Below are 54,729 nucleotides of genomic sequence, written 5' to 3'. Positions count from 1 at the left end.
ACGACGAGCTGCTGCTGCAGCTGCGCCGGGGCACCGGCTTCATGGACGAGCACTGGGCCGCCGCGGCCGCCGGCCACGTCGAGGCCGGCGAGTCGGTGCTCGCCGCCGCCGTCCGGGAGGCCCGCGAGGAGCTGGACGTGCTGGTCGACCCGGCCCACCTCGAGCCCCTGGGCGTGCTGCACCGCACCGCCGCCCCGCACGGCCCGGTGGACGAGCGGGTGGACTTCTTCTTCGCCTGCCGCCGCTGGACAGGCACTCCGCGCCGGGCCGAGGAGCACCGGGCCGCCGAGCTGCGCTGGTTCCCGCTGGACGCCCTGCCGGAGCCGGTGGTGCCGCACGAACGGCAGGTGATCGAGCAGCTGCGCGCCGGGCGGGTCACCCCGATCGGCACGCACGGCTTCTGAGCCGGTCAGCGGCGGGTGACGTCGGCGGTGAACGCCCGCAGCCGCTGACGCAGCCCCGCGGCCTGCTCCTCGACGGCGAGGGACTGCAGCTCCTCGTCCAGGTGCTGGGCCGAGGGCGGGACGACGCGCACCCGGCTGGCGCAGTCGAGGTCGGCGCAGACGTAGGTGCCCACGGTGTTGCCGTTGCGCCCGGCCTCGCCGACCCGGCGGGCGGTGAACAGCGAGATCGCGTCGGCCGACTGCACCGCGTGGCAGAGCAGGCACATCGCCGAGCGGCGGCTGGACATCGTCGTGTCCGCGGCCCGCAGTGCGATGCCCACCGGCTCCCCGTCCTGCTCGTGCACGAGGTACCCGCGCAGCTCGGCCTTGGGGTCGCGCCAGCCGAGCACGTCCAGCGACGCCCAGTCCAGCTCGGCGAAGTCGCGGGGCAGTGCGAGCGCGGCGGCCTCGCTTCGGGAGCAGTTGACCAGCGAGCGACGGATCGCCGCCTCGGTCAGGGCGTGCACGGTCGACCTCCAGGGGGCGTCGGGGCGGGGCGGCCGCAGAGGTTACGTACCGCGCCCGCCCCGGCGCACCTGGATTCCGACCCCGCACCACCGGCACGGTGGTGCGGGAGGGGGTCAGCTGGTGGCGGGGCCGCCCTGCTCGGTGCCGGCCAGCTTGCGCAGCAGGTCGTGGGCCCGCTGGGCGCGCTGGGAGTCCTGCTCCATCACCTCGCGGAAGAACGAGGCGACGTCGTCCAGGCCTGCGTTCTCGGCGTCCCGGACGTACTGGCCGTAGTCGTGCCCGGCCTTGAGCGAGTGGTACTGCACGGAGATCAGGTCGAACGTGACGTCGGCGAAGCCGGTCTCACCGGTGGCCATGGGTCCTCCTCGGGGAGTGTGTTCTCGGCCGTTGCTGGGCCTGCCGTCCCGCGCTACCCGACTCCCCGGAGCGCGACACACGCAGGTGCCGGACCGGTCCGTCTCAGGTCTGGTCGCTGGTCGGGGCCTCGCCGACCGCGCCGGCGAACCCGCCGGTGACGTCACCGCCGCCGGCCTCGTCGGCCTCGGTGCGCGAGGTGGCGAGCTCGTCGTCGCCGGTGGCGACGTCGTCGTCCGCGGTGGAGGCGAGGTCCTCGCCCTGGCCCAGGGCGCCGGGGTCGGCCTGGGTGGTGCGCGGGTCGTTGAGCGGGTCGGGGGTGTCCGGATCGGTGGCGGTCATGACGGTCGCTTGCCCGCCCTGGCGCCGTCCGAACCGTTGTGCGTAACTGGACGTTTACGTAAGGATCCTGTTACACATCAGGCGTGGAGGCACTCGCGGCCCTGGCCGACCCGACCCGGCGGCAGATCGTCGCCCTGCTCGCCGACGGCGAGCAGGGCGCCGGTGAGCTGGCCGGCCAGTTCCCGGTGACCCGGCCGGCGATCAGCCGGCACCTCCGGGTGCTCCGGGAGGCCGGGCTGGTGCGGGTCCGCGCCGAGGGGCAGCGCCGGGTGTACGCGCTGGACCCCCGGCCGCTGTCGGAGCTGGACGCCTGGCTGGCGCCCTACCGGCGGCTCTGGGCGCAACGCCTCGACGCGCTGGACACCGAGATCGCCCGCGGACGGCGGGCCCGAGCACCGGAGAACGGTCGATGACGACGCAGGACGAGCGGCTGGGGCAGGTCAGCGAGGGGCCCGAGGGCGTGCGGCTGCAGTTCCGCCGCAGCTGGCCCGACCCGATCGAGGACGTCTGGGCGGCGCTCACCGAGCCCGACCGGATGGCCCGCTGGATCGGCACCTACGAGGGCGAGCGGCGAGCCGGCGGCAGCGGCACCTTCACGATGACCCACGAGGAGACGCCGGTCGGTGAGCCGATGCGGATCGTGGAGTGCGCCGCGCCCCACCGGCTGGTCGTCGACTGGGACACCGAGGAGGGGTGGCGGGTGCAGCTGGACCTCAGCCGTGAGGGCGAGGAGACGGTGTTGCTGTTCACCCAGGTCTTCGCCGCCGGCACCGAGGTCACCGACTACGTGCTCGGCTGGCACTGGTACCTGGACAAGTTCGCCGCCGAGGTCTCCGGCGGCCCCCAGCCGGGCAGCTGGGACGACTTCCTCGTCACCACCGGGCCTGCCTACGGTCGCTGACCGGCCAGCCACCGGTCCCGGGTGATCGCGTACTCCACCTCGCCGTGCTCGGCGCCGGGGACGGGCTCGTCGAACTCGGCCCGGAAGTCGCGCACATGGGCCATTCCGACCGCGGCCATCGTCGCCCGTGAGCCGGCGTTGACGGCCATGGTCTGCGCGATCACCCGGGTCAGTCCCAGGTCACCGAACGCGTGCCGGAGCAGCTCCCGAGCCCCTTCGCTGGCCAGCCCCTGACGCCACCACCGCATCGACAGCCGGTAGCCCAGCTCCGCCTGCCGGTCGTCACCCGGCACCACGTCCAGCAGCCACCACCCGACGAACTCGCCCGCCGCGGTCCCGGCCCAGAAGCCGAGCCCGGAGGCCTCGGTGGCGAGCGCCAGCCGGCGGCGGTGGAACTCCTCGACCTGCTCCCGGGTCCGCGGACGTGGCTCCAGGTACCGCATCACCTCGGGGTGGCCGTCCAGCTCGACCTCGGACTCCAGGTGCTCGTCGGCCAACGGGACCAGCTGGAGTCGCTCGGTGCGGAGAACGGGCTGCGGCATGGGCCTCATCTCAACGGACAGGCCGGCCCGCGGTCCACCACGACCGACCGCGGGCTCGCGCCACCCTCAGCCGGTGGCCGCGAGGGTGGGCCGCCGTCAGGCCTGGGCGGTGGGCTGCTCGACCTGGACCGGGTCCGGGCCGGTCCACGGGCCCAGTCGGCCGAGCAGCCGGTCACGGGAGGCCAGGCGCGGGCCGGCCTGCACCGGGTAGGTCTCGTAGGAGCCGGTCAGCGCCCGGGCGGCGTGCAGGGCGAAGTTCGGGTCGTCCTGCGCCTCGCGGGCCACGGCGACCAGGTCGGCCTGCCCGCCGGCGACGACCGCCTCCGCCTGCTGCGGGTCGACCAGCAGCCCGACCGCCATCGTCGGGATGTCGGCCTGCTCGCGGATCGCCGCGGCGAACGGCACCTGGTAGCCGTAGCCGATCGGGTGCTCCCAGCCCGGCCCGATGCCGCCGCCGGAGACGTCGATCGCGTCCACGCCCAGCGCCTTGAGCTCGCGGGCGAAGGCGATGGTGTCCTCCAGGGTGACCCCGTCGCGGGTGGCGTCGACGGCGGAGACCCGCACCATCAGCGGCAGGTCGGTCGGCCACACCTCGCGGACGGCGGCGACCACCTCCAGCGGGAACCGCATCCGGTTCTCCCGGGAGCCGCCGTAGGCGTCGGTGCGGGTGTTGGTCAGCGGGGAGAGGAACTGGTTGAGCAGGTAGCCGTGGGCGGCGTGCACCTCGACGACCTGGTAGCCGGCGGCCAGCGAGCGGCGGGCCGCGGCGACGAAGGCCTCGCGCACGCCGTCCAGCTCCTCGAGCGACAGCGGGTGCGGGGCCGACCAGCCCTCGCCCATCGGCACGCCGCTGGGGGAGACCGGCGTCCACGGCACGTCGCCGGGGCGGGCGTTCTCGGGAGTGACCTGACCACTGCCGTCCCAGGGGCGCAGGGTGCTGGCCTTGCCGCCGGCGTGGGCGAGCTGGATCGCCGGGACGCTGCCGTGCTCGCGGAGGAAGGCGGCGACCCGGGCCAGGCCGGGCACCTGCCCGTCGTCCCACAGGCCGACGTCGCCGGGGCTGATCCGCCCGTCGGCGGTGACGCCGGTGGCCTCCACCATCACCAGGCCGAAGCCGCCGAGGGCGAATCGGCCCAGGTGCACCAGGTGGTAGTCGCCCACGACGCCGTCCGTCACGTTGTACTGGCACATCGGGGCGACGGCGAGGCGGTTGGGGAGGGTGACCCCGCGCAGGGTCAGGGGCTGCAGCAGGTGAGGTCCGGTCACGGTGCCACCCAACCAGGCGGCCGCCGTCCGGCATCCCAGGGGCGACCCACGTCACACTGCAGGTAGACGTCCTATACGAGTAGTCTCACCTGATTCCCCGGCCCCGACGCTGCGGCCGGGGGACCGCCCGTGAGCAAGCGTCGGCGCCCGCGCCGGTGCGCCCCGAAGGAGGAGACGCCGTGACTTCCGTGGCCACCCCCGGTCTCGAGAACGCCCCCACCACGCACGCCCACCTCCTCGCCTGGGTGCGGGAGATGGCCGAGCTGGCCATGCCTGACCAGGTGGTCTGGGTCGACGGCAGCGACGCCGAGTGGGAGAGCCTGACCACGAAGCTGGTCGAGGCCGGCACCTTCACCCGGCTGGAGAAGAAGCCCAACTCGTTCCACTGCGCCTCCGACCCCAGTGACGTCGCCCGGGTCGAGGACCGCACCTTCATCTGCTCGGTCGACGAGGCCGACGCCGGCCCGACCAACAACTGGATGGACCCGGGCGAGATGAAGGCGGTGATGACCGAGCTGTACCGCGGGTGCATGCGCGGCCGCACCATGTACGTCATCCCGTTCTGCATGGGCCCGGTCGAGGCCGAGAACCCGATGTTCGGCGTCGAGCTGACCGACTCCGAGTACGTCGTGGTCTCCATGCGGGTGATGGCCCGCATCGGCTCCCGGGTGCTCGAGGCGATGGGCACCGACCGCCCGTTCGTGCCGGCCATGCACTCCCTCGGCGCCCCGCTGGAGCCCGGCCAGACCGACGTCCCGTGGCCGTGCAGCGACACCAAGTACATCGTGCACTTCCCCGAGGAGCGGGCCATCTGGTCCTACGGCTCGGGGTACGGCGGCAACGCGCTGCTGGGGAAGAAGTGCTACTCGCTGCGGATCGCCTCGGTGATGGCCCGCGACGACGGCTGGCTCGCCGAGCACATGCTGATCCTCAAGCTGACCAGCCCGGCGCAGAAGACCTACTACGTCGCCGCCGCCTTCCCCTCGGCCTGCGGGAAGACCAACCTGGCCATGCTCGAGCCGACCATCCCCGGGTGGAAGGTCGAGACCCTGGGCGATGACATCGCCTGGATGCGCTTCGGCGAGGACGGCCGGCTCTACGCCCTCAACCCCGAGTACGGCCTGTTCGGCGTCGCCCCGGGCACCGGCTGGGACACCAACCCGAACGCGATGCGCACCATCGACCAGGGCAATTCGGTGTTCACCAACGTCGCGCTGACCGACGACGGCGACGTCTGGTGGGAGGGGATGACCGACGACGCCCCCGCCCACCTCACCGACTGGAAGGGCCGGGACTGGACGCCGGAGTCCGACGAGCCCTCCAGCCACCCGAACAGCCGGTTCTGCACGCCGATCACCCAGTGCCCGATCCTGGCGCCGGAGTACGAGGACCCGCAGGGCGTGCCGATCTCGGCGATCCTGTTCGGTGGCCGCCGCAAGACCACGATCCCGCTGGTCAGCGAGGCGCGGGACTGGAACCACGGCGTGTTCATGGGCGCGACGCTCTCCTCGGAGACGACCGCTGCGGCCACCGGCGCCGTCGGCGTCGTCCGCCGCGACCCCTTCGCCATGCTGCCGTTCATCGGCTACAACGCCGGTGACTACTTCCAGCACTGGGTCGACACCGGCAAGCAGCACGACGCCAGCAAGCTGCCGCGCATCTTCTACGTGAACTGGTTCCGCCGGGACGCCGACGGCGGCTTCCTGTGGCCGGGCTTCGGGGAGAACAGCCGGGTGCTCAAGTGGGTCGTCGAGCGGCTGGAGGGCACCGCGGCCGCCGAGGAGACCCCGGTCGGTCACGTGCCGACGCCGGACTCGCTGGACGTCTCGGGGCTCGGCATGACCCGCGAGCAGGTCGAGCAGGCCCTGCGCGTGGACAAGGACGAGTGGCAGGCCGAGGTCCCGCAGATCACCGAGTGGTTCGAGAAGTTCGGCGACAAGCTGCCCAGCACCATGTGGGACGAGCTGGAGATCCTCAAGAGCCGCCTGGCCTAGCTCCTGGCCGGCCCAGCCCCTGGACCGGGTCGGACGGCGTGGCAGCGTCGCCACGCCGATCTGGCCCTCGGACGAGGCCCCGTTCCCCGACAGCGTGGTCGGGGGCGGGGCCTCGTCGCCGTCGGAGACGACATCGTCCGCGTCGTCCCGCGGGTGGGCGTCCGGTCGGTTAGCGTGACGGCGGCCCGCCCGTCCCGAGGCATCCCCCACACCCCGGAGCCAGTTCGCTCGTGCCCAACCCGTACCTGCACGTGCTGCGGACCCCGCACGCCCTGCCGATGGTGCTGGCGGCGTTCATCGGGCGGCTGCCGCTGTCGATGATCGGGCTGGGCAGCGTGCTGCTGGTCCAGTCCGAGACCGGCTCCTACGGGCTGGGCGGTGCGGTCGCCGCGGTCGGGGCCGTGGCCACGGCGATCTCCGGGCCGTTCATCGGGCGGCTCGCCGACACCCACGCCCAGCGCCGGGTGCTGCTCGGGGTGCTGGCTATCTTCGTCGTCTCCGGCGTCGGCTTCCTGTTCTCCGTGCGCGCCGACTGGCCGCTGTGGAGCGTCTTCCTCACCGCGGCCCTGGCCGGGGCGAGCATCCCGCCGGTCTCCTCGATGATCCGGGTGCGCTGGACGCACCTGCTGCGCGGTACGCCCCGGCTGCCCACCGCGCTGGCGATGGAGTCGGTGGTCGACGAGTTCGTCTTCATCGTCGGGCCGGTGCTGGTCACCTTCCTGTCCACCACCGGGCACACCACCTCCGGCGTGGTCACCGCCTTCACCCTGGCCGCGGTCGGCAGCCTGCTGTTCGCCGCGCAGGGCCACACCGAGCCGCCCCCGGCCGAGCACGAGCACCGCCGCGGGGCCTCGGCCATGCGGGTGCAGGGCCTGCGGGTGCTGTTCGTGGTCGGGGCCGCCGTCGGGGCGATCCTCGGCAGTCTGGAGATCGGGCTGGTCGCCTTCGCCGACGAGGTGGGCGCCCGCTCGCTGTCCGGGCTGCTGATCGCCGGGCTGGCCGCCGGGTCGATGCTGGCCGGCATCGGCTGGGGCACGGTGCACTGGAAGGTGCCGCTGCGCCACCGGCTGGTCGCGGCCCTGGCGGTGCTGACCGTGCTGACCGTGCCGCTGGCGCTGATCTCCAGCTACTGGGTGATGCTGCCGGTGGTGGTGCTCGCCGGCATCGCCGTCTCGCCCTCGCTGATCAGCGCGTTCACGCTGGCGGAGGTGCTGGTGCCGCGGTCGGCCGTGACCGAGGCGTTCACCTGGATCGGCACCGCCCTCGCCCTGGGCGTGGCGGTCGGTGCCTCGGCGGCCGGGAAGATCGTCGACTCGGTGGGCGCCAACGCCAGCTTCCTGGTCGCCACCGTCGCCGCCGGGCTGGCCGCGATCGCGGTGGCGTTCGGGCAGCGCTGCCTGCACGTCCCCGCCGAGCACGCCGCCACCGCGGCGCTGGCCCGCTGATGGCCGGGTACGCGATCCCCGGTGCGCTCGTCCGGGAGCACGAGGTGCCGGTGCCGCTGCACTGGGGCGACCCGGACGCCGGCACGATCACCGTCTTCGCCCGCGAGCTGGTCGCCCCCGACCGCCGGGACGACGACCTCCCGCTGCTGCTCTTCCTGCAGGGCGGGCCGGGCGGCAAGGCGCCCCGGCCCACCACCGGCGGCTGGCTCGACCGGGCGCTGCGCGACTTCCGGGTGGTGCTGCTCGACCAGCGGGGCACCGGCCGCAGCTCCCGGGTCACCGGGCGCCGGATCAGCGCCTTCCCCGACCCGGCGGATGCGGCGCGCCACCTGCTGGCCTTCCGGGCCGACTCGATCGTCCGGGACGCCGAGGAGCTGCGCCGCACCGTCTACGGCGGTCGGCGGTGGACGACGCTGGGGCAGAGCTACGGCGGCTTCCTGACGCTGAGCTACCTGTCCACCGCCCCCGAGGCGCTGGACCGCTGCCTGGTCACCGGCGGGCTGGCCGGCCTCACCGCCGGCCCCCGGGAGGTCTACCGGCGCACCTGGCCGCGGGTGGCGGCGAAGAACCGGCAGTTCTCCGCCCGGTACCCCGCCGACGCGGGCCGGCTGGCGGCGGTCGCCGACCGGCTGGACGCCGCCCCGGTGCACCTGCCCGACGGCGACCGGCTCACCGTGCGGCGGCTGCAGACCCTCGGCCACGCGCTGGGCACCCTGTCCGGAGCCGAGGAGCTGCACTGGCTGCTCGACGAGGCGTTCGACACCGACAGCGAGCTCTCCGACGGGTTCTTGGACGCCGTCGCGCAGCGCACCTCCTACTGGGACAACCCGCTGTACATGACGCTGCAGGAGGTCATCTACGCCAGCGGCCCCGGGGCGACGGGGTGGGCGGCGGAGGCCGAGCGCGGGCCGGAGTTCGACGCGGACCGGCGTCCGCTGCTGTTCACCGGCGAGATGGTCTTCCCCTGGATGTTCGACGAGGTCGCGTCGCTGCGGCCCTTCGGCCCGGCGGCGCACGCGCTGGCCGAGGTGCCGGAGTTCCCGCCGCTCTACGACCCGGCGCGGCTGGCGGACAACGACGTCCCGGTCGACGCGGCCGTCTACGCCGACGACATGTACGTCGACGCCGGGCTGTCGCTGGAGACCGCGGCCCGGGTGGGCAACGTGCGCACCTGGGTGACCAACGAGTTCGAGCACGACGGCCTGCGCACCGGGGACGTGCTCGACCGGCTGCTGGCCTGGCGCGCCGACCACCCGTGATGCTGCCCTCGTGACGGGCCCCCGGCCTGCCGCCGGCGGGGGCCGGGTGCTCGGCGTCGCGCCCGAACGGCTGGACCGCTGGCTCGACGGCGTCGCGCAGCGGCACGGCGCCTTCACCGACGTGCGGGCCGACGACGCCGGCGTGCTCACGGTGACCTGCCAGGACAGCACCACCGTCGTGCTGACCGCCCCCTACGGCTGGACGCCGGATCCGGCGCCGCTGACCGCGTTCACCGCGGCGGCCCGGGTGCCCCGGCGGACCGCCGTCCTGCTGGTGCGGCGTGGCCGCTGGGCGGTGGGGGTGTTCGACGGCCCGGAGCTGGTGGTCTCCAAGGTCGACGCCCGGCAGGTGCAGGGGCGCACCGCGGCCGGCGGCTGGTCGCAGCAGCGGTTCGCCCGGCGGCGGGGCCACCAGACCGACGCCGTCGTCAGCCACGCCGCGGACACCGCTGCCCGGGTGCTGCTGCCGCACGCCGGCGAGGTGCTCGCACTGGCCACCGGCGGGGACAAGGGCCTGGCCGCCGAGGTGCTCACCGACCCCCGGCTGCGCCCGCTCGCCGAGCTGCCACGGCTGGGCCCGCTGGACGTCGGCGAGCCCACCAAGGCCGTGCTGCTGACCACCCCGGCCCAGTTCCGCGCCGTCCGGGTGCACATCGTGGAGCCCACCGACCGCTGACCGGGTCACCGCACCCGCTGGTCCACCGCCCCACTGTCCAGGCCCGGGAGCCGCCACGGGTCGCCCGTCACCCCACCTTCCCCCCGGGCCGTGCGGGCGCGTCGTCCGGGGTAGGGGAGTGCGGTGTCTCCTTCCTCGCGCGCGGCGGACGGCCGCCTCGACAGCCGCCCCACCCAGCAGCCGACCGGGACGGCGCCCGGTCCCGGGGTCTCCCGGCTGGACCTGGGACCGGAGGCGGAGGTGCTGCTCGGCGTCCCGCCGGGCGAGCCGGTGCCCCGGCCGCTGCTGGTCTTCTTCCACGGCGCGGGCGGGACGGCGGAGCAGTCGCTGGCCGCCGTCGGCGCGTTCGCCGCCGCCCGCGGGGTGCTGGTCCTGGCGCCCACCGCGGCGGCCAGCACCTGGGACCTGATCGCCGGCGGCCTGGGGCGGGACGTCGCCGTCCTGGACGCCGCGCTGGCGCAGGTGTTCACCACCACGCCGGTCACCCGGGTGGCGCTGGCCGGCTTCTCCGACGGCGCGTCCTACGCGCTGTCCATCGGGGTGGCCAACGGCGAGCTGGCACCGGAGGTGCTGGCCTTCTCCCCGGGCTTCGTCTCCTCGCCCGGCCGGTACGGCCGGCCGCGGTTCTGGGTCAGCCACGGCACGCACGACCGGGTGCTGCCGGTCGACCGGTGCGGCCGGCGGGTCTCCGCCGAGCTGCTGGCCGACGGCTACGACGTCACCTACGGGGAGTTCGACGGTGGGCACGCGGTCACGCCGGAGCTGGTCACCGCCGGCCTGGACTGGTGGCTCGGCAGCCCGGCAGGCCGGGCCTGAGGGGGCGCCGAAAGGGCGAGGCCATCGCAGTCGACGAGTTGGTCAGGCCGGAGGCTGCGGACTGGCGCCGAGCCGATGACACGGAACGGCTCGCTCCGGCATCGACTTCCATCCGAGACCTGTGGGTTCAGAAATCTTCGCTGGTCAGCGCGCCGATATCAGCACAGAGTAAGAAAGCAGCCACATTGTGTGCGCAGCCAGATTGGACGCAACGCGACCTTGCGCTGACTCACAGCTACTGCCAAGGTCTCGATCTGAGCGCCTCCGGCCGGGGCGATCGCACGTCGTTCGATCCGACTTCCTGCGTCTCCGGTGAGGTGTGCCGTGCTCGTTCCTGGTCCTCTGCTGTCTTCGTCCCCTGGCGGGGGGCGTGCTCGTGCGCGGGTCCGCCGGCTGGCCACGGTCGGCGCCGTCACCGCCGCGGTGGTGATGGGGCAGGCATCCGCCGTATCGGCCGCCCCGGCCAGCCCCCCGAACGTGTCGCCGGCGTTCACCGAGTCGGTGCGGCCGGTGCTGCGCGCGGCGACCACGACCCCCGGTACCGGCTCGGCGTCATTGAAGTTCTATGCCCGCACCGTGGGCTCTGCGACGTGGGACCTGCTCGACGGTGCCACCGTCAGCGTGCCCACTGTGAGCGGGGCGACCGGAAGTGCTTCGCTGCGGGCAGGTTGAGCATCCAGCAGCCCTACGAGTACCGCGCCGAGCACTGCGACAGCACCGGCTGCACCAGCTCGGCGACGCTGACCAGCCAGGTGTCCCCCGACGTCGGCATCGGCCCCCGGCCTGGTGCCTCTCGGGTGCCGTTCACTATCGGCGACCAGATCAACGCCCAGGTCGACGTCGGCAGCGGCAACCTGATGGTGAGCACCCCGCAGCTCACCGTTCCCCGCGTGGCCGGGGACCTGTCGGTGGGCTCGGTCTACAACAGCACCAGTCGGGCCGGCACGAGGTTCTCGACCTCGCTGAGCTCGGGCTGGCGGCTGTCCACCGGCTCGGATGTGTACCTGCGCCACGAGGGCATCACCGGGGCGGTCACCTACTACGGCGACAACGGGCTGACCGGGGTGTTCCTCCCCGCCGGCGGTGACACCTACTCCTCCCCGGCCGGGTTCAAGATGACCCTGACCGGCAACAGTCGCGCCGGGTGGACGCTGACCGACCACGCCTCGGCCGACAAGCGGACGTTCAACGCCGCCGGCCAGCTCACCGCGCTCACCGACCGCAACGGCAACGCCACCACCTTCACCTACAACGGCGCCGCACTCACCTCCATCGTCGGCGACTCCGGGCCGGTGACCGCCCGCACCCTGAAGGTCAGCACCGCCTCCGGCAGCAAGCGCATCACCCGGATCCAGCAGAACCCGCAGTACGAGCGGGGCGGCAGTCCCCGGTGGGCCAGCTACTCCTACAACAGCGCCGGCCAGCTGGCCTCGATCACCGACGCCCTCGGCCGGGTCACCCGCTTCGACCACGGCAGCCAGGGCAACCTCAACGCCGTCACCGCCCCCGGCGGAGCGGTCACCCGCTTCACCTATGACGGCCTCGGCCGGGTGCTGACCATCACCCAGCCCACCGGCGAGGCCGGAGTGCCGGCGGTGACCCGGTTCACCTACAGCGACACCGCCACCGCGATGGCCGACCCGAACACCGGCCAGGGTGGTGACGCGACCAAGGTGCCGCACACCAGCTACGAGCACACCACCGACGGCATGAAGCTCATCGCCAAGGCCACCGACCCCACCGGCAACGTCCGGGAGGCCAGCTACACCCCGCTGCTGGACGTGGCCAGCGCCAGCGACTCGGCCGGTTCCACCAGCTTCGGCTACGACGCCGCAGTCAACAGCGGGGAGTCACTCACCGGGGTCACCGGCGCGACCGGGGCCACCTCTTCGTTCAGCTACGGCAACAGCGGCCCCGCCCAGTTCCAGCCCTCCAGTGGCACCGACGCCCAGGGCAACGCCTCCACCTACACCTACAGCGGCGCCGGCAACCGGCTGTCGGCGGCCAACGCCGACGGCGTGCAGGCCACGGTCACCTACAACACCGACGGCACCGTGGCCACCGCCACCAGCCCGTCGGGTGCGGTCACCAGCTACACCTACGACGCCAACAAGCAGCTGACCGGCATCACCCCGCCGGCCGACAGCACCCTGGAAGCCCGCGCCTACGCCTACGACGAGTTCGGCCGGATGCGCACCTACACCTCCGGGCGAGGGATCACCCAGACCTACACCTACGACGCCCTGGACCGGCTCACCAAGACCGCCACCAGCAACGGCGGCGGCGCCGTCACCTACGACTACGACGACGCCGGCCGGCTCACCTCGCGCCTGGACCCCTCGGGCGCCACCACCATGAGCTACGACCCGCTGGGCCGGCTCACCTCCCGGGTGCACTCGATGAACGACCTGACCCTCGAGTACAGCTACGACAAGACCGGCAACCTGGTCACCGCCACCGACCCCGGCGGCACCACCACCTACGCCTACGACCACCGCAACCTCGTCACCCGGATGACGCTGCCCAACAACCAGCTCATCGACTTCGGGTACGACGCCGACGGCCGCCGCACCGACACCTGGACCAACGTCAACGCCGGCCACACCCGCTGGGCCGCACACACCCGCACCGACTACGACGCGGCCGGCCGCGTGGCCCGGGTGTGGACCTCGACCTCCAACCCCTGGTCAGGCACCTCCAACGACGCCACCCGGCCCAGCGACCTCTCCTACACCTACGCCTCCAACGGCACCGCGTGCAGCGGCGGCCAGCCCGAAGGCACCGACACCGCCCTGCGGCAGTCGATGACCGACCACACCACCGGGCTGACCACCACCTACTGCTACGACACCGCCAACCGGCTCACCTCCGCCACCACCCCCGGCGGAGACACCTTCACCTACAGCTACGACGTCAACGGCAACCGCACCCAGCAGACCAAGAACGGTGCCGTCGTCGACACCCAGACCGTCAACGCAGCCGACCAGCTCACCATGACCGGCTACGCCCACGACGAATCCGGCAACACGACCTCCTCCCCAGAGCTGGGCACGATCACCTACAACGCCACCGAGCAGATGACCCAGCGTGAGAGTGCCGCCGGCCGGGCGACCTACAGCTACGCCGGCACCAACCAGGTCGAGATGCTCACCATGGCCAAGCCCGGTGACACCCGGACCATCACCTACGGACGCAACGACGCCAACGGCCTGCCCCTCATCGGGGCATACAACGCCGAGGGCGGCACCTCCTACATCGCTCACGACCCCAACGGCACACCCGTCGCGATCCGGGCGTTCACCGGCCAGACGCACTACTACGCCGAAGACGGCCTGGGCTCCACCACTGCCCTGATCAACCAGGACGGCAACACCACCGGGCTCTACGACTACGACCCCTCCGGCGAAGTCACCATCGCCGCCTCCCCCAGCACCGGCGTCGTCCGGGTCAACCCCTTCCGCTACGCCGGCGGCACCTACGACTACACCAGCAACCTCATCAAGTTCGGCCAGCGCTGGTACGACCCCAACACCGGCCGCTTCACCCAACAAGACGCCCTCGAAACCCTCGCCGACCCCACCCGCGCCAACCGCTACGAATACGCTGGTGGAAATCCTGTCAACTATGTGGATCCGACTGGCGAAAGCTTCCTGGGATGCTTGGGTACAAGCCTCGTCGCGGTTGGAGCACTAGGGGCATTCGCGGCGGCCCCGTTCACTCTAGGAGCATCGGCTGGTGCTTACGTTGCGGTCGCTAGCCTGGGGGCGACTTCCATAGGGTCGGACCTTCTCGTTCTCGACCAGTGCTTCTGATCGAGAGGATGAGATGAGTTCCCGATTTGCTATAGCGATAGCTGCTGCGCTAGCAGCAGTGGGTGCGGTATTTGGTCTGCTCGCGCAAGAGTGGTCTGTGGTGGTGACTGGTGTACTGGTGATGGGAATCGCGGTGCTAGTGCTTTTAGCTCCCGCAGTCCCGAGCGAACCAGTGCCCAAAGGGTGGCCTCGAGTGGCCATCCTGGTCTCCACACTCGTCCCCCTGGTGGCCCTTGGCGTGGGTGTCACGGTTGCACTCAAGGCGGATGGCGGAGCGGCTCAGTTCATTGGTGCAGTGCTGGCTGTCGCGGCAGCGATCGCTCTCACGGTGCTGCTGATGGCAGCGTCGCGGAGAGGCTCGGCACCTTGATCCTGCTCTGCTCGAGTTCTACCTGCCCATCTGGAACGCCAACGGACGCGCGGGTGCGCACACCTTCGACCGCGAGGCCTGATTTCAAGTGTTGGCTTCAGGCGGTGCTTGCAACACCCTGAGTGAAGGGTGGACAGGTGGCGATTACTCGAGACCTCGACGGGTGCTTGACGTCGGTCGGCGCGTCGCGAGCCCCGTCATTGCCAACCTCGGAACTAGCAAGAACTAGTGGTGAGTGCAGGTCGGTGACGCGGAGATCGGTCGAGTTGACAGGTGATCGCCGGTGGCCCCGGACGCGGTCCTGGGGGTCGACAGCTGTCGGCACAAGACTGGTCGTCTCGGTTCAGACGGTGTCGGTGGTGGTCAGTTCGACCTGCTCCTTGCGGAGCTGGTCGGAGACGGTGGTCTGCTCGGTGACCCACGAGGTGGCCAGCCGCACCCGCTCCGCCGGCCGCCGCTCGACGGTGACCACCGGCTCGTCGGCGTAGAGGGTCACCCACCCGCCGGTGCTGGTCTCCCGCTGGGTGCCCGGGGCGCCGGCGTCCCGGGCGCTGTCGCGAGAAGTCAACGGCAGGTGCTCGATCCGGGCGCGCTGCCGGGTCACGGTCACCGGCACCATGACCTCCTCGGTGACCTCCTCGATCCGGAGCACCGCGCGGGTCCACGGCTCCACGACCGTGGCCACGTCCAGCTGCTCCTCGGCGCGGGTCATCGCGCCGTCCGACGCTGTCCCGGACGAGGCTGAGGGGCGGGTGCCGGCGTAGTGCGCCCGCAGGGTGGTCTCCTCGGCCGGGGTGAGCCGGTCGGGCTGCGCCACCCGGGGCGCTGCCCCGACGGCGGCCGCGGAGACGGGCAGCCGGAGCCGCCCGTCGGTGAAGTCGACACCGGCGACCGGTGCGATGACCGGCACCTCGTCGGTGTCGGGGTGTGCGTGCAGGCCCGGGGTCAGCCCGACCCAGGTGGGCTGCCCGGTCACGTCGTCCAGGAAGACGGCGGTGACCGTGCCGAGGGGCGTCCCGTCCCGGTCGTCGGCGATCGCCCCGATGACTGGGGGCAGAGCGGAGTCACTGGCCATGCCTGTGGATGATCCGGAACCCCGGGGTCTAACCATCCTCGGCGCGTCGGCCGGGAAGTCGGTTGGCCTGCTCGCCGGCCGCGCGTAACGTCCTCCGACCGTGTCTGCTGCCGCCGCCGAAGGAACCCAGACCACCGCCGACCCCGTCCTCGCCGCTGAGCGCGACCACCTGCTCCGCGCCGCCGACTGCCTCACCCAGATGCGCTCCGCCGCGGTCTCGACCGCCGACGCCGGCGTCGACGCCTGGGCCTCCGAGCGGCTGGGCGCCGCCCGCGCCGAGCGGCTCCGCTCGCTGGCCCACGACCCCGGCGTCCCGGCGTTCTTCGGCCGCACCGACGGCGCCGCCGGGTCCGGGCCGGACGGGGTGGCGGAGACCTTCCACATCGGCCGCCGGCACGTCCGGGACGCCGCCGGTGACCCGGTGGTGATCGACTGGCGGGCGCCGATGAGCCGGCCGTTCTACCAGGCCAGCGCCACCGAACCGCAGGGCCTGGCCCGCCGGCGCCGGTTCGGCTTCGCCGAGGGCGCGCTCACCAGCTACGAGGACGAGCACCTCGCCGAGGGCGAGGACGACGGCGGTACCGGCGACATCCTGCGGCAGGAGATCGAGCGCCCGCGCAGCGGCCCGATGCGCGACATCGTGGCCACCATCCAGCCCGACCAGGACGACATCGTCCGGGCTCCGCTGACCGAGTCGATCTGCGTGCAGGGCGCACCGGGCACCGGCAAGACCGCGGTCGGGCTGCACCGGGCCGCCTACCTGCTCTACACCCACGGCGAGCAGCTGGCCCGCACCGGCGTGCTGGTCGTCGGGCCGAACAAGGCCTTCCTCCGCTACATCGAGCAGGTGCTGCCCGCGCTCGGCGAGGTGGAGGTCGACCAGGCGACGGTGGAGAGCCTCACCGCGCGGGTGACGGTGCGGGCGCAGGACGCTCCGGAGGTCGCCGTCCTCAAGGGCGACCCGCGGCTGGCCGACGTGCTGCGGCGGGCGCTGTGGAGCGGCGTCCGCAAGCCGGTGGAGTCGGTGCAGGTGACGCTGTCGGGCCGGAAGTACCGGATCGGGGAGGACCGGCTCAAGCGCTTCGTCGACGACCTGCGCCGCGCCGGCACCAGCGGCGTCGACGAGCAGCAGCTGGTGCACTACGCGGCCGGCCGGGAGCGGCTGGCCATGGGGCTGGCCGAGTACGCCCGCCGGCTCAAGGAGGCCGGCGGCGGCAGCCCGACGGACGCCGAGACCCGCCGGTGCGCCCGCAGCGCCGAGGTGCGCGCCTTCTGCGACGCCGTCTGGCCCGCGGTGGACGCCGCCGGGCTGGTGCACGACCTGTTCACCGACCCCGAGCGGCTGGCCCGGGCGGCGAACGGCGTGCTCACCGCGGAGGAGCAGGCGCTGCTGCACTGGCCGAAGCCGCCGCGCTCGGTGCGGGCCGCCCGCTGGACCCCGGCCGACGCCGTGCTGGTCGACGAGGTGGCCGGGATGCTGGAGCGGACGCCCGGCTACGGGCACGTGGTCGTCGACGAGGCGCAGGACCTCTCCCCGATGCAGTGCCGGGCGATCGCCCGCCGGCTGGCCGCCGGGTCGCTGACCGTGCTCGGCGACCTGGCCCAGGCCACCAGCCCCTGGTCGGTGGCCGACTGGTCGCAGACGCTGACCGCGCTGGGCCGCCCGGACACCGTCGTGCGCCCGCTGACCCGCGGTTACCGGGTGCCCGGGGAGGTGCTCGACTTCGCCAACCGGCTGCTGCCCTCGCTCGCTCCCGGCCTGGGTCAGGCCACCGCGGTGCGCCGGGAGCCGGGCTCGCTGCGGCTGCGGCCGGTGGCGCTGCTAGCCGAGCCGCTGGTGGAGGTGGTCCGGGAGCTGGCGGCAGGGGAGGGCTCGACCGGCGTCGTCTGCGCCGACGTCTCGGTGGCCGAGGTGGTCGACCTCCTCGTCGGCGCCGGCCTGGACGTCGCCGCGCTCACCGACGACGGCGCGGAGACCACCCGCGTCTCGGTGGTGCCGGCGACCCTGGCCAAGGGCCTGGAGTTCGACGCGGTCGTGGTCGTGGAGCCGGCGGCGATCGTCGCCGCCGAGCCGCGCGGGCTGCACCGGCTCTACGTCGTCCTCACCCGGGCGGTGAGCACGCTGGTCGTGCTGCACCGGGAGCAGCTGCCGGCCCAGCTCGCCGGCTGAGGCGGGTCCCTAGGCTGCGGTGATGGCCGACTCCCTGCGCACAGCGCTGCGCGCACCCGCTGCCCCGGTCGCCCTCGCCGATCTCGACCCGCGGTCGACGCCGCAGGCCCCCGGCGACAAGGAGCGCACCAAGGACGTCGCGGCAGCCGAGGGGCGGCGGCTGGCCGAGCTGCAGGAGCAGCTGTACGCCGAGGGGGTGACCGGCGGCCGCCGCCGGGTGCTGCTGGTGCTGCAGGGGATGGACACCAGCGGCAAGGGCGGCGTCGTCCGGCACGTGGTGGGCGCCGTGCAGCCGCAGGGTGTCGCGGTGGCCGGCTTCAAGCGGCCGACGCCCGAGGAGCTGCGGCACGGGTTCCTCTGGCGGGTGCGTCGCGCGGTGCCCGGGCCGGGGATGCTCGGCGTCTTCGACCGGTCGCACTACGAGGACGTGCTGGTCGGCCGGGTGCGCGAGCTGGCGACGCCGGCGGTCATCGAGCGGCGGTACAAGGAGATCGTGCGGTTCGAGCAGCAGCTCGTCGATGAGGGCGTCACCCTGGTCAAGGTCTTCCTGCACCTGTCGCCGTGGGAGCAGAAGCAGCGGCTGCTGGCCCGGCTCGACGACTCGGCCAAGCGGTGGAAGTTCGACCCCGCCGACCTCGACGACCGCGCGCTGTGGCCGGCCTACCAGCGCGCCTACGAGACGGTGCTGGACCGCACCAGCACCGGCACCGCGCCCTGGTACGTCGTGCCGGCCGACCGCAAGTGGTACCGCAACTGGGCGGTGGGCCGGCTGCTGCTGGAGACGGTCGAGGAGCTCGACCCGCGGCTGCCCGAGCCCACCTGGGACGTCGCCGAGCAGCGCGACCGGCTGATCGAGGAGCACCCGGTCACCGGCTGACCACCCTGAGCAGGGGTGTGCCCCGCCGTACCGCCGGGTAGCCCAGCCCACCGAGCGGGCGCCCTCCCGCCGAGCCGAGGACGGGACGCACGCGTGACCTTCGCCGAGCTGCCGTACGCCGCCGCGTGGCGCCACCACCAGGCGCGCACCGGCTTCGAGGTCGTGCACTTCCAGCGGACCCCCGGCGGTGTCCAGGTCGCCGGCTGCACCACCGCCGTGACCGACGGCGTGCCGTGGACGGTGGAGTACCTGCTCGACCTGGACGGCGACTGGTCCACCCGCCGGGCCGCGGTCGCCGGGCGCTCCCCGGCCGGCCCGCGCAGCACCGTGCTGGAGGCGGTCGGCGACGCGCGGTGGCTGGTCGACGGCCTGCCGGCCCCGGACCTGGACGGCTGCCAGGACGTCGACCTGGAGTGCTCGGTGATGACCAACGCGCTGCCGGTGCACCGGCTGGCCCTGGCGGTCGGCCGCCGCGCGTCGGCCCCGGCGGCGTTCGTGCGCGCCGTCGGCCTGGGCGTCGACCGGCTGGAGCAGTCCTACACCCGGCTGCACGACGACGGGCCGCACCAGCAGTACCACTACAAGTCCCCGGCGTCGGACTTCAGCTGCCAGCTGGTGTTCGACCCGGCCGGGCTGGTGCTCGACTACCCGGGCACCGCCGTCCGTCAGCTCTGAGCCGGCGTCCCGCGGGTGATCCGCTCGTCCAGCGCCTGGGTGGCCAGCCAGCCGAAGAGCACCACGAACTGCAGCAGGAACAGCCAGAACGCCACGGCGAGCACCCCGCCGACCTCGGTCAGCCCGCCGAAGGGCGCGCCCAGGTCCAGCGGCAGGGCGAGGAAGAACACGAACCCCTGCAGGAACCCCGACAGCGAGGCCGCGGTGAACAGCGCGCCGGCGACCGCCGCCCGCCAGCGCAGCCGGCCGGCCGCGACCACCCGGAAGGTCCACACCAGCGGGAACGTGAGGGCGAACAGCACCGCGTAGTAGCCGGCCGCGAACCCGCCCAGCGCCGCGGCGAACCCCGGGGTGGCGGCCAGCCGGGCCAGCAGGTCGGCGACCAGCAGCAGCGGGTACATCAGCAGCGGGGCCAGCAGCAGCATCGGCAGCGCCAGCAGCCGGCCGCGCCAGGCGGTGAACCGGTCGTGCTCCGGGCTGAACCGCAGCAGCGCCCGGCGCAGGCCCTCGCCGTACAGCGAGATCGGCAGCAGGGTCAGCAGCGCCTCGACCAGGCTGAGGTCGGTACCGGCCTCAGCCAGCCGGGCCACCGCGCCCGGGGCGCCCAGCTCGGGCGGCAGCACCTGGACCAGCCGGTCGGTCAGCCGGTGCACGGTGTCGGCACCGGCCACCCAGCTGGTCAGCCCCAGCGACAGCACGAGTGCCGGGACGACGGCGATCCCGGCGTAGAAGGTCAGCCCGGCGGCGATGAGCGCGGTGTCCCGGCCACGCAGCCGTCCCCGTACCGCCCCCAGCAGGCCCCGCGCCTCCCTCGCCACCTGCACCCGGTCAGGTGATCACGCCGCTGCCGGTTGCGCGCGCCGGGCCGTCGGTCGGGCCACGGCGCCGGCCCCGGGCCGTCGTCCGGGTCAGCGGGAGGTGAGCAGGTGCTGAACGGCGGCGAAGCCGCCCAGGCCGCTGACCGCGCCACCGCGCACGGTGCCGCCGGAGGAGGCGGCCACCACCCGGGGGTGCGCGGTCGTCACGCCCCAGGTGCCGGCCTGGGCCGGGTCGAGGGCGACCGGCCAGGAGAGGTCGCCGTGGAAGATGTGCCCGCCCGGCATGGCCAGCGACGCCTCTACGTCCAGTGGTGAGGACGCCTGCAGGCACGGCCGCCCGTCGGCGTCCACTGCGAGGCAGCCGGCCAGCGGCTCGGTCAGGTGCGCGTCGAGCTGGGCGACGACCCGCCGCACCGCCTCCGCCCGGGTGCCCGCCGGGTCGGCGGCGTAGAGCTCGGCCGGGGTGTGCAGCCCGAACAGGGTCAGGGTGTGCAGCCCGGTGTCGCCGACGATCGAGGGATCGGTGAGCGAGTGGCAGTACACCTCGAACGGGACGACGTCGGGCAGCCGCCCGGCTGCGGCCTGCGCGTACGCGGCATCGATCTGGCCGGCGCCCTCGTCGACGTGCACGGTGCCGCCGAACACCCGGTGCGGGTCGGCGCCCGACCGCAGCCCGGGCAGTCGGTGCAGCACCATGTTGATCTTCAGCTGCGACCCGGACGGGCGGGTCGGCGACGGTGCGCCGAGCAGCTGGTCCAGCACCGCCGGCGCGGCACCGCCCACCACGTGGCCGGCGTCCACGGCGCGCGCCGTCCCGTCGTCGTCGGTCCAGTGCACGGTGACGCCGTGGGTCCGGATGTCCAGGGCGGTGACGGTGGCCCGGGTGACCAGCGTGGCGCCGCCGGCCCGCGCGGCGTCGGCGAGGGCGCCGCTGACCGCGCCCATCCCACCGACCGGCACCCGCCATCGGCCGGTGCCGTTGCCGACCAGGTGGTACAGGAAGCACCGCCCGGCCAGGCCGTCGGCGGCGTGCACGTCGGCAAAGGTGCCGATCAGCCCGTCGGTGAGCGCGATGCCCCGCACGTCGTCGTCGGTCAGGTGGTCGGCGACCACGTCGGCCAGCGGTCGCTGCCGAAGGTCGTGCCAGATCCCCGGGTCGCGCAGCCGGGCGGTGAGCTCCGCCTCGCTGGGCAGCGGCTCGGTCAGCGTCGGGGCGAGGTCCTCGGCCAGGGTGGCGAGCCGGCCGTAGAAGCGCTGCCAGCCGGCGAGCTCGGCGTCCGAGCCGGTGAGCGCCCGGAAGGACGCCGCCGTCTCCGGCCCCTCGTCCCGCTCGACCAGCAGCCCGCCCGGTCGGCCGCCGCGCAGCAGCGGGGTGAAGGAGGCCACCGGCCGGTCGAGCAGCCGGACCGGCAGGCGCAGGTCGGACACGATCCGGTCGGGCAGCAGGCTGACCAGGTAGGAGTACGCGGAGAGCCGGACGTCGACCCCGGGGAAGACCTGCTCGCTGACCGCGGCACCACCGAGGCCGGCCCGCCGCTCCAGCACCAGCACCGACCAGCCGGCCCGGGCCAGGTAGGCCGCGGCGGTCAGGCCGTTGTGGCCCCCGCCCACGACGACGGCGTCGTACCGGGCGGCGGTGCTCACGCCAGCTCCCGGGCGAAGCACAGCGAGAACGGGTCGTCGACGTAGTGCCCGAACGCCGGCACCGACCGGTAGCCGGCCGAGGTGTACAGCCCCACGGCCTCGGGCTGCCGCGGGCCGGTCTCCAGCAGCAGTGTCCGCCAGCCGCGACCGACCGCCGCGGCCTCCAGCGCGGTGAGGAGCAGCCGGGAGACCCCACGGCCCCGGGCGGCGGGGACGACGTACATCCGCTTCAGCTCGGCGGTGTCCGCCGTGAGCGGCCGCAGGGCGCCGCAGCCGATCGGCGTCCCGTCGTCGTCCCGGGCGAGCAGGACGACGGCCACGTCGGCGGCGGACGGCGGCACGCCGGGCTCGCCGGCCCCGTCGTACCGGGCGCGCAGCTCGACCTGCTGGGCGGCGGTCAGCTCGGCGATGGCCGGGTCGTCCCAGGCGGTGGTGGAGAGGGTCGGCACGGGTTCATCCTGGCGCGCCGCCGCCGCGTTGCCACCGTGGGCCGGGCTCGAGCAGGCATCCGACCGCCGGCTGTGCGCGCCCTCTCCCCGGCCCGCTGGCGGGTCAGCGCGGCGGTCGCGGAGCGTGACGGATCGCGCGCCAACGACCGGGTGTCGCAGCCGCGCCCGACGAGTCGCCCCCCTCCCGACCAGCGGTCCGAGCGACCAGGTCGGGTCGCGTGTCGTGCCGTCGACCGACCCTTCGGAGGCAGGGCGCTCCGTGGTGCGGACCGGAAACTCGGCATGTTTGTCACGCTCGGTGAGCGTGTTGCAGCACACGCCAGGAGTTTCTGCACAAAGTGCGCCCAGCCGTTTGTCACGAGCCCATAACGCACGTACGGTCACCAGCGGTCCTGACGGGCAACGCAGTCGCCCACCCGGGTGACGACCGACAGGACCGCCGCCGAACCACATGGCCCGCCGCGACACCCGCGGGCTCGTGGACCGGGGACCCACCGCAGCACTGGGGTGAAGCTCCTCGCGGCCCGATCCGGGCCCTGAGGTGCCGGGCGTCTTCCCGCCCGAACCCGTCAGCTAACTCGGTAGGCGGCAGGTGGAAGAAAGGACACACCCGCCGAACATGGCGAGTTCGCACACCTCTGCTCGGCGTGGCCGTTCCGGCCGCCGGGTCCTGTTCACCGTTGTCGCCGCCAGTGGCGTCGCCCTCTCTCCGCTTCCCGCGCTCGCCGCTCCCGAAACGCCGGAGACCTCCCAGGAGGCCGCCGCCCTCATCGCCGAGCGCGGTCACGACCTCGAGGTCGTCACCGAGGAGCTGCACGCCGCCAGCGACCAGCTGACCGCCCAGCAGGCCGCCGCGACCAAGGCCGCCGCCGAGCTGAAGGCCGCCGAGGCCGCGGTCGTCGAGGCCCGTGACCACGTGCGTGAGGTCGCCCGCAGCGCCTTCACCGGCGAGCAGCTGACCTCGCTGCAGGCCATGCTCACCAGCGAGTCCGCCGAGCAGATGATCGAGCGGATGGGCACGCTCGACAGCATCGCCGGGCACAACAACGAGATCCTGGGCGATGCCCAGGAGGCCACCGTCGTCGCCGACGAGGCCAAGGCCGCCGCCGAGAAGGCCGCCGCCGACGCCAAGGCCCTGGTCGACGAGGTCGCCGCCCGCCAGGCCGACCTGAACACCCAGATCGCCGAGTACCAGGCCGAGTACGACCGCCTCTCCGCCGAGGAGCGCGAGCGGGCCCGCGTCCTCGCCGAGCAGCACGCCGCAGCGGTCGCCGCGGCCGCCGCCGAGCGCAACGCCTCGCAGTCGGCGTCGCGGGCCGACCGCCCGTCCGCTTCGTCGTCCTCGTCGTCCTCGTCGTCCTCCTCGTCGTCGTCGGCTGCTGCCCCGGCGGCGTCCACGCCGGTCGTGGCCGGCAGCGGCGCGGCCGCCACCGCGGTCAACGTGGCGATGGCCCAGCGCGGCAAGCCCTACGTCTGGGGCGCCACCGGCCCGGGTTCCTACGACTGCTCCGGCCTGGTCAAGTACGCCTACGCCGCCGCCGGGGTCAACCTCCCGCGCAGCAGCAGCCAGCAGGCCACCGTCGGCCGGGCCGTCTCGCGGTCCGAGCTGCAGCCGGGCGACATCATCGCCTTCTACTCCCCGGTGAGCCACGTCGGCATCTACATCGGCAACGGCCAGATGGTCCACGCGCCGACGTCGGGTGACGTGGTCAAGGTGGCCAGCATCGACGTCATGGGCAGCATCACCGCGATGCGCCGGGTCGGCTGACACCCGCACCACCCCGCGACACCCACCGGTGCCCCGGTCGCCTGACGGCGGCCGGGGCACCGGCGCGTCCGGGCCCGCCGGCCGGGCCCGCTCGCACCACGCCCCGGTGGTGACGATCACGCATCCGCCGCTGCCCCGGCACGCTCGCGCCGGGCACCATGGTCGGGACGCCACCGGCCCGACACCGAGGAGTACCGTGCCCGCCGCCCTGACCGATCCGCGCACCGTCGCCCGCGCCTTCCGGGCCGTCGCCATCGCCGAGGCGGTGTCCTGGGTGCTGCTGCTGGCCGGCATGTTCGTCAAGCGGGTGCTGAACGCCTCCGAGCTCGGTGTGCAGGTCTTCGGTCCGGTGCACGGCGCGGTCTTCGTCGCCTACGTGCTGGTCACCCTGCTGGCCTGGCGGGTGCTCCGCTGGACGCCGCGCACCGCCGTGCTGGCCCTGGCGGCCTCGATCCCGCCGCTGGTCACCATCTGGTTCGAGCGCTGGGCGCACCGCACCGGCCGGCTGCCGGTGGACGCCGCCGAGCCGGTCCGCTGAGCCCCACCGTGGTCGAGCCGGTCCTCCCCGCCACCGCCCGCACGCTGCTCGCCCGCACCGCCCGGGTGCAGCGGGACAGCCGGGCGCCGAGCCTGGTCGCCGGCGTCGTCCGGGACGGCGGACTGGCCTGGTCGGCCGGGCGCGGCGACGTCGCCGAGCCGCACACCGACGTCCAGTACCGGCTCGGCTCGATCAGCAAGACCGTCACCGCCGTGGTGGTGATGCGGCTGCGCGACGAGGGCCGGCTCGGCCTCGACGACCTGCTGGAGCAGCACGTGCCCGGCACGCCGCTGGGCGACCGCACCGTCGGCCAGCTGCTCGCCCACCTGGCCGGCGCGACCTCGGAGAGCCCCGGCGGGTGGTGGGAGCGGGTGCCCGGCGGGCCGCTGGCCGACCTGCAGCTCACCGGCGCCGACGTCGTCCTCGGCGCGGCCCGGCGGTTCCACTACTCCAACCTGGGCTTCGGTCTCCTCGGCGAGCTGGTCGCCCGGCACCGGGGCCGGTCGTGGGAGGACGCCGTCCGGGACGAGGTGCTCGCCCCGCTGGGCATGACCCGCACGACGCCCCGGCCCAGCGGACGGGCGGCGCAGGGATCGGCGGTGCACCCCTGGGCCGACGTGGTGCTGCCCGAACCCGAGCACGACGCCGGGGTGATGGCCGCCGCCGGGCAGCTCTGGGCCACCCTGACCGACCTGGCCGGGTTCGCCGCCTTCCTGCTCGGCGATACCGCTGACGTGCTCGCCCCGGCCACGCTGGAGGAGATGACGGTGCCGGCCGGGGTCGACGCCTCGGTACCCGGCTGGTCGGCGTACGGGCTGGGCCTGCAGGTGCTCCGGGTCGACGGTCACACCCTCCTCGGGCACGGCGGGTCGATGCCCGGGTTCCTGGCCGGGGTGTTCGTCGACCGGGCCGAGCAGCTCGGCGCGGTCAGCCTGGCCAACACCACCAGCGGGCTCGAACCGCTGCTGCCCGGACTGCTCGCCGACGTCCGGTCCGCCGAGCCCCGCATCGTCGAGCCGTGGACGCCGTCGGTCCCGCCGGTGCCGCTGGAGGTGCTGGGCGTCTGGTTCTGGGGCCCGGCGCCGCACGTGCTGCGGGCACAGCCCGGCGGGCTGCTGCACCTGGGGCCGCTGCCCGGCCGGGCCGGGCGGGCCAGCCGGTTCGCCGCCCGGGACGACGGCACCTGGGTCGGGCTGGACGGCTACTACGCCGGCGAGACGCTGCGGATCGCCCCCGACCACCTGGACCTGGCGACGTTCGTGTTCACCCGCACCCCCTACGACCCCGGAGCCCCGGTGCCCGGAGGGGTGGACGAGCGCGGCTGGCAGGGTTGATCATGTCGCCCGTGCGGCGGCAGCGGGTGATCGGGATGCTCGGTGGGATGAGCTGGGAGTCCAGCGCCGAGTACTACCGGCTGGTCAACGAACTGGTGCGGGAACGGCTGGGCGGGCTGCACTCGGCCCGGTGCCTGCTGGCCTCGCTGGACTTCGCCGAGGTCGAACGGCTGCAGGTCGCGGGGGAGTGGGCGCAGGCCGGTGAGCTGCTGGCCGAGGCCGCCCGCGGGCTCGAGGCGGCGGGCGCCGAGCTCCTGCTGCTGTGCACCAACACCATGCACAAGGTGGCCGATCAGGTGCAGGACGCCGTCGGCATCCCCCTGCTGCACCTGGCCGACGCCACGGCAGCAGCGGTGCGGGCAGCCGGCCTCGACTCGGTCGGCCTGCTGGGCACCGCCTTCACCATGGAGCAGGACTTCTACCGGGACCGGCTGGCCGGCCACGGGTTGCGGGTGCTGGTCCCGCCGGCCGACGACCGGGCCCTGGTGCACCGGGTCATCTACGACGAGCTGTGCGTGGGCGTCGTCCGGGAGGAGTCCCGGGCCGCCTACCGCGAGGTCATCCGGCGGCTGGTCGACGCCGGTGCGCAGGGCGTCGTGCTGGGGTGCACGGAGATCGAGCTGCTGATCGGCCAGGCCGACAGCCCGGTGCCGGTCTTCCCGACCACCCGGCTGCATGCGGAGGCCGCGGTCACCGCGGCGCTGGCCGGAGACGATCAGGCGGTCGGGTAGAGGCCGGCGGCGTACTGCTCGCCGTAGTACCGCTCGAGCTCGGCCAGCGGGGTGGCGGCCGCCTCCTGCGCGTGCGCGATCTGGGCCCGGGTGGGCAGGTCGTCGGCGTCCCAGCTGGCCGGGTCCCAGAGCCGGGACCGCATGAACGCCTTGGCGCAGTGGAAGAAGACCGACTCGATCTCCACCACCATCGCCAGCAGCGGCCGGTTGCCCCGCACCACCATCCGGTCGAGCAGGTCCGCGTCGCGCACCAGCCGGGCCCGGCCCTGCACCCGGAAGGTGTCGGTGCGCCCGGGCACCAGGTAGATCAGCCCGACGTGCGGGTTGGACAGAATGTTGCGGAACCCGTCGGCGCGGCGGTTGCCGGCCCGCTCCGGCAACGCGATGGTCCGGTCGTCGAGGACGACGGTGAACCCGGGCGGGTCGCCTTTGGGCGAGACGTCGCAGCTGCCGTCGGCGGACGACGTCGCCACCAGGCAGAAGGGTGAGGCCGCCAGCCACTGGCGGTCGACCTCGTCGAGCGACGGGCGGTCCTTGGTCGCGGCCCGGGGCAGCGGCTCACCGATCAGCTCGCGGAGCTCGGCCTCGGTGGTGATCTCGTCCACCCGGCCAGTCTGGCCCCCGGCTGCGTCCGAGGCGTGCTCCTGGGCGTGCTCGCAGCCGGGGTGTCCCGTCAGAGCCGATCGAAGGCGTCCATCGTCGTCTTCACGACCGCGGCGTAGGCGATGTGCGGCACGAGGTCGCTCAGCCAGGAACTCGCCGACCAGGTGCGCGGGTCGGTGATGCCCAGGGCGGTCATCGGCCCGTTGGCGGCGACCAGCACCCCGCCGGCGATCAGGGCGGTGCCCACGGCGGGCCGGGACCGGAAGCCGGCGGCGCGGGCCACGCCGACGGCGACCCCGGTCCCGACACCGGCGAACAGCCCGGTGAGCGGGCCGAGTCCGGACACCCGGTTCTGCCGGGTCTCCTCGTCGCCGGGGATCTGCACGTGCGCCTTGTCGGCCAGCGCCTCGACGGTCTGCTCCGGCGTCGAGCTGCTGCCCCGCCCGCGCACCACCATGTCCAGGTAGGTGACCGCGTTGAGCGCCGTCGTGCCGGCCGCACCGGCGGCCGCGCCGCGCAGCACCCACCCCAGCGTGCTGATCCCGCGGCGGCCCGTGCCGATGGTCCCGATCGCTGTCCGCTTCGCCATGATCGCGGCCTACCCGGGCCCGGCGGGCGGGCAAACGGACCTCAGTCCCGGGTCAGCACCACCACGGTGGCGCGGCGCTCGAGCCGGCGGCGCCGGCGGACGGCGAGCACCCCGGCGAGCAGGGCCAGTAGCGCGGTGCCGCCCTGCAGGGCCGGCCCGGTCCATGCCGGCGCCCCGTCGGAGACCCCTGCCGGTGCGTCCCCCGTGCCCTGCGACGGCAGCCCGGTGACCGCCTCGCCCGCGCTTTCCACCTCGGCGGCCAGCTCCGGCGTCAGCGGCGTGGTGCCGCCGCAGAGACCAGCGGCCAGCTGCCCCTCCGGCGCGTCCGCGGGGTCGGTGGCGAAGACCAGGAACGGTCCGTCACCGCGCAGCTCGAGACCGCAGCTGGCACCGGAGTCGGCAGAGACGACCGGCTGCTCGGCGGACGCGGCGCCCTTGTGCAGGGAGTCGACGGTGAAGACGTGCAGGGCCGGGTCGCCGCTGCTGCGCACCCCGCCCGGCGGGTGCAGCACCTCCCGGGACAGCAGGGTGCCGGTGAAGACCACGTCGGCCGCCTCGAACTGCTCGAGCGTCGTGGCGGCCGCGCAGCTGCAGGCCGCGGCGGGGGGCGCGGCGACCCAGCCGGCGAGCAGCACGGCGCAGCCCAGCAGCAGGGTGCTCAGCGCGCGGCGCACGGCGTGCAGCATCCTCGGGGAGGGGCGGCTCGCGCCAGGGGTCCCGGCACGACGTCGTCCGCAGGAGGAGGCTGAGGTGGTGGCCGACGTCGACGGGGTGCTGGAGCGGACCATCGGGTCGCTGCTGGACCAGCGGCGCCCGGGCACCTCGATCTGCCCGTCGGAGGCCGCCCGCGCCGTCGACCCCGAGGGCTGGCGGGAGCTGATGCCCGCCGCGCGCGCCGCCGCCGGCCGGCTGGCCGCCGCCGGCGAGGTGGAGGTCACCCAGCGCGGCCAGGTCGTCGACGTGATGACGGCGCGGGGGCCGGTGCGGGTGCGGCGTCCGCACTGAGCCCAGCGGGGCGGTCGGTCAGTCCTCGGCCGCCCGTGCTGCGGCGCCGGCGGCCCGCTCGAGCAGCGGGGTCATCCGGTGGTCGACGAAGCGGCGCAGGGCCAGGTTCGTGTCGGTGCGCTGCACTCCCGGGATGGCCAGCACCTGCTCGGTGATCCGCCACAGGTCGTCGGCGTCCCGGGCGACCACCTGGACCAGCAGGTCGGCGACGCCGGACAGGCCGATGACCTCCAGCACCTCGGGGATCGCGGCCAGCGCATCGCCGACGTCGGCCAGGCTGCGCTGCACCACCTGCACGGTCACGTAGGCGCCCAGCCGGTAGCCCAGCGCCTCGGGGCGGACCCGTCGCTCGAACGGGTCGAGCACCCCGCCGGACTCGAGCCGGGCCAGCCGGGACTGGACCGTGTTGCGGGCCAGCCCCAGTTGCTGGGAGAGCGCCAGCACGGTGGCCCGCGGGTCCTCCGACAGGGCGAGCAGCAGCCGGGCGTCGGTGGCGTCCAGGGCGGGCACGCTGCTCAGTCTGACATGCGAGGACGTCCTACTACTGGTCATGGTGCTCACCACGTGGGCAGGGTGTTGCGCAGATCGGCCACGCGGTGATCTGCTCCACACCAGCGCACCGGCGTGCCACCATGTGTGAGTGGCGCCACACCCCGGTGCCGCAGTGGACGTCCAACGGCGGGCGCTCCGGTGACCCCGGGCCCGGTCGAGGCGAGACGGCGAGGAGAGTGGCGTGACGGCGTTGCAGCAGACCACCGAGGTGGTCGACCCGGTACCGGGGGCGGACGCCCCCCACCTGCCCGGCCAGCCCGACCTGGTGCAGCTGCTGACCCCCGAGGGTGAGCGGGTGGAGCACCCCGACTACCCGCTGGACGTCTCCGACGAGGAGCTCCGCGGGCTCTACCGCGACCTGGCCCTGGTCCGCCGCTGGGACGTCGAGGCCACAGCGCTGCAGCGGCAGGGCGAGCTGGGCATCTGGGCCTCGCTGCTCGGCCAGGAGGCCGCCCAGGTGGGCGCCGGCCGGGCGCTCGCCCCCGACGACATGGCCTTCCCGACCTACCGCGAGCACGGCGTCGCCTGGACCCGCGGCGTCGACCCGCTGCACGTGATCAGCCTGTTCCGCGGCGTCGACCAGGGCGGCTGGGACCCGGTGGCCCGGGCCTTCAACCTGTACACCGTCGTCATCGGCGCGCAGACCCTGCACGCCACCGGCTACGCGATGGGCCTGCAGCGCGACGGCGCGGAGAGCGCCGCGCTGGCCTTCCTCGGTGACGGCGCGACCAGCCAGGGCGAGGTCAACGAGGCGATGATCTGGGCGGCCACCTTCGCCGCGCCGGTCGTCTTCTTCTGCCAGAACAACCAGTACGCGATCAGCGTGCCGATCGAGCGCCAGTCCCGGGTGCCGCTGTTCCAGCGCGCCGCCGGGTTCGGCTTCCCGGGGGTGCGGGTCGACGGCAACGACGTCCTCGCCGTCCTGGCCGTCACCCGGGCGGCGCTGGCCGCCGCCCGGGAGGGCTCCGGACCGACCTTCATCGAGGCGTTCACCTACCGGATGGGCGCGCACACCACCTCCGACGACCCGACCCGCTACCGGCTGGCCAGCGAGCTGGAGGAGTGGAAGCTGCGCGACCCGATCGCCCGGCTCAAGGCGCACCTGTCCCGCACCGGCATCGCCGACGCCGACTTCTTCGCCTCGGTCGACGCCGAGGGCGACGAGCTCGCCGCCCGCATCCGGCAGGGCACGCTGGAGATGCCCGACCCGGCCGGCACCGAGATCTTCGACCACGTCTACGCCGAGCAGACCCCCGAGCTGGCCCGCCAGCGCGAGGAGTTCGTGGCCTACCACGCCTCGTTCGAGGGGGACCAGCAGTGACCGAGACGCTGACGATCGGCAAGGCGCTCAACCTGGGCCTGCGCAAGGCCATGGAGGACGACGCCAAGGTCGTGCTCATGGGCGAGGACATCGGCAAGCTCGGCGGGGTCTTCCGGATCACCGACGGCCTGCAGAAGGACTTCGGCGAGGCCCGGGTGGTCGACACCCCGCTGGCCGAGGCCGGCATCCTCGGCACCGCCGTCGGGCTGGCGATGCGCGGCTACCGGCCGGTCTGCGAGATCCAGTTCGACGGGTTCGTCTTCCCCGCCTACAACCAGATCGTCACCCAGGTCGCCAAGATCCACGCCCGCTCCCGCGGCAAGCTGCCGATGCCGATCGTCATCCGGATCCCCTTCGGTGGCGGCATCGGCGCGGTCGAGCACCACAGCGAGAGCCCCGAGGCGTACTTCGCGCACACCGCCGGCCTCAAGGTCGTGGCGGTGAGCACGCCCGCCGACGCCTACTGGGGCATCCAGCAGGCGATCGCCGCCCCCGACCCGGTCGTCTTCCTCGAGCCCAAGCGCCGGTACTGGGAGAAGGGCGCCGTCGACAGCGCCGCGACCCCCGACCCGCTGTTCGGCTCCCGGGTGGTGCGTGGCGGCGACGACGTCACCGTGCTCGCCTACGGCCCGATGGTGAAGACGGCGCTGCAGGCCGCCGAGGCCGCCGCCGAGGAGGGGCGTTCGCTCGAGGTGATCGACCTGCGCACCATCTCCCCGCTCGACCTCGACCCGGTGTTCGACTCGGTGCGCCGTACCGGCCGCTGCGTCGTCGTCCACGAGGCGCCGGTGACCCTGGGCCTGGGCGCGGAGATCGCCGCCCGGGTGACCGAGACCTGCTTCCACTCGCTGGAGGCGCCGGTGCTGCGGGTGGGCGGGTACGACACCCCGTACCCGCCGTCGAAGCTGGAGGAGGAGTACCTCCCCGACCTCGACCGCGTGCTCGACGCCGTCGACCGATCGCTGGGGTTCTGACCGATGGCCGACCTGCGCCAGTTCAAGCTGCCCGACGTCGGTGAGGGGCTCACCGAGGGCGAGATCCTGTCGTGGCTGGTCGCCGTGGGCGACACGGTCACGGTGAACCAGCCGCTGTGCGAGGTGGAGACGGCCAAGGCCGCCGTCGAGCTGCCCAGCCCGTTCGCCGGCACGGTCACCGAGCTGCTCTTCGAGCCGGGCACCACCGTCGACGTCGGCGCCCCGATCATCACCATCGACGTCGGCGGCGCCGCCGAGCCGGCCGGCACCGGGCTGATCGGCGAGACCAACGCCAACGGCCGCACCGCCGTGCTCGTCGGCTACGGCCCGCGCAGCACCGAGGCCAAGCGCCGTCCCCGGCGGGGTCAGCCGGCGGAGACCGCCGCGGCCCGGGCGACCGCGCCGCAGGTCCAGCCGGAGGCCGACTACGGCTCCGGGAGCGAGCGCCCGCCGTTGCTGGCCACCGCGCCCGACGCGACGGTCAAGCCGATGCGGCACGGCGGCCTGGAGGCCGGTCGCGCCGCGGAGGCCCACGTGGCCGCCGCCGCGTCCGCCCCGGCACCGGCGACCTCGGCGGCGCCCGGGCAGGGCGCGCTGCGGCCGCTGGCCAAGCCGCCGGTGCGCAAGTACGCCAAGGACCTCGGCGTCGACCTGACCACGGTCACCGGCACCGGCGCCGGCGGGGTGATCACCCGCGCCGACGTGGACGCCGTCCTGGCCGCCCCCGCGGCGCCCGCCGCCGCGCCGGCGGCCACGGCCGGGGAGACCCGCATCCCGATCAAGGGCGTGCGCAAGCACACCGCGGCGGCGATGGTGGCCAGTGCGTTCACCGCTCCGCACGTCACCGAGTTCATCACCGTCGACGTCACCCGGACGATGAAGCTGCGGGAGCGGCTCGCCACCCGGCCCGAGCTCGCCGGGGTCAAGGTCAGCCCGCTGCTGTTCGTGGCCAAGGCGCTGCTCCTCGCCGCCCAGCGGTACCCGATGGTGAACAGCTCCTGGGACGAGGCGGCGCAGGAGATCGTCGTCCACGGGTCGGTGAACCTGGGCATCGCCGCGGCCACCCCGCGCGGCCTCATCGTCCCGAACGTCAAGGACGCCGGCCGGCTGTCCCTCGCCGAGCTGGCCACGGCCCTCACCGAGCTGACCGCCACCGCGCGGTCCGGGAAGACCCCGCCGGCGGACATGACCGGCGGCACGATCACGATCACCAACGTGGGCGTCTTCGGCGTCGACACCGGGACGCCGATCCTCAACCCCGGCGAGTCGGCGATCCTGGCCTTCGGCGCCGTCCGCGACATGCCGTGGGTGCACAAGGGCAAGGTCGTGCCGCGCAAGGTGACCCAGCTGGCGCTGTCCTTCGACCACCGGGTCATCGACGGCGAGCTCGGCTCCCGGTTCCTGGCCGACGTCGGGGCGCTGCTGCACGACCCCGGCACGGCGCTGGCGTTCTGACGGTGGGCACCGAACTCGGACCCCTGCTGTCCTTCGCCGCCCGCTCCCGGGTCCCCGGCGGGTTCGGCTACGCCGGGGACGACGGCACCGTGCTGCCCGACCGCCCGGTGGAGACCTGGATCAGCGCCCGGATGACGCACGTCTTCGGCCTGGCCACGCTGCTGGACCATCCCGGCGCCGCCGAGCTGGCCGAGCACGGCGTCACCGCGCTGCGCACCGGCCCGCTGCACGACGCCGAGCACGGCGGCTGGCGGGCGGCCACGGACGACGACACGAAGGCCGCCTACGTGCACGCCTTCGTGGTGCTGGCCGGCGCCACCGCCACCGCCGCCGGGGTGCCCGGCGGGCGCGAGCTGCTGGACGAGGCGCTGGGCGTGTGGGAGCAGCGGTTCTGGGACGACGAGGAGGGCCTGGCCCGGGAGTCCTTCGACCGGAGCTGGACCACGCCCGAGGACTACCGGGGCGCGAACGCCAACATGCACGGGGTGGAGTCCACGCTGGCGGCCGCCGACGCCCTGGCGCCGTCCGACCCCGGCACCGCTGCCCGGCTGCGCACCCGCGCGCTGCGGGCGACCGAGCGGATCGTGCACGGCTGGACCCGGGAGCGGGACTGGCGGCTGCCCGAGCACTTCACCACCGCCTGGGAGCCGCTGCCGGAGCTGAACCGCGACCGCCCGGCCGACCCGTTCCGGCCCTACGGGGTGACCGTCGGGCACCAGTTCGAGTGGGCCCGGCTGTGCTGGCACCTGGCCGCCGCCCTCGGTGAGCACGCCCCCGGCTGGCTGCACACCGACGCCGACGCGCTGTTCACCGCCGCGGTGGAGCGTGGCTGGGCCGCCGACGGGCACGAGGGCTTCCCCTACACCCTCGACTGGTCCGACCAGCCGGTGGTCGCCGCCCGGATGCACTGGGTGCTCTGCGAGGCGGTGGCCGCCGCCGCCGTCCGGTCGACCCTCACCGGCGACCCCCGGACGGCGACCCTGCAGCAGCGCTGGGCCGAGCTGGGCGACCGGATCTTCCTCGACCCGGCGGTGGGCAGCTGGCACCACGAGCTGACCCCCGAAGGCGCGGTGGGCACCGGCACCTGGGCGGGCAAGCCGGACGCCTACCACCTGGTGCAGATGCTCCTGCTGCCCGGCCGCCCGGTCCGCGGCAGCGTGGCGGGCGCCGTCCTCGCCACGCGCTGACGGGGTCGACGCCCCGCCGGTGGCCCGAGTCGGGTCGTGACTCTGGTTGGCTGTGCGCGGCCGTGGTCGGGCGGCGGCCACGGTGAGAGGAACCGGACGATGAGCGTGGCCGGCGGGACCCAGCACAGCCGGGACGACGAGACACGTGAGCCGGTGGGGCTGCCGACCCTGCTCGCCTGGCGACGCACCGGGCTGGTGGCGAGCGGGGCCGCGGTGGCCGCTGTCGTCACCGCCGTCCTGGTCCGGCTCCCCGGCGGACCGGTGGAGGTCGTCGCCGTGGCGGCGCTGGTCGCGGTCGTCGGCTTCTTCGTCGGGCTCGGCTTCCTTCGTCGGATCTGGATCGAGCCCGAGCTGGCCGGGGAGCCGCAGGCCGTGCGGCTCCGGACCTGGGCGGGCTGGGCCTGGGGGGCGTGGGTCCTCGGCGTCATCGTCAGCATCCCCGCTCGCGTGTGGCCCGACGCACTCGGCGGGCTGCGTTGGGTGGCCGTCGGCCTCTACGGCGTTGCGCTGGTCGCGTACCTCGGGATGCTCGTGCTCGCCGTCCGCTGGCGGCCCGCGCACTGAGCTCCCTTCAGGGCGACGACGGGCCCGGGCGTCGTGTCGCAGTCACCGGGACCGTGCCCAGGTCGGGTGATCATCCTCATCGGTGACTGCGGGTGTCCGGTGGGCACGACCGGGTAAGGAGCCACCGGACGTACGACACCCCGAGCAGAGGAGGCTCCCGTGGCGAACGTGGAGAAGTCGATCGACGTGGACGTGCCGATCCGGCAGGCCTACGACCAGTGGACCCAGTTCGAGTCGTTCCCCCAGTTCATGAACGGCGTCGAGCGGATCACCCAGCTCGACGACCGGCACACCCACTGGGTCACCAAGATCGGCGGGGTCGAGCGCGAGTTCGACGCCGAGATCACCGAGCAGCACCCGGACGAGCGGGTGGCCTGGAAGAGCACCGACGGCAAGTCGCACGCCGGGGTGGTCACCTTCCACAAGATCAGTGACACCACGACCCGGGTGATGGTCCAGATCGACTGGGAGCCCGAGGGCGTCGTGGAGAAGGTCGGGGCGGCGGTCGGCGTCGACGACCGGCAGATCAGCGCCGACGTGAAGAAGTTCAAGGAGTTCATCGAGAGCCGCGGCACCGAGACCGGCGCCTGGCGTGGGGACGTCCCGCGCGAGGGGTGACGGTCCCCGCAGCCTGACGACGGCGCCCGCTCCCTCGCTCGAGGGGGCGGGCGCCGTCGTGTCCGGCGTCGCAGGATCCGATGTGCAGTGCACGACCGGATGGGGCAAGGGAAGATCATGACGACCTCGACCCCGCTGCGCGCCCTCGCGCTGACCTGCAGCCTCAAGCCGTCCCCCGCCCCCTCCAGCACCGACCTCCTGGCCCGCCAGGTGCTCGACGCCCTGGCCGAGCACGGCGTGGAGGGTGAACTGATCCGGGTCGTCGACCACGACGTGAAGCCCGGTGTGGAGGTCGACATGGACGAGGGTGACGCCTGGCCCGCGATCCGGGAGAAGGTGCTGGCCGCCGACGTCCTGCTGCTGGCCACTCCGACGTGGGTCGGGCACATGAGCAGCGTCGCCCAGCGGGTGGTGGAGCGGCTGGACGCCGAGATCTCCGAGACCGACGACCAGGGTCGCCCGCTGGTGTTCGGCAAGGTCGGCATCGTCGCCGTCGTCGGCAACGAGGACGGCGCGCACAAGATCAGTGCCGACCTGTTCCAGGCCCTGGACGACGTCGGGTTCACCGTCCCCGCCCAGGGCGCCACGTACTGGAACGGCGAGGCGATGCACGGCACCGACTACCAGGACCTGGACGAGACCCCGGAGGCGACGGCCACCACGACGGCGACGGTGGCCCGCAACGCCGCCCACCTGGCCGGGCTGCTCAAGGCCTCGCCCTTCCCGCCGGCCTCCTGAACCGACGACAGCGCCCGTCCCCGGGAGGGGACGGGCGCTGTCGTGTCGACCCCTCGCGGGGCCGGGTGTGCCTACTCGGCGTCGAGGTCGCTGGCGACCATGTCGGCGATCTGGCCCAGCACCGCCTCGTCGTCGCTGCTGACGACGACCTCGGTGCCCTGCTTGGCACCCAGGGTCATGATCATCAGCGGCGAGCCGGCGTCGATCGGGTTGCCGCCGGGGGTGGCCAGGGTGACCGGCACCCCGGACTTGCTCACGGCCTCGGCGATGAGCGCGGCGGGACGGGCGTGCAGGCCGACGGCGGAGCCGACGGTCACGGTCTTGGAGGGCATCGGTGCCTGCTTTCTGGTCGGCGTGCTGGGGTCAGTGTGCCGGGCGGGCAGCGGCGGGGTGTGCCGGGGCGGCGCCGGTACCGGAGTCCCCGTCCAGGTCGGCGGTGAGATCGCTGGCCAGCGGTGCGCCTTCCTTCGGCCGGCCGATGCCCTTGGCCAGGGTCACCGCGACGCCGCCGACCACTGCACCGGCGACAACGGCGAGCAGGAACAGCCAGAAGTTGCTCATCGCGAACCAGACGAAGAACCCGCCGTGCGGGGCCTGCAACTCCAGGCCGAGGCCGGCGACGATCGCACCGGTGGTCGCCCCGCCGAGCATCATCGAGGGGATGACCCGCAGCGGGTCGACCGCGGCGAACGGGATGGCGCCCTCGGAGATGAACGAGGCGCCGAGCAGCCACGCAGCCTTGCCGTTGTCCCGTTCGGCCGGGGTGTACAGCCCCGGCCGGAGGATGGTGGACGACAGCGCCATCGCCAGCGGCGGCACCATGCCGGCCGCCATGACGGTGGCCATGATGACCAGCTGCTGCTGGCCGCCGTCGCCGGCGATCGCGGCGGTCAGGCCAGTGGTCGCGAAGACGTAGGCAGCCTTGTTCACCGGGCCGCCCAGGTCGAAGCACATCATCAGACCGAGGATGATCCCGAGCAGGATGGCGGCGGCACCGGTCAGCCCGTTGAGGAAGTCGCCGAGCGACTCCAGGGCCCAGGCCAGCGGCTGCCCCAGCACGACCACCATGAGACCGCTGGAGATCAGCGTGGCCAGCAGCGGGATGATCACGACTGGCTGCAGGCCGCGGGCGAAGGCCGGCAGCTTCCAGCGGCTGATCCACAGCGCCGCGAACCCGGCGATGATGCCGCCCACCAGACCGCCGAGGAAGCCGGCGCCGACGGTGATCGAGACCGCACCCACGACGAAGCCGGGCACGATGCCGGGCCGGTCGGCGATCGCGTAGGCGATGTACCCGGCCAGGGCCGGGACGAGGAACCCGAAGGCGGCCTGCCCCAGCACGGTGCACAGCGCGCCGAGGTATCCCCACAAGCCGTCGTTGAGGCCCTCGAGCGGTTCAGCGGAGGGCAGGTTCGTCACGTTGTAGTTCAGCGCCCAGTTCAGCGCGTAGCTCTGCGCGCCGTCGGTGGCCGGGTCGGCATTGACGATCTGGTAGCCGCCGAAGAGGAAGCCCAGCGCGATGAGCAGGCCGCCCGCGGCGACGAACGGGATCATGTAGCTCACGCCGGTGAGCAGCCAGCGGCGGATCTCCGACCCGGTGCTGGGTCGGTCACCGCCGGCCGGGGCCGCCGCGCCGGCCGAGGCGGTGCCGGGCACCCGGCGGCCGTTCGGGTCGTCGGCGGCGGCGAGCGCCTCGCGGATCATCGCCGCGGGCTCGTTCATCGCCCGCTTGGTGCCCGACTGCACCAGCGGCTTGCCGGCGAAGCGGTCCCGGTCCTTGACGCCCACGTCGACGGCGAAGATGACGGCGGCGGCCCGGTCGATCACCGCGGGGTCCAGCGGGGTGGAGCCGGAGGAACCCTGGGTCTCCACGTGCAGCTCGACGCCCATCTCCTCAGCCGCGGCGGTGAGCTTGTCGGCGGCCATGTAGGTGTGTGCGATGCCGGTGGGGCAGGCGCTGACCGCCACGATGCTGCGGCCCGCCGGGGCCGTCGCGGCGGGGGCGGGCGCCGGCGCGGTGGCCGCGGTGGCGCCGCCGGTCGACTGGGGGGCGGGGGTCTCCGGTGGCGAGACGACGTCCTGGACCAGGGCGACGACCTCCTCGGCCGACCCGGCGGCCCGCAGCGAGGCGACGAACTCCGGTCGCACCAGGGCGCGGGCCAGCGCGGTGAGCAGGGTCAGGTGGTCGGCGTCGCCGTGCTCGGGCGCGGCGATCAGGAAGGCCAGGTCGGCCGGGCCGTCGGGTGCCCCGAAGTCCACCGCCGGCCGCAGCCGGGCGAAGGCCAGCGACGCCTGGGTCACGGCGGCGGACCGGCAGTGCGGGATGGCGATCCCGCCGGGGAGCCCGGTCGCCGCCTTCGCCTCCCGGGCCATGGCGTCGGCGTGCAGCGACTCGGCGCCGGTCGCGCGGCCGGCACCGGCGACCAGGCCGGCCAGCCGGCGGACGACGGCGTCCTTGTCGGCACCGAGGTCGGCGTCGAGCGCCACCAGCTCGGTGGTGATGAGAGCGGACATGGTTCCCCCTGGGTCGTTCAGCGGGAGCCGGCGACCGGGGCGGCCTCGGCGGGAGCTGTGGAGGCGGGCACGCCCGGGGTGACCTCGACCGCGGCCAGGTCGACCTGCCCCGCGGTCGGGACGGCGGAACCCGGCAGGGCGGCGCTGGCCGACCCGTAGGCGACCGCGGAGCGCAGCCGCTCGGCCGGGGCGGCGCCGGCCAGGTCGGCCAGCACGTAGCCGGCCAGGCTGCAGTCGCCGGCGCCGACGGTGCTGCGGACGGTGATCCGCGGTGGGCGGGCGGACCAGCGCCCGCCGTCGGCGGTGGAGAGCAGCGCCCCGTCGCCGCCCAGGGTGAGCAGCACCTCGGCGACCCCGCGGGCGTGCAGCGAGTCGACCGCGGCGAGCATCGCCGTCGGGTCGGCGAGCAGGGTCTCCTCGGTGACGCCGGCGAGCTGGGCGAGCTCCTCGGTGTTGGGCTTGAGCAGGTCGGGGGCGGCGTCCGGGCCGGCGGACAGCAGCGCCACCAGCGGGGCCTCGGAGGTGTCCACCGCGATCCGGGCGCTGGTGCCGCGCAGGGTGCGCACCAGGGTGGCGTACCAGTCGAGCGGCGTGCCGGGCGGCAGCGAGCCCGACAGCACGACCCAGCGGGCGTCGGCGGCGTGCTCCCAGACGGCGGCCTGCAGTGCGGCCAGGGTCTGCTCGTGCAGCCGGGCGCCGGGCTCGTTGAGCTTCGTGGTGGTGCCATCTGGCTCGGTGAGCGTGTAGTTGGTGCGCACCGGGGAGTTGACCGGCACGGTCGACAGGGGCAGGCCGAGCGCCTGCAGCGCGACGACGATCGGGTCGCCGTCGGCCGCCGGCAGCACGGAGACCACGTCGGCCCCGGAGGCGGCGAGGGCGCGGGAGACGTTCACGCCCTTGCCGCCGGGCTCGACGGAGCTGCGGGCGCCGAGCCGGGCCACGGCGCCCCGCTCGAGCGGGCCGGGGAGCCCCAGCGTCCGGTCCAGGCTGGGGTTGGCGGTCAGCGTGACCACCCGCCGTCCGCCCGGTGCGGAGTCCGTCCTCATGCGACGAGCACCTCGATCCCCTGTTGCTCGAGCTCGGCGACGACGGCCGGGTCGGCCTCGTCGTCGGTGATCAGGACGTCGACGTCCGTGAGGGCCGCGAAGCGCACCAGGTGCTCGCGGCCGAGCTTGCTGCTGTCGGCCAGCACCACGACCCGCTGCCCGGCCCGGGTCATGGCGCGCTTGACCGCGGCCTCGGCCTCGTCGGGGGTGGAGAAGCCGTGCGCCAGGCTGATCCCGTTGGTGCCCAGGAAGACCACGTCGGCGCGGAGCTCGGCGAGGGCGGCCACGGTCGACTCGCCCACCGCGGACTGGGTGATGCCGCGCACCCGGCCACCCAGCACGTGCAGCGTCACGCCGGGGGCGCTGGAGAGCCGGGCGGCGATCGGGACGGAGTTGGTGGCCGCGAGCAGGGACCGGTCGCCGGGCAGCACCTCGGCCAGCGCGGCGGTGGAGCTGCCGCCGTCCAGGATCAGGCTGCCGTGAGCGGGCGGGACCAGCGTGAGGGCCGCGGCGGCGATGCGGCGCTTGGCCTCGATCCGGGTGGTGCGCCGCTCGCCGAGCCCGGGCTCGACCACCGTCAGCGTGCCGACCGGGACGGCGCCGCCGTGCACCCGCCGGAGCATCCCGGCGCGCTCCAGGACGGCGAGGTCGCGGCGCACCGTCTCGGTGGTGACGCCGAAGTGCTCGGCGACCGCGGTGACCGCGACCCGCCCGCGCTGGGTGACCAGGCCGGCGATGGCCTGCTGTCGTTCCTCGGCGTACACGGTCACCCCCTGACCAGCGTCGCAGTGCGGGTTCGTGCTCTATTGCCCGACTGTGTGGCATCTGGGCTGTGTTCTTGTTGTTCTACGTGGGATCAGTTGACAAGTCAAGCCCCGCTGGTGACCCTGGTCACCGACCGCATCATCGTCGCTGCGACAGTCTTCCCACCGCCACCCCCCACGACGAGCCCGGTCCCCGCCGAGCCCGCGGGTCCGAGCAGACAGTGAGGCCTCCATGTCCAGCACCCCGACCGGCACCCGGATCTCCCCGGCCGCCCTCAGCCAGGAGAGCGTGCTGACCGGCACGCCGGTGGTGCCCGGGGTCGCCGTCGGGCCCGTCGTCCGCCCGGTCGGGGAGGTCGAGCTGCCCGCGGCCGAGGGAGCGGTCGTCCCGGAGGACCAGCGCGCGGCTGAGAAGGACCGGTTCGCTGCGGCCGCCGACGCGGTCGCCGAGCGGCTCGCGGGGCGGGCGGCCGCGGCCACCGGGGTGAGCGCCGAGGTGCTGAACACCACCGCGCAGCTGGCCCGGGACCGCGGCCTGCTGTCCACCGTCGAGCAGCGGATCGGCGACGGCGCCTCCGCCGAGGCCGCCACGGTCGGGGCGGCGGAGCAGTTCGTCGAGCTGTTCAGCAGCCTGGGCGGGGTGATGGCCGAGCGGGCCACCGACGTCCGCGACGTGCGCAACCGGATCGTCGCGGAGCTGACCGGCCAGGGCGAGCCCGGCGTGCCGGCGCCGGACACCCCGTCGGTGCTGCTCGCCGACGACCTCGCCCCGGCCGACACCGCGGGCCTGGACCCGACCAAGATCGTCGCGCTGGCCACCCGGCTGGGCGGGGCGACCAGCCACACCGCGATCATCGCCCGGCAGCTCGGCCTGCCCTGTGTGGTCGGCGTCGGCGGGCTGGGCGACGTCCCCGAGGGCGCGGTCGTCCTGGTGGACGGCGAGCACGGCACGGTGACCGTGGACCCCGACCCCGAGGAGGCCACCGCGCGGGTCGCCGCGTCGCGGGAGGCCGCTGCCGCCCTGGCCGGCTACCGCGGCCCCGGCGCGACCCGGGACGGCCACGCCGTCGCCGTGCTGGCCAACGTGCAGGACGGCGCCGGTGCGCGGGCCGCCGCGGCCGCCCGCGCCGAGGGCGTCGGCCTGCTGCGCACCGAGCTGGCCTTCTTCGGCCGCGCCGAGGAGCCCTCGGTGCAGGAGCAGGCCGGCATCTACGCCGGCGTCTTCGCCGCCTTCCCCGGCGGCAAGGTCGTGCTGCGCACCCTGGACGCCGGTTCGGACAAGCCGCTGCCCTTCGCCACCCCGCCGGACGAGGCGAACCCTGCCCTCGGCGTCCGCGGGCTGCGCACCGCCCGGCGCGATCCGGGCCTGCTCACCCGGCAGCTGGACGCGGTGGCCCAGGCCGCCCAGGAGACCGGCGCCCAGCCGTGGGTGATGGCGCCGATGGTCGCCACCGTCGCCGAGGCCGCCGACTTCGCCGCGCAGGTGCGCGAGCGCGGCATGGTGCCCGGCGTCATGGTCGAGGTGCCCTCGGTCGCCGTCCTGGCCGACCGGTTCCTCGAGCACCTGGACTTCCTTTCCATCGGGACGAACGACCTCTCGCAGTACACGCTGGCCGCCGACCGGCTGTCGGCCGACCTGGCCGACCTGACCGACCCGTGGCAGCCGGCGCTGCTGGCGCTGGTGCAGGCCACCGCCGCGGCGGGGCAGCGGGCAGGCAAGCCCGTGGGCGTCTGCGGCGAGGCGGCCGCGGACCCGGTGCTGGCCTGCGTCCTGGTCGGCATGGGGATCACCTCGCTGTCGTGTGCGGCCAGCTCGGTGGCCGGCGTCGGCGCCCGGCTGGCGACGGTCGACCTGGCCACCTGCCAGCGGGCGGCGGAGGTGGCGCTGGCCGCCGCGGATCCCGCGTCTGCCCGGGCGGCCGTGCGCGAGGTGCTCGCCGCCGCCTCCTGACGTCCCGCCCGGTGCACCCGGGCCCGCACGACTGCTCAAGGACGACGCCCCGCCGGTCGATGGACCGGCGGGGCGTCGTCGTGTGCGGGGGAGGTTCGTTCACCCAGCCGAGGTGACCGACTGCACTGCGTAGGTGCTGGACAAGTGACCCCGAGGTGACGGATCGATGGCCGATACCCCCTTCGGGTGAAGAATCCGTCGGAACCTTCAGCGACACGACCTTGGATCCGTTGGAATAGAAGCCGTTGCGCCTGGTTTAATGCAGGTGTAACACCCACTCGGGACCACCGGAAGAAGGCAGTGACATGAGCAGCGTGACCTCCAGCTGGCGTCAGCGTCGGCAGGCGTCGCGTACGCGGCGGGCCCTCAGCGCCGCCGTCGCCCGCACCAGCAGCCCCGCCATGCGGGACGAGCTGCTGACCCTGGCCAACAGCAGCCAGTTCACCAACGTCCTGCGCTGACGAAGGACCCCCTCCTCCTCATCCCTCGCAAGCTCGGGACGAGCCTCTGGAGGGGGCCTGACCCCTCGACGACGAGGGCGAGCACAGGCACGCACCGCGACCCCGGACTCCCACAGGGAGCCGGGGTCCTCTGCGTGAAGGACCCCCTCGCCCCCCACCACGAGCAAGCTCGTGGCGGGACCCTGCGAGGGGGCCGGGCGTCCCGTCCCGGAGGGGAGGGGCTAGTCGCGGAGGCGGGCGCGGAGGGCGGCCTGCTCCTCGGCGCCGAAGCCGTGCTGCTCCAGCCAGCCGACCGGGCCACCCCACCGCTCGTCGAGCAGCTCCAGCACCCGGCGCATCGACTCGGCCCGCGGGGTGTGGCTGGCGACGTCCCGCCGGGTCATGTCCTCGGCGTAGGTGGAGCTGCTGGCGAGCTTCGCGACGAGGGCGTCGATGACCTCGGCGGTCTGCGCGTAGTCGGCGATGATCGCCTCCGGCGTCACCCCGGCCACCGCGAGGGCCAGCGCGCACACCACGCCGGTGCGGTCCTTGCCGGCGGCGCAGTGCACCACCGCGGCGCCCGGCCCGCCCGCGGCCAGGGACCGTAGCGCGGCCAGCACGTTCTCCGTGCCGTCGGTGAGGTACCCGAGGTAGGAGCGGACGGCGGGCGGCTCCCCCTCGTCCCCCGGCGCGACCTGGCGGGGGAGCAGGGACTCGGCCCAGTCGGCCGGCAGCTGCGCGCGGACCTCCTCGTCGCTCTCCTCGGCGGCGAAGACGTCGGTGCGCCGGCCCCGCTCGGGCAGCAGGGTGAAGTGCCGGTGGACGACCGTGTCCACATCACGCAGCGGGCTGCGGCCCTCCAGCAGGATCTCCGCGGTCGTCCGCAGGTCGACCACCTCGGTGAGGCCGACCTCCTCGACCAGCGCCGCGACGTCGGCCTCGCTGAGCGTCTGCAGGTTGTCGCTGCGCAGCACCCGCCCGAACTGCGTCGTCCCGCCGTCGGTGGTCGGCAGGCCGCCCAGGTCGCGGGTGTTGGTGGTCCCGTCCAGGTGCAGCCAGCGGTCGGTGCGGGTCGACGTCACGCCCCGACCGTACGACGTCAGGCGGCGTGGAGCAGCTCCTCGCACACGCCGAGCAGCCGCTCCCGCAGCACGGCGCCGCGGGCGGCGAAACCGCGCTGGGCAGCGACGTACTCGGCCTTGCCGTCGGCCGTCTCCACCGCGACCGGCGGGTACCCGTGCTCCCGCAGGTCGTAGGGGGAGGCACGCATGTCCAGCTCCCGGACGTCGGCGGCGAGGGCGAAGCAGTCGGCCAGCAGCGTGCCGGGGACGGCGGGGCCGAGCTTGTAGGCCCACTTGAACAGGTCCATCGTCGCGTGCAGGCAGCCCGGCTGCTCCAGCTGCTGCTGGGTCTCCCGGGTCGGGCGGAGCGCGTTGCGCGGCTCGGCGGCCCGGGTGAAGAAGCGGAACGCGTCGATGTGGCTGCACTGCACCTTGTGCGACTCGACGACGGCGTCGGTGCCGGCCTGCCCCAGCCGCAGCGGCAGCTGCTCGTGCCGCACCTCGCCGTCGCCGGGGCGGTAGAGCATCGCCCACTCGTGCATACCGAAGCAGCCGAACTGTCCAGGGCGGGCCGCAGTGCCGCGCAGCAGGCCCTCGATCCAGCCGACCGAGGCCCGCCGCTTCGCCAGGAAGGCGGGCAGGTCCAGGCCCACCGCGCGCACGGTCCGGCCATCGGCGGTGCGGGCGTCGACCTCCGCGTGGAACGGCCAGGCCAGCCGCTCGGCGGCCGCATCGCCGGTCAGTGCGGTGCCCACCCCGGGGTGCCAGCGCCGCAGCCGGCCCGGGGTCTCGGAGTAGTAGGTGAACAGGAAGTCCTGCACCGGGTGGGCGACCCCGGCCCGGCGGCGCTCCCGGTGCGGGAGCAGCCAGCGGTCCATCCGCTGCTCGTGCGCCGCCGCCAGCGCCGTCCACTCCGCCTCGGGCAAGGCTGTCGGCGCGGTCTGGACGAGCGGGAGCACCGGCCCAGGGTAGGTGCGCACCCGCGGGCCATGACACGTGTCATGGGGTGGCCGTGCAGCGGCGCCGCGAAGAGGTGACGGCAGGCACCTGTGCCGGCCGGTGGGCGGCGGCACCGTCAGGGGTGCGTCCGACGGACCGGCCCGACGGTGGCCGGCGGCGCACCGAGGAGGTCCCCGTGCAGCCCACTGCCCCGCCCGCGCCCACCCCCGCCGTGGTCGCCCCTGCCATCGAGGTGCGCCACCTGCGACGCAGCTACGGCGACTTCGAGGCGGTCCGCGGCATCTCGTTCGAGGTCCACCCCGGCGAGGTCTTCGCCCTGCTCGGGGTCAACGGGGCGGGCAAGACCTCGGCCCTGGAGGTGCTGGAGGGGCTCGCCCCGGCCTGCGGGGGCTCGGTCCGCGTCCTGGGCGCCGACCCGGTGCGTGACCGGGCCCGGGTGCGGCCGCGGCTGGGCGTGCTGCTGCAGTTCAGCGGCCTGCCCGGTGACCTGACCGTGGCCGAGACCGTCCGCACCTGGGCCGGCACCCTCACCGACCCCCGCCCGGTCGACGAGGCCCTGGCGCAGGTGCAGCTGACCGGCCGCGCCGATGTCCGGGTGCGCAGCCTGTCCGGCGGGGAGCGGCGCCGGCTCGACCTGGCCCTGGCCCTCCTCGGCCGCCCGGACGTGGTCGTGCTGGACGAGCCGACCACCGGCCTGGACCCGGAGAGCCGGCGGCAGGTCTGGCGGCTGGTGCACGACCTGGTCGCCGGCGGCGCGGCCGTGGTGCTCACCACCCACCACCTGGAGGAGGCCGAGGAGCTGGCCGACCGGGTCGCGGTGCTGCGCGCCGGGCAGATCGTGCTCGCCGGGACGCAGGAGGAGATCGCCGAGACCCAGCCGGCCACCATCCGGTTCACCCTCGACCAGGACGCCCCCGAGCCGCCGCGGCCGGCCGGTGTCCAGGTGGTCGCCGAGCGGCCGCGGATGGAGTGGCACACCCGCGCACTGCAGCCCGTGCTGGCCGAGCTGCTGGCCTGGGCCGCCGAGCACCGGGTCGTGCTGCGGGCACTCGACGCCCGGGCCGCCTCGCTCGAGCAGGCCTTCCTCGCCGTCGCCGCCGGCGCCGAGACTCCCTGAGCCGACCAGCCCGAAGCCCACGACCCGCTCCGAGAGGACCCCGCGATGACCGCCTCGACCGCCCCCGTCCGCCCCGTCGCCCCACCGAGCCGGGTGCGCCGCGTCGCCGCCCTGGCCGCCGGGGAGAACCGGCTGTTCCTGCGCAACCGCACCGCCCTGGTGAACTCCGTCGTCGTGCCGCTGCTGCTGGTGGCCGCCGTCCCGGCGCTGGGGCTGTCCAGCGACGTTCCGCTGGGGCCGCAGCTCATCCTCACCGGCGTCGGCGTCACGCTCGTCTTCCTGACCTACTACAACCTGGTCACCACCTACGTGGCCCGCCGCGAGGAACTGGTGCTGCAGCGAATGCGCACCGGTGAGCTGACCGGGCCCGAGGTGCTGCTCGGCACGGCGGCCCCGACCCTGCTCGTCACCCTCGGCCAGATCGCCCTCGTCGCGGTCGGGGTGGTGGCCATCGGGGAGTGGAGCGCGCCAGTGGACCCCGTGCTGCCGCTGATCGCGGTGCTCGGCGGGGCTGCGCTCATGACGGTGCTGGCCGCCGTGAGCACGGTCTTCACCCGGACGGCGGAGAGCGCGCAGATCACCACTCTTCCGTTGGTGCTGCCCACCACGGCGCTGTCCGGCCTGATCACCCCGCTCAGCTCGTTCCCCGACGCACTGGCGACGGTCGCCCGGTTCCTGCCGGTGACCCCGGTCGTGGAGCTGTTGCAGCTGGGCCTGGGCGGGGTGACCTGGGACGGGCGGCTGGTCGACGGCGGTGCGGCGTGGACCGCCGCGCTCCTCCCGCTCGCGGTGCTGGCCGGGTGGCTGACGCTCGGCACGCTCGCCGCGATCCGGTGGTTCCGGTGGGCACCCCGCCGCTGAGCCGGCCGGCCCTGGCGCCGGGGCGCCGGGGCCGGCCCGCGCGGTACGGCAGCATGACCGCCGTGCCGACCGTCTCGCGCTGGTGGAGGAGCCGCAGCGCCCCGCAGCGGCTGGACCTCTACACGCGCTGGTCCTTCTACGGGTACCTGGCGATGCTCCCGCTGCTCGCCCTCGCCGTGCTGGGCGCAGCGGCCGGCCCGGCGCCGCGGGGCCCCTTGACGTTGTTCCTGGCCGGTTCGGTCGTCGCCGCGGCCGGGGGCATCGTCGTGACCCGCAGTGGGCTCGCCGCGCACCGCCGAGGTGACGAGCTGCCCCGCGGTCCGGTGCTCGCTGCGTTCATCGCCGCCGGCGTGACCGCCGCCGCCGGGGTGTGGGCCTTCAGCAGCGACGGGCAGGAGCTGAACGCCGCCGTCCCCTGGTCGGTGGCGCTGCCGCTGGGGATGGTGCTGACGGCGTGCTCCACGGCGTGGACCACGCGGCAGCTCAGCCCGCACGCGATCACGATCGGCGTGCTGAGCGGGTTCGCCAGCTTCCTCGCCGGCAGCCCGGCGGCCGCGGCCGCCGCGCAGGGCGGCGCACTGGCGGTCGCAGCGCTCGGCGTCGTCCTGGCCTTCCGGTTCTCCGTCTGGGTGCTGGACGTGGTGGTGGAGATGGACCGCACCCGGGGCGTGCAGGTGCAGCTGGCGGTGGCCGAGGAGCGGCTGCGGTTCGCCCGGGACCTGCACGACGTGATGGGCCGCAACCTGTCGGCGATCGCGGTGAAGAGCCAGCTGGCCGGTGAGCTGGTCCGCCGGTCCCGGCCGGAGGCGGCCGACGAGGTGGCCGACATCCACCGGATCGCCGAGGAGTCGCTGCGGGAGGTGCGCGAGGTGGTCCGCGGCTACCGCAGCACCGACCTGACCAGCGAACTGGCCGGGGCACGTTCGGTGCTCCGGGCGGCCGGGGTCGCCTGCACGGTGCAGGGTGAGGACGACGCCGGCGCGCTGCCCGAGCCGGTGCAGGCCGCACTGGGCTGGGTGGTCCGCGAGGCGGTGACCAACGTGCTGCGGCACAGCGCCGCCGCCGAGTGCGGGATCGTGCTGGCGCGTGGAGGCGGGGAGGTCCGGTTGAGGGTGACCAACGACGGGGTGCCGGCCGAGTCCGCGGGCAGTGCCGTCCCGGGGAGTGGCCTGGCCGGGCTGCGGGAGCGGCTGGCCGGGGCCGGGGGATCGCTGGACACCGCCCGGGACGGCGACCGGTTCTGCCTCACCGCCACGCTGCCGGACGGGGGTGTCGCATGATCCGGGTGCTGCTGGCCGACGACGAGAACCTGGTCCGCTCGGCCTTCGCGGCGCTGCTGGGCCTCGAGGACGACGTCGAGGTGGTCGCCCAGGCGTCGTCCGGCGCCGAGGCGCTCGCCATGGCCCGGGCGCAGGGGCCGGACGTCGCCGTCCTGGACCTGCAGATGCCCGACCGCGACGGGATCAGCGTCGCCGCGGAGCTGACCACGGTGCTACCCGGCTGCGGGCTGGTCATCGTCACCGGTCACGGCCGGCCGGGGCACCTGAAGCGGGCCCTGGAGGCGGGGGTGCGCGGGTTCCTGCCCAAGACGGTCAGCGCGGCCGTGCTGACCGAGGTGGTGCGCACGGTGCACCGCGGCGGCCGCTACGTGGACCCGGAGCTGGCGGCGGAGGCGATCAGCGCCGGGGACAGCCCGCTCACCCCGCGGGAGGCCGACGTGCTGGAGCTGGCCGCTGGCGGTGCGCCGGTGGAGGAGATCGCCGCCCGGGCACACCTGTCGCCGGGGACGGTGCGCAACTACCTCTCGGCGGCCGCGGCGAAGCTGGGGGCGCCGAACCGGCACGCCGCCGTGGAGGCCGCGCGCCGGCACGGCTGGATCTGACGGCCCCTCTGCAGGGGCCCGCGGCCCCTCTGCACGGGCCCGCCGCGAGCTCCCGAGTGGGTGGGGGCCACGGGGTGTTTCGTCAGACGTTGCCGGGGCGGGTGACGGAGTCGTCCTGCTGGGCCTCGTCGTCGGTGAGCAGGACGGTGTCCTTCTCACCGCCGTCGCCGCGGTCGTGGCCGGGGGTGCCGTCGACCAGGTCGCCCTCGGGGTCGGAGGTGGCCGGGGAGTCGTGGTAGCCGCTGCTGGTGGGTTCGGTCATGGGGTGGACCTCTCGATCAGGGGGTCAGGACGGGTCGGTGCGCTGCGCCAGGGAGGGCTCGGTGGTGGCGCGCTCGGGCTGCAGGTCGTCGCTGGCCGCGTCGCGCTCCAGCGCCGCGTCCCGGGTCAGCGGGACGCCCTCCCGGGTGCCCGTCTCGTCCGTGTCCTCCGCGCCGGTGCCGAGGTCGCTGTTGTCGCCCGTCCCCGAGGCGGTGGGCACGTCCTGCTGGATGCGGTCGCTGCCGCCGGGATCGCTCATGGCTGCACTCCTCACGTGGGCATCGTCCTCCGCCCATGCCCGTGATGCCCCGGCGCCATGCACCGGTGGCCCCGCGCGGCTGGGGCGGGTCAGTCCCGCTGCGCGTCGGGTTCGGTCTCCGGCGGCGGGTAGACCGGGCCGGCGATGCCGGCGGCGTCGTCGTCCCCCGGAGGCGGCGACGCCGCGCCGCCCAGCGGCTCGACGTCCCGGTCGTCTCGCGGTTCGTTGCCTGCGGTCGTCATCGCCCGAGTCTCGTGCGCAGGCGGCGCGCCGGCGACCTCAGTCGTCCAGCACCGGGCCGGCCTCGTGGCGCGGATGCCCGGCGGTGCGCTCGCGCTGCTTCATCCGCGCCTCGAACACGTGCCGGTCGCCGCCGGAGAGCTCGTCGCGGGCGTGCTGGTCGAACTCCCGGAACGTGGACCAGTAGTTCGCGTCGTAGTCCTCCACGATCTGGAAGGTCCAGCGGTCGGCGATCACGTTGCGGCCGACCAGGTCCCGGTCGAGGTCGTCGGCGAGCTCGGCGTGCCCGGCTTCGCGCAGGCCGGACACGGCGTCCTGCAGCAGCAGATCGGCCTTGCCGGTGAGCTGGTGGAAGCCGTACAGCAGGCCGCGGGCCTGCTCCACGGTCTCCAGGGCCTCGGACAGCTTGCCGAGGGCGGTGACGGTGTCGTCGTCGAGGTCGGGGCGCGAGCGGTCGGTCACGGGTCCATCGTGCGGCCGGGCGGGCCGGCCCGCCCGCCGACCGGCAGCGGGGTCCGTCAGCGGGCCGCGGCGTCCCGGATCGCGGTGTCGATCAGCTTCTCGGCCAGCTGCCGGCCGTGCGAGGCCGGGCCGTCGGGGCCGAGCAGCCCGCCGGAGAGGTACATGCCGTCGATGATCAGGTGCACCTGGGCCGCGAGGTCCTCGGCGCCGGTGGGCACCAGCTCACCGGCGAGGTCGAGCAGCCGCATGTGCAGCTCGTACTTGTAGTCGGCGGCCGCGCTGCGGGCCGGGTGCTGCGGGTCGTCGTACTCGCTGCTGACGTTGGTGAACGGGCAGCCACGGAAGCCGGTGCGGGTGACGTCCCGCTCCACCGCGTCGACCACCGAGAGCAGCGCGGCGCGGGGGTCGCCCTGCAGCCGGATCAGCTCGGCGTCGACGTAGGACAGCACGGTGGCGGCCTTGCGCGAGAGGTAGGCGCCGACCAGGTCGTCCTTGCTCTTGAAGAGCCGGTAGACGGTCATCTTGCCCAGGCCGGTCTCGCGGACCAGCTCGTCCATGCCCACGCTGCGCGAGCTGCGGGCGGAGAACAGGCGCTCCGCGGTGTCCAGGACGATCTCCTGCCGCTCCGCGCGGGTGCGGCGGGCCGGGGCGGAGACGTCCTCGGACGAGTGCAGGGGGAGGGCTGCGGCGGTCACCACCCGATCGTGCAGCACGTCGTAACGGAGCGGTTCGCGGCACGCCGACGTCCGCAGGCCCCTGACCAGCACCTCCGGGGCGGGAGAGGCACCGGAGGGCAGCGGGGATCGGTGAGGCGGCTGGGACTCGCCCGGGTCAGGTGCGGCGTATCCGCCGCGGGTTGGCCAGCATCCGGGCGACCGCCTGCTGCGCGGTCTGCTCCTGGCCGGTCAGGGGGGTGCGGGCGTCGTCCGTCTGCTGGTCGCGGTCGTCTACGTGCATGGGTCCGACCTTCCCCCGGTCAGCGGGGTGGAAACAGTCCCCGACCGGGTGGACTCCCGTCAGGTGCTGAGACGTCGGTCACCCGGTCCGCTCGGAGACCAGCTGCGGCCCGTCCAGTACCGGTGCGGTGGCCTCGCGCGGCGCGCGGTCCCGGGTCACCAGCAGCGTGACCACCCAGGTGAGCACGGCGAGGGTGGTGACGAAGAAGCTCGGCGGCAGGTTGACCATGGCCGAGAGCACCAGCCCGAGCCACACGCTGCCCAGGGCGATGAGCACCGCGATCACGGCGACCAGCCCGGGCCGGGCGGTCATCCGCAGGGCGGCCGCAGCCGGGGTCACCACCAGCGCGAACAGCAGCAGCGTGCCCACGACCTGCACCGCCATCGTGATGGTGAGCGCCAGCAGCACGACGAAGGCCACGCCCAGGGCCCGGACCGGGACCCCGCGGGCCTCGGCCACGGTGGGGTCGACCGAGGAGAAGACGAGCGGGCGGGCGATGACCGCGAGCACGCCGACGACGACCGCGGTGAACCCGCCGAAGACCCACAGCTGGTCGGTGGAGATGGCCAGCAGGTTGCCGAACAGCACGGTGGTGGTGGCGCTGGCGTTGGCGGTGGCCAGCGAGGCGAAGAGGACGCCGAGGCCGGTGGCGAAGGCCAGGATCGTGCCGGTGGCCACCTCGCGGTCGGCCACGCGCTTGCCGAACAGCCCGATCAGCAGCCCGCCGCCCACGCAGAAGACGGCCAGGCCCAGCGTCACCGGGGCGCCGACCAGGATCGCGCCGGTCGCGCCCGGGAAGCCGATGTGGGCGAGTGCGTGCGCGGCGAAGGCGTTCTGCCGGGTGACGACGAACCAGCCCATCAGCCCGGCGGCCAGCGCGACCATCGACCCGCCGATGAGGGCGTGCTGCATGAACGTCGTCTGCAGCACCTGCAGCCAGTTCTCCTGGAAGGTGACCACGGTTCAACCGCCCCGGGTGAAGAGATCGCCCTGCGCGGTGCGCACCACCCGGACCGGGGTGCCGTACAGGTGGGTGAGCAGGTCCTCGGTGACGACGGCGTCGATGGGGTCGTGGTGCGGGTGGCCGTCGAGCAGGTAGACGGCGTCGGTGAGCACGGGCAGCAGCGGGTTCAGGTCGTGCGCCACGATCATCACGGTGACCCGGCCCTCGCGGGTGAGCTCGCCGAGCAGCTCGACCACCTCGTGCTGGTTGCGCAGGTCGAGGTTGGCCAGCGGCTCGTCGAGCAGCAGCAGTTCCGCGTCGTCGACGATCGCCTGCGCGATCGCGACCCGTTGCTGCTGACCGCCGGAGAGCTCGGACATCCGACGGTCGGCGTAGCCGTCGGCGCCCACCCGCCGGAGCGCGTCGTCGACACGGGCCCGTTCGGCGGCCGAGGCGCGCCGCAGGCCGAAGCGGCCCCCGGTCAGGCCGAGCATCACCAGGTCCCGGGCGCGCACCGCCTCCCCGAGGGCGGCGGTGTAGTTCTGCGGCACGTAGCCGATCCGGCGGTCGCCGCGGCGGGGCGTGCGGCCCAGCACCTCGAGCCGGCCGCCGGCCGGGGTGAGCATCCCCAGGACCAGCTGGAACAGGGTGGTCTTCCCGGCCCCGTTCGGTCCGATCACCCCGACCACGGCGCCGGTGGGCACGCGCAGGGTGCCCTGCGACCAGACGAGCCGGCCGCCGCGCACCACCGACACGTCGTCCAGGACGAGTGCCGGTGGCCGCGCGGCGGCCGTGTCGGACGTCGCGACGTCGGTCACTGACCCCCACCGAGTGCGTTCGAGAGCTGCTGCAGCTGGTCCAGCTGCCAGGACACGAAGGACTGCTCCCCGTCCGGCGCCGACTCGGTGACCTCGACGACCGGCACGCCGGCCGACTCCGCGGCGGCGCGCAGCTGCTCGGGGACGCTGCCCTCCGTCTGGGAGTTGTACACCAGCACGTCCACCGAACCGTCGGACAGCGCCGTCTCGAAGGCCGCGACGTCGCCGGGGGCGGGGTCGGTCTCGTTGCTGGCGGCGTCCCGGTAGCCCTCGGGGGTGGCGTCGGTCAGGCCGATCGCCTCGCCGGTGTACTGGAAGACGCTCTCGGTCGCGGCGTAGGAGCGGCCCGGGGCGGCGGACTGCAGGCTCGAGACCTCGTCCAGGTAGGGCTGCAGGTCGGACTCCCAGGTCTGCGCCTGCTCGGCGAAGTGGTCGGCGGCGTCGGGGGAGAGCTCGCTGAGCTGCGCGGTCACCTCGGCGGCGACGTCCTGCACGTACTCCGGGGAGTACCACAGGTGCGGGTTCACCCCACCGTGCGCGTGGCCCTCCTCCTCGGCGTGCTCCTCGCCCTCGGCGTGCTCTTCCTCCTCGGCGTGCTCCTCGGTCTCGATGCCGACCACCTCGGCCGCGTCGACCACGACCGGGTCGGAGTCGGCGGTGGCGACCGCGTCGGCGGCCCAGTGGTCGTAGTCGGCGCCGTTGAGCACGACCAGGTCGGCGTCGGAGAAGGCGGCGATGTCGGCGGTCGTGGGCTCGTAGTCGTGCGGGTCGACCGCCGAGGAGGCGAGCACGGTGGTGACGGTGGCGCAGTCGCCGCCCAGCTGCTCGACGATCGAGCCCCACTGGCTCACCGAGACGACGACGTCGAGCACCTCGCCCGGGCAGCTCTCCGCGTCGGCCTCGCGCGTCGTGGTGCCGGCGCTGCTGGACCCACCGCAGGCAGCCAGGGTCAGCGTGGCGGTGGCGGCCAGGGCGGTGAGCGCCGGGCGGCGGAAGAGGGCAAGGCGGGGCACGGTGGGTCCTCACTGGAGCGGCTACTGGGAATGGTCGTCACAATCAGTATCACCCTGAGACGACTCGCCGTCGACGTCGACCCCGCCACACCGGCTCCACCAGCTCTCTGGCGGCTCCACTACCGTCCCCGGGGTGCCCATCCAGCCCGGGCGTACCCCGGTCCGACCACCCACCGCGCCGCCGCGCCGGGCACCGCGCGCCCCGGACCGCCCGCCGGCCCCTTCGACCGAGCCCCCGCCGGCCGCCACGCCCCCGGCCGAGCCGGTGCCGACGCCCGCGGACCCGACGGAGCCGGGCACCGGCCGTCCCTGACGCGCCGGTACCGGCTCCGATGCCGGCTCAGATCTCGCTGATCCGGTTCTCCGGGTCCGTGCCCTCCTCGGCGCCGCCCTCAGCCGGCTCCTGGGGGTGCGGCGTCCGGCCGGAGTCCGGCTGCTCGGCGTCGGTCTTGCCCTCGGCTGGCTCTTCGGAGTGCGGGGTGTGCCCGGTGTTCTCGGTCATGCCCGCCCCGTGCCCCGGCCCGGGCGGCGGCAACCATCGCCCCGCCGGCGTCAGCCGACGTCGGTCGCCGCGGGGGTGCGGGGCAGCAGGGCCCGGACGGCGTCGTCGTCGGGCAGTGCACCCCGGGCGCCGGCCCCGGTGGTGGAGAGCGCAGCCGCGGTGACCGCGTAGCGGACCGCGTCGGCCAGCGCCTCGTCCCGGTCGAGCGCGCTGCTCAGTGCCCCGCAGAAGCAGTCGCCGGCACCGGTGGTGTCCACCGGCCGCACCGGCGGCGGCGCCTGCAGCAGCGCCGGACCCGTCCCGGG

Annotated in this window: 61 protein-coding genes and 1 riboswitch (2 of these 62 only partly in view); of the genes, 31 read left to right on the top strand and 30 right to left on the bottom strand. The window is 74.4% G+C overall.

Annotation, left to right across the window (positions count from 1 at the left end; genetic code table 11):
• Nucleotides 1–404 carry the 3' portion of an NUDIX domain-containing protein gene (locus Q1A09_RS07280; protein ID WP_299953022.1) on the top strand. 52 nt of this gene lie to the left of the window's left edge, so only the last 404 of its 456 coding nucleotides appear in the window; its start codon lies off the left edge, out of view; its stop codon occupies nucleotides 402–404.
• Between the two features lie 5 nt (nucleotides 405–409).
• On the opposite strand, the gene Q1A09_RS07275 is transcribed toward Q1A09_RS07280, so the two are convergent.
• The 3 genes from Q1A09_RS07275 to Q1A09_RS07265 form a co-directional block, all read right to left on the bottom strand.
• On the bottom strand, nucleotides 410–910 hold the full coding sequence (locus Q1A09_RS07275; protein ID WP_299953019.1) for an FBP domain-containing protein: 501 nt from the start codon (nucleotides 908–910) through the stop codon (nucleotides 410–412).
• Nucleotides 911–1,024: 114 nt separating this feature from the next.
• Complete coding sequence (locus tag Q1A09_RS07270) at nucleotides 1,025–1,267, bottom strand: acyl carrier protein (RefSeq protein ID WP_299953017.1); 243 nt, start codon at nucleotides 1,265–1,267, stop codon at nucleotides 1,025–1,027.
• A gap of 103 nt (nucleotides 1,268–1,370) precedes the next feature.
• Nucleotides 1,371–1,607, bottom strand: coding sequence for a hypothetical protein (locus Q1A09_RS07265; RefSeq protein WP_299953016.1), 237 nt, complete (start codon nucleotides 1,605–1,607; stop codon nucleotides 1,371–1,373).
• Nucleotides 1,608–1,690: 83 nt separating this feature from the next.
• On the opposite strand from Q1A09_RS07265, the gene Q1A09_RS07260 reads away from it, so the two are divergent.
• Both Q1A09_RS07260 and Q1A09_RS07255 read left to right on the top strand, forming a co-directional pair.
• The gene (locus Q1A09_RS07260; RefSeq protein WP_299953014.1) at nucleotides 1,691–2,020 is read left to right on the top strand and encodes a helix-turn-helix transcriptional regulator; all 330 of its coding nucleotides are present in this window, start codon (nucleotides 1,691–1,693) and stop codon (nucleotides 2,018–2,020) included.
• Entirely contained in the window at nucleotides 2,017–2,508 is a 492-nt protein-coding gene (locus Q1A09_RS07255; RefSeq protein WP_299953011.1) for an SRPBCC family protein, read from the top strand. Before Q1A09_RS07260 ends, Q1A09_RS07255 begins: the two co-directional genes overlap by 4 nt.
• Here the strand turns inward: Q1A09_RS07255 and Q1A09_RS07250 are convergent.
• Entirely contained in the window at nucleotides 2,496–3,050 is a 555-nt protein-coding gene (locus tag Q1A09_RS07250) for a GNAT family N-acetyltransferase (RefSeq protein WP_299953008.1), read from the bottom strand. The genes Q1A09_RS07255 and Q1A09_RS07250 overlap by 13 nt on opposite strands.
• Nucleotides 3,051–3,146: 96 nt before the next feature.
• On the bottom strand, nucleotides 3,147–4,316 hold the full coding sequence (locus tag Q1A09_RS07245) for an NADH:flavin oxidoreductase/NADH oxidase (protein WP_299953005.1): 1,170 nt from the start codon (nucleotides 4,314–4,316) through the stop codon (nucleotides 3,147–3,149).
• 179 nt (nucleotides 4,317–4,495) lie between these two features.
• Here Q1A09_RS07245 and Q1A09_RS07240 point away from each other — a divergent pair, with 179 nt between their 5' ends.
• From Q1A09_RS07240 to Q1A09_RS07210, 7 genes are all read left to right on the top strand, one after another.
• Nucleotides 4,496–6,310, top strand: coding sequence for a phosphoenolpyruvate carboxykinase (GTP) (locus Q1A09_RS07240; protein WP_299953002.1), 1,815 nt, complete (start codon nucleotides 4,496–4,498; stop codon nucleotides 6,308–6,310).
• Nucleotides 6,311–6,540: 230 nt separating this feature from the next.
• Nucleotides 6,541–7,755, top strand: coding sequence for an MFS transporter (locus tag Q1A09_RS07235; RefSeq protein ID WP_299953000.1), 1,215 nt, complete (start codon nucleotides 6,541–6,543; stop codon nucleotides 7,753–7,755).
• On the top strand, nucleotides 7,755–9,014 hold the full coding sequence (locus Q1A09_RS07230; protein ID WP_299952999.1) for an alpha/beta fold hydrolase: 1,260 nt from the start codon (nucleotides 7,755–7,757) through the stop codon (nucleotides 9,012–9,014). The genes Q1A09_RS07235 and Q1A09_RS07230 overlap by 1 nt, the downstream gene beginning before the upstream one ends.
• A gap of 10 nt (nucleotides 9,015–9,024) precedes the next feature.
• Nucleotides 9,025–9,690, top strand: coding sequence for an acVLRF1 family peptidyl-tRNA hydrolase (locus Q1A09_RS07225; protein WP_299952996.1), 666 nt, complete (start codon nucleotides 9,025–9,027; stop codon nucleotides 9,688–9,690).
• A gap of 123 nt (nucleotides 9,691–9,813) precedes the next feature.
• Entirely contained in the window at nucleotides 9,814–10,506 is a 693-nt protein-coding gene (locus tag Q1A09_RS07220; protein ID WP_299952994.1) for an alpha/beta hydrolase, read from the top strand.
• A gap of 668 nt (nucleotides 10,507–11,174) precedes the next feature.
• The gene (locus tag Q1A09_RS07215; protein WP_299952993.1) at nucleotides 11,175–14,318 is read left to right on the top strand and encodes an RHS repeat-associated core domain-containing protein; all 3,144 of its coding nucleotides are present in this window, start codon (nucleotides 11,175–11,177) and stop codon (nucleotides 14,316–14,318) included.
• Between the two features lie 193 nt (nucleotides 14,319–14,511).
• Nucleotides 14,512–14,688, top strand: coding sequence for a hypothetical protein (locus Q1A09_RS07210; protein WP_299952990.1), 177 nt, complete (start codon nucleotides 14,512–14,514; stop codon nucleotides 14,686–14,688).
• 343 nt (nucleotides 14,689–15,031) lie between these two features.
• Here the strand turns inward: Q1A09_RS07210 and Q1A09_RS07205 are convergent, their stop codons facing one another.
• Nucleotides 15,032–15,763 carry a PRC and DUF2382 domain-containing protein gene (locus tag Q1A09_RS07205; RefSeq protein WP_299952988.1) on the bottom strand — a complete coding sequence of 244 codons (732 nt, stop codon included), beginning with the start codon at nucleotides 15,761–15,763 and terminating at the stop codon, nucleotides 15,032–15,034.
• 100 nt (nucleotides 15,764–15,863) lie between these two features.
• Between Q1A09_RS07205 and Q1A09_RS07200 the strand changes: the two genes are divergently transcribed.
• From Q1A09_RS07200 to Q1A09_RS07190, 3 genes are all read left to right on the top strand, one after another.
• A complete protein-coding gene (locus tag Q1A09_RS07200) occupies nucleotides 15,864–17,933 on the top strand; it encodes a UvrD-helicase domain-containing protein (protein WP_299952987.1) in 2,070 nt (689 codons plus the stop codon).
• 22 nt (nucleotides 17,934–17,955) lie between these two features.
• A complete protein-coding gene (locus Q1A09_RS07195) occupies nucleotides 17,956–18,810 on the top strand; it encodes a PPK2 family polyphosphate kinase (RefSeq protein ID WP_299952985.1) in 855 nt (284 codons plus the stop codon).
• 93 nt (nucleotides 18,811–18,903) lie between these two features.
• Nucleotides 18,904–19,485 carry a putative glycolipid-binding domain-containing protein gene (locus Q1A09_RS07190; protein ID WP_299952984.1) on the top strand — a complete coding sequence of 194 codons (582 nt, stop codon included), beginning with the start codon at nucleotides 18,904–18,906 and terminating at the stop codon, nucleotides 19,483–19,485.
• Here the strand turns inward: Q1A09_RS07190 and Q1A09_RS07185 are convergent.
• The 3 genes from Q1A09_RS07185 to Q1A09_RS07175 all read right to left on the bottom strand — a co-directional run bounded on the left by Q1A09_RS07185 (nucleotide 19,476) and on the right by Q1A09_RS07175 (nucleotide 22,396).
• Nucleotides 19,476–20,309, bottom strand: a complete 834-nt coding sequence (locus Q1A09_RS07185) for a YhjD/YihY/BrkB family envelope integrity protein (RefSeq protein WP_299952983.1) — start codon at nucleotides 20,307–20,309, stop codon at nucleotides 19,476–19,478. The two genes, Q1A09_RS07190 and Q1A09_RS07185, sit on opposite strands and share 10 nt — an antisense overlap.
• 84 nt (nucleotides 20,310–20,393) lie before the next feature.
• Nucleotides 20,394–21,947 carry an NAD(P)/FAD-dependent oxidoreductase gene (locus Q1A09_RS07180; RefSeq protein ID WP_299952981.1) on the bottom strand — a complete coding sequence of 518 codons (1,554 nt, stop codon included), beginning with the start codon at nucleotides 21,945–21,947 and terminating at the stop codon, nucleotides 20,394–20,396.
• Nucleotides 21,944–22,396 (bottom strand): GNAT family N-acetyltransferase, encoded by a 453-nt coding sequence (locus Q1A09_RS07175; RefSeq protein WP_299952979.1) that lies wholly within the window; start codon nucleotides 22,394–22,396, stop codon nucleotides 21,944–21,946. The genes Q1A09_RS07180 and Q1A09_RS07175 overlap by 4 nt, the downstream gene beginning before the upstream one ends.
• Nucleotides 22,397–22,843: 447 nt before the next feature.
• Nucleotides 22,844–22,999, top strand: a riboswitch (cyclic di-AMP (ydaO/yuaA leader).
• A gap of 16 nt (nucleotides 23,000–23,015) precedes the next feature.
• Between Q1A09_RS07175 and Q1A09_RS07170 the strand changes: the two genes are divergently transcribed.
• The 4 genes from Q1A09_RS07170 (at nucleotide 23,016) to Q1A09_RS07155 (ending at nucleotide 26,767) form a co-directional block, all read left to right on the top strand.
• Nucleotides 23,016–24,164, top strand: a complete 1,149-nt coding sequence (locus Q1A09_RS07170; RefSeq protein WP_299952977.1) for a C40 family peptidase — start codon at nucleotides 23,016–23,018, stop codon at nucleotides 24,162–24,164.
• 196 nt (nucleotides 24,165–24,360) lie between these two features.
• Complete coding sequence (locus tag Q1A09_RS07165; protein ID WP_299952975.1) at nucleotides 24,361–24,702, top strand: DUF3817 domain-containing protein; 342 nt, start codon at nucleotides 24,361–24,363, stop codon at nucleotides 24,700–24,702.
• An 8-nt stretch (nucleotides 24,703–24,710) separates the two neighbouring features.
• Complete coding sequence (locus Q1A09_RS07160; protein ID WP_299952973.1) at nucleotides 24,711–26,036, top strand: serine hydrolase; 1,326 nt, start codon at nucleotides 24,711–24,713, stop codon at nucleotides 26,034–26,036.
• Nucleotides 26,037–26,038: 2 nt separating this feature from the next.
• Nucleotides 26,039–26,767 carry an aspartate/glutamate racemase family protein gene (locus tag Q1A09_RS07155; protein ID WP_299952972.1) on the top strand — a complete coding sequence of 243 codons (729 nt, stop codon included), beginning with the start codon at nucleotides 26,039–26,041 and terminating at the stop codon, nucleotides 26,765–26,767.
• Here the strand turns inward: Q1A09_RS07155 and Q1A09_RS07150 are convergent.
• The 3 genes from Q1A09_RS07150 to Q1A09_RS07140 all read right to left on the bottom strand — a co-directional run bounded on the left by Q1A09_RS07150 (nucleotide 26,752) and on the right by Q1A09_RS07140 (nucleotide 28,633).
• Nucleotides 26,752–27,372, bottom strand: coding sequence for a pyridoxamine 5'-phosphate oxidase family protein (locus Q1A09_RS07150; RefSeq protein ID WP_299952970.1), 621 nt, complete (start codon nucleotides 27,370–27,372; stop codon nucleotides 26,752–26,754). The two genes, Q1A09_RS07155 and Q1A09_RS07150, sit on opposite strands and share 16 nt — an antisense overlap.
• A gap of 68 nt (nucleotides 27,373–27,440) precedes the next feature.
• Complete coding sequence (locus Q1A09_RS07145; RefSeq protein WP_299952968.1) at nucleotides 27,441–27,959, bottom strand: hypothetical protein; 519 nt, start codon at nucleotides 27,957–27,959, stop codon at nucleotides 27,441–27,443.
• A gap of 41 nt (nucleotides 27,960–28,000) precedes the next feature.
• Nucleotides 28,001–28,633 carry a hypothetical protein gene (locus Q1A09_RS07140; RefSeq protein ID WP_299952965.1) on the bottom strand — a complete coding sequence of 211 codons (633 nt, stop codon included), beginning with the start codon at nucleotides 28,631–28,633 and terminating at the stop codon, nucleotides 28,001–28,003.
• A gap of 79 nt (nucleotides 28,634–28,712) precedes the next feature.
• Here Q1A09_RS07140 and Q1A09_RS07135 point away from each other — a divergent pair, with 79 nt between their 5' ends.
• Nucleotides 28,713–28,964, top strand: coding sequence for a DUF3253 domain-containing protein (locus tag Q1A09_RS07135; RefSeq protein WP_299952964.1), 252 nt, complete (start codon nucleotides 28,713–28,715; stop codon nucleotides 28,962–28,964).
• 18 nt (nucleotides 28,965–28,982) lie between these two features.
• Here the strand turns inward: Q1A09_RS07135 and Q1A09_RS07130 are convergent, their stop codons facing one another.
• The gene (locus Q1A09_RS07130) at nucleotides 28,983–29,474 is read right to left on the bottom strand and encodes an Lrp/AsnC family transcriptional regulator (protein WP_299952962.1); all 492 of its coding nucleotides are present in this window, start codon (nucleotides 29,472–29,474) and stop codon (nucleotides 28,983–28,985) included.
• A gap of 223 nt (nucleotides 29,475–29,697) precedes the next feature.
• Here Q1A09_RS07130 and pdhA point away from each other — a divergent pair, with 223 nt between their 5' ends.
• The 7 genes from pdhA to Q1A09_RS07095 all read left to right on the top strand — a co-directional run bounded on the left by pdhA (nucleotide 29,698) and on the right by Q1A09_RS07095 (nucleotide 36,373).
• On the top strand, nucleotides 29,698–30,837 hold the full coding sequence (gene pdhA / locus Q1A09_RS07125) for a pyruvate dehydrogenase (acetyl-transferring) E1 component subunit alpha (protein WP_299952960.1): 1,140 nt from the start codon (nucleotides 29,698–29,700) through the stop codon (nucleotides 30,835–30,837).
• The gene (locus Q1A09_RS07120) at nucleotides 30,834–31,811 is read left to right on the top strand and encodes an alpha-ketoacid dehydrogenase subunit beta (RefSeq protein ID WP_299952958.1); all 978 of its coding nucleotides are present in this window, start codon (nucleotides 30,834–30,836) and stop codon (nucleotides 31,809–31,811) included. Before pdhA ends, Q1A09_RS07120 begins: the two co-directional genes overlap by 4 nt.
• Before the next feature lie 3 nt (nucleotides 31,812–31,814).
• The gene (locus tag Q1A09_RS07115; RefSeq protein ID WP_299952956.1) at nucleotides 31,815–33,266 is read left to right on the top strand and encodes a dihydrolipoamide acetyltransferase family protein; all 1,452 of its coding nucleotides are present in this window, start codon (nucleotides 31,815–31,817) and stop codon (nucleotides 33,264–33,266) included.
• Nucleotides 33,267–33,268: 2 nt separating this feature from the next.
• Entirely contained in the window at nucleotides 33,269–34,453 is a 1,185-nt protein-coding gene (locus tag Q1A09_RS07110) for an AGE family epimerase/isomerase (RefSeq protein WP_299952954.1), read from the top strand.
• 99 nt (nucleotides 34,454–34,552) lie between these two features.
• Complete coding sequence (locus tag Q1A09_RS07105; RefSeq protein ID WP_299952952.1) at nucleotides 34,553–35,017, top strand: hypothetical protein; 465 nt, start codon at nucleotides 34,553–34,555, stop codon at nucleotides 35,015–35,017.
• Nucleotides 35,018–35,176: 159 nt separating this feature from the next.
• Entirely contained in the window at nucleotides 35,177–35,635 is a 459-nt protein-coding gene (locus Q1A09_RS07100; protein ID WP_299952950.1) for an SRPBCC family protein, read from the top strand.
• A gap of 117 nt (nucleotides 35,636–35,752) precedes the next feature.
• Nucleotides 35,753–36,373, top strand: coding sequence for a flavodoxin family protein (locus Q1A09_RS07095; protein WP_299952948.1), 621 nt, complete (start codon nucleotides 35,753–35,755; stop codon nucleotides 36,371–36,373).
• A 71-nt stretch (nucleotides 36,374–36,444) separates the two neighbouring features.
• On the opposite strand, the gene Q1A09_RS07090 is transcribed toward Q1A09_RS07095, so the two are convergent.
• The 4 genes from Q1A09_RS07090 to Q1A09_RS07075 are packed head-to-tail and all read right to left on the bottom strand — an operon-like array spanning nucleotide 36,445 to nucleotide 40,703.
• Complete coding sequence (locus tag Q1A09_RS07090) at nucleotides 36,445–36,705, bottom strand: HPr family phosphocarrier protein (RefSeq protein WP_299952946.1); 261 nt, start codon at nucleotides 36,703–36,705, stop codon at nucleotides 36,445–36,447.
• Between the two features lie 31 nt (nucleotides 36,706–36,736).
• Complete coding sequence (locus tag Q1A09_RS07085) at nucleotides 36,737–38,887, bottom strand: fructose-specific PTS transporter subunit EIIC (RefSeq protein ID WP_299952945.1); 2,151 nt, start codon at nucleotides 38,885–38,887, stop codon at nucleotides 36,737–36,739.
• A 17-nt stretch (nucleotides 38,888–38,904) separates the two neighbouring features.
• The gene (locus Q1A09_RS07080) at nucleotides 38,905–39,933 is read right to left on the bottom strand and encodes a 1-phosphofructokinase family hexose kinase (protein WP_299952943.1); all 1,029 of its coding nucleotides are present in this window, start codon (nucleotides 39,931–39,933) and stop codon (nucleotides 38,905–38,907) included.
• Complete coding sequence (locus Q1A09_RS07075) at nucleotides 39,930–40,703, bottom strand: DeoR/GlpR family DNA-binding transcription regulator (protein WP_299952941.1); 774 nt, start codon at nucleotides 40,701–40,703, stop codon at nucleotides 39,930–39,932. The genes Q1A09_RS07080 and Q1A09_RS07075 overlap by 4 nt, the downstream gene beginning before the upstream one ends.
• A 226-nt stretch (nucleotides 40,704–40,929) precedes the next feature.
• On the opposite strand from Q1A09_RS07075, the gene Q1A09_RS07070 reads away from it, so the two are divergent.
• Together Q1A09_RS07070 and Q1A09_RS07065 are read left to right on the top strand one after the other, a co-directional pair.
• Nucleotides 40,930–42,648 (top strand): phosphoenolpyruvate--protein phosphotransferase, encoded by a 1,719-nt coding sequence (locus Q1A09_RS07070; RefSeq protein WP_299952939.1) that lies wholly within the window; start codon nucleotides 40,930–40,932, stop codon nucleotides 42,646–42,648.
• A gap of 305 nt (nucleotides 42,649–42,953) precedes the next feature.
• Entirely contained in the window at nucleotides 42,954–43,109 is a 156-nt protein-coding gene (locus Q1A09_RS07065) for a hypothetical protein (protein WP_222194547.1), read from the top strand.
• A gap of 221 nt (nucleotides 43,110–43,330) precedes the next feature.
• Here the strand turns inward: Q1A09_RS07065 and Q1A09_RS07060 are convergent, their stop codons facing one another.
• Together Q1A09_RS07060 and Q1A09_RS07055 are read right to left on the bottom strand one after the other, a co-directional pair.
• On the bottom strand, nucleotides 43,331–44,170 hold the full coding sequence (locus Q1A09_RS07060; RefSeq protein WP_299952935.1) for a tyrosine-protein phosphatase: 840 nt from the start codon (nucleotides 44,168–44,170) through the stop codon (nucleotides 43,331–43,333).
• 17 nt (nucleotides 44,171–44,187) lie between these two features.
• Entirely contained in the window at nucleotides 44,188–45,108 is a 921-nt protein-coding gene (locus tag Q1A09_RS07055) for a 3-methyladenine DNA glycosylase (protein WP_299952932.1), read from the bottom strand.
• Nucleotides 45,109–45,284: 176 nt separating this feature from the next.
• Here Q1A09_RS07055 and Q1A09_RS07050 point away from each other — a divergent pair, with 176 nt between their 5' ends.
• From Q1A09_RS07050 to Q1A09_RS07035, 4 genes are all read left to right on the top strand, one after another.
• Nucleotides 45,285–46,226, top strand: a complete 942-nt coding sequence (locus Q1A09_RS07050) for an ABC transporter ATP-binding protein (protein WP_299952930.1) — start codon at nucleotides 45,285–45,287, stop codon at nucleotides 46,224–46,226.
• A gap of 45 nt (nucleotides 46,227–46,271) precedes the next feature.
• Complete coding sequence (locus Q1A09_RS07045; RefSeq protein WP_299952928.1) at nucleotides 46,272–47,087, top strand: ABC transporter permease; 816 nt, start codon at nucleotides 46,272–46,274, stop codon at nucleotides 47,085–47,087.
• 62 nt (nucleotides 47,088–47,149) lie between these two features.
• A complete protein-coding gene (locus tag Q1A09_RS07040) occupies nucleotides 47,150–48,367 on the top strand; it encodes a sensor histidine kinase (RefSeq protein WP_299952926.1) in 1,218 nt (405 codons plus the stop codon).
• The gene (locus Q1A09_RS07035; RefSeq protein WP_299952924.1) at nucleotides 48,364–48,969 is read left to right on the top strand and encodes a response regulator transcription factor; all 606 of its coding nucleotides are present in this window, start codon (nucleotides 48,364–48,366) and stop codon (nucleotides 48,967–48,969) included. The genes Q1A09_RS07040 and Q1A09_RS07035 overlap by 4 nt, the downstream gene beginning before the upstream one ends.
• 82 nt (nucleotides 48,970–49,051) lie before the next feature.
• On the opposite strand, the gene Q1A09_RS07030 is transcribed toward Q1A09_RS07035, so the two are convergent.
• The 11 genes from Q1A09_RS07030 to Q1A09_RS06980 all read right to left on the bottom strand — a co-directional run.
• Nucleotides 49,052–49,231, bottom strand: coding sequence for a hypothetical protein (locus tag Q1A09_RS07030; protein ID WP_299952922.1), 180 nt, complete (start codon nucleotides 49,229–49,231; stop codon nucleotides 49,052–49,054).
• 24 nt (nucleotides 49,232–49,255) lie between these two features.
• Nucleotides 49,256–49,489, bottom strand: coding sequence for a hypothetical protein (locus Q1A09_RS07025; protein ID WP_299952919.1), 234 nt, complete (start codon nucleotides 49,487–49,489; stop codon nucleotides 49,256–49,258).
• Nucleotides 49,490–49,578: 89 nt separating this feature from the next.
• Complete coding sequence (locus Q1A09_RS07020) at nucleotides 49,579–49,731, bottom strand: hypothetical protein (RefSeq protein ID WP_299952918.1); 153 nt, start codon at nucleotides 49,729–49,731, stop codon at nucleotides 49,579–49,581.
• Nucleotides 49,732–49,768: 37 nt separating this feature from the next.
• A complete protein-coding gene (locus Q1A09_RS07015) occupies nucleotides 49,769–50,191 on the bottom strand; it encodes a hypothetical protein (RefSeq protein WP_299952915.1) in 423 nt (140 codons plus the stop codon).
• Nucleotides 50,192–50,247: 56 nt separating this feature from the next.
• On the bottom strand, nucleotides 50,248–50,886 hold the full coding sequence (locus Q1A09_RS07010) for a TetR/AcrR family transcriptional regulator (RefSeq protein ID WP_299952912.1): 639 nt from the start codon (nucleotides 50,884–50,886) through the stop codon (nucleotides 50,248–50,250).
• Between the two features lie 136 nt (nucleotides 50,887–51,022).
• Complete coding sequence (locus tag Q1A09_RS07005) at nucleotides 51,023–51,148, bottom strand: hypothetical protein (RefSeq protein ID WP_281425274.1); 126 nt, start codon at nucleotides 51,146–51,148, stop codon at nucleotides 51,023–51,025.
• Between the two features lie 78 nt (nucleotides 51,149–51,226).
• Nucleotides 51,227–52,108: a metal ABC transporter permease gene (locus Q1A09_RS07000; protein ID WP_299952905.1), complete on the bottom strand. Its 882-nt coding sequence runs from the start codon at nucleotides 52,106–52,108 to the stop codon at nucleotides 51,227–51,229.
• Nucleotides 52,109–52,111: 3 nt separating this feature from the next.
• Complete coding sequence (locus Q1A09_RS06995) at nucleotides 52,112–52,909, bottom strand: metal ABC transporter ATP-binding protein (RefSeq protein WP_299952904.1); 798 nt, start codon at nucleotides 52,907–52,909, stop codon at nucleotides 52,112–52,114.
• The gene (locus Q1A09_RS06990) at nucleotides 52,906–53,922 is read right to left on the bottom strand and encodes a metal ABC transporter solute-binding protein, Zn/Mn family (protein ID WP_299952903.1); all 1,017 of its coding nucleotides are present in this window, start codon (nucleotides 53,920–53,922) and stop codon (nucleotides 52,906–52,908) included. Before Q1A09_RS06990 ends, Q1A09_RS06995 begins: the two co-directional genes overlap by 4 nt.
• Nucleotides 53,923–54,262: 340 nt before the next feature.
• Entirely contained in the window at nucleotides 54,263–54,424 is a 162-nt protein-coding gene (locus tag Q1A09_RS06985; RefSeq protein ID WP_299952901.1) for a hypothetical protein, read from the bottom strand.
• 50 nt (nucleotides 54,425–54,474) lie between these two features.
• Nucleotides 54,475–54,729, bottom strand: partial view of a ribokinase gene (locus Q1A09_RS06980; protein ID WP_299952900.1) — the end only. 669 nt of this gene lie beyond the right edge of the window; the window shows 255 of its 924 coding nt (coding positions 670–924); its start codon lies off the right edge, out of view — the gene reads right to left on this strand; it ends in the stop codon at nucleotides 54,475–54,477.

It is taken from the genome of uncultured Modestobacter sp. (genome assembly GCF_947486615.1).
In the GTDB taxonomy this organism is placed as follows: domain Bacteria; phylum Actinomycetota; class Actinomycetes; order Mycobacteriales; family Geodermatophilaceae; genus Modestobacter.
Note: the sequence above shows the minus strand (reverse complement) of the source record. Positions and strands in the feature narration are given on the sequence as shown.

Excerpts from the sequence above, each read along its gene's own strand:
- Q1A09_RS07270 (WP_299953017.1), bottom strand. The coding sequence starts at position 1,267 with ATGGCCACCGGTGAGACCGGCTTCGCCGACGTCACGTTCGACCTGATC.
- Q1A09_RS07265 (WP_299953016.1), bottom strand. The coding sequence starts at position 1,607 with ATGACCGCCACCGATCCGGACACCCCCGACCCGCTCAACGACCCGCGC.
- Q1A09_RS07255 (WP_299953011.1), top strand. The coding sequence starts at position 2,017 with ATGACGACGCAGGACGAGCGGCTGGGGCAGGTCAGCGAGGGGCCCGAG.
- Q1A09_RS07250 (WP_299953008.1), bottom strand. The coding sequence starts at position 3,050 with ATGCCGCAGCCCGTTCTCCGCACCGAGCGACTCCAGCTGGTCCCGTTG.
- Q1A09_RS07230 (WP_299952999.1), top strand. The coding sequence starts at position 7,755 with ATGGCCGGGTACGCGATCCCCGGTGCGCTCGTCCGGGAGCACGAGGTG.
- Q1A09_RS07205 (WP_299952988.1), bottom strand. The coding sequence starts at position 15,763 with ATGGCCAGTGACTCCGCTCTGCCCCCAGTCATCGGGGCGATCGCCGAC.
- Q1A09_RS07195 (WP_299952985.1), top strand. The coding sequence starts at position 17,956 with ATGGCCGACTCCCTGCGCACAGCGCTGCGCGCACCCGCTGCCCCGGTC.
- Q1A09_RS07170 (WP_299952977.1), top strand. The coding sequence starts at position 23,016 with ATGGCGAGTTCGCACACCTCTGCTCGGCGTGGCCGTTCCGGCCGCCGG.
- Q1A09_RS07155 (WP_299952972.1), top strand. The coding sequence starts at position 26,039 with ATGTCGCCCGTGCGGCGGCAGCGGGTGATCGGGATGCTCGGTGGGATG.
- Q1A09_RS07145 (WP_299952968.1), bottom strand. The coding sequence starts at position 27,959 with ATGGCGAAGCGGACAGCGATCGGGACCATCGGCACGGGCCGCCGCGGG.
- Q1A09_RS07115 (WP_299952956.1), top strand. The coding sequence starts at position 31,815 with ATGGCCGACCTGCGCCAGTTCAAGCTGCCCGACGTCGGTGAGGGGCTC.
- Q1A09_RS07105 (WP_299952952.1), top strand. The coding sequence starts at position 34,553 with ATGAGCGTGGCCGGCGGGACCCAGCACAGCCGGGACGACGAGACACGT.
- Q1A09_RS07095 (WP_299952948.1), top strand. The coding sequence starts at position 35,753 with ATGACGACCTCGACCCCGCTGCGCGCCCTCGCGCTGACCTGCAGCCTC.
- Q1A09_RS07090 (WP_299952946.1), bottom strand. The coding sequence starts at position 36,705 with ATGCCCTCCAAGACCGTGACCGTCGGCTCCGCCGTCGGCCTGCACGCC.
- Q1A09_RS07085 (WP_299952945.1), bottom strand. The coding sequence starts at position 38,887 with ATGTCCGCTCTCATCACCACCGAGCTGGTGGCGCTCGACGCCGACCTC.
- Q1A09_RS07080 (WP_299952943.1), bottom strand. The coding sequence starts at position 39,933 with ATGAGGACGGACTCCGCACCGGGCGGACGGCGGGTGGTCACGCTGACC.
- Q1A09_RS07070 (WP_299952939.1), top strand. The coding sequence starts at position 40,930 with ATGTCCAGCACCCCGACCGGCACCCGGATCTCCCCGGCCGCCCTCAGC.
- Q1A09_RS07065 (WP_222194547.1), top strand. The coding sequence starts at position 42,954 with ATGAGCAGCGTGACCTCCAGCTGGCGTCAGCGTCGGCAGGCGTCGCGT.
- Q1A09_RS07045 (WP_299952928.1), top strand. The coding sequence starts at position 46,272 with ATGACCGCCTCGACCGCCCCCGTCCGCCCCGTCGCCCCACCGAGCCGG.
- Q1A09_RS07035 (WP_299952924.1), top strand. The coding sequence starts at position 48,364 with ATGATCCGGGTGCTGCTGGCCGACGACGAGAACCTGGTCCGCTCGGCC.
- Q1A09_RS07030 (WP_299952922.1), bottom strand. The coding sequence starts at position 49,231 with ATGACCGAACCCACCAGCAGCGGCTACCACGACTCCCCGGCCACCTCC.
- Q1A09_RS07025 (WP_299952919.1), bottom strand. The coding sequence starts at position 49,489 with ATGAGCGATCCCGGCGGCAGCGACCGCATCCAGCAGGACGTGCCCACC.
- Q1A09_RS07020 (WP_299952918.1), bottom strand. The coding sequence starts at position 49,731 with ATGACGACCGCAGGCAACGAACCGCGAGACGACCGGGACGTCGAGCCG.
- Q1A09_RS07005 (WP_281425274.1), bottom strand. The coding sequence starts at position 51,148 with ATGCACGTAGACGACCGCGACCAGCAGACGGACGACGCCCGCACCCCC.
- Q1A09_RS06985 (WP_299952901.1), bottom strand. The coding sequence starts at position 54,424 with ATGACCGAGAACACCGGGCACACCCCGCACTCCGAAGAGCCAGCCGAG.